This is a genomic window from Pseudomonas sp. BF-RE-21 (assembly GCF_019947305.1).
Lineage (GTDB): Bacteria > Pseudomonadota > Gammaproteobacteria > Pseudomonadales > Pseudomonadaceae > Aquipseudomonas > Aquipseudomonas migulae.
The window spans coordinates 1-57,671 of the sequence record NZ_JAGYGF010000005.1 but is presented as its reverse complement, the minus strand read 5'-3'; the positions used below and the strand labels follow the sequence as shown (position 1 = coordinate 57,671).

General features: G+C 60.6%; 38 protein-coding genes (1 of these 38 running past the window's edge). 17 read left to right on the top strand and 21 right to left on the bottom strand.

Annotated elements, in window-relative coordinates; translation table 11 throughout:
• The 9 genes from KGB25_RS05710 to KGB25_RS05670 all read left to right on the top strand — a co-directional run.
• Positions 1–162 carry the final stretch of an MdtA/MuxA family multidrug efflux RND transporter periplasmic adaptor subunit gene (locus tag KGB25_RS05710; RefSeq protein WP_223434559.1) on the top strand. It extends 1,155 nt beyond the left edge of the window, so 162 of the gene's 1,317 nt are visible here — the last part of the coding sequence; its start codon lies beyond the left edge, outside the window; the stop codon is at positions 160–162.
• Complete coding sequence (locus KGB25_RS05705; RefSeq protein ID WP_008030209.1) at positions 159–3,263, top strand: MdtB/MuxB family multidrug efflux RND transporter permease subunit; 3,105 nt, start codon at positions 159–161, stop codon at positions 3,261–3,263. The genes KGB25_RS05710 and KGB25_RS05705 overlap by 4 nt, the downstream gene beginning before the upstream one ends.
• Positions 3,260–6,367, top strand: coding sequence for an efflux RND transporter permease subunit (locus tag KGB25_RS05700; protein ID WP_223434558.1), 3,108 nt, complete (start codon positions 3,260–3,262; stop codon positions 6,365–6,367). The genes KGB25_RS05705 and KGB25_RS05700 overlap by 4 nt, the downstream gene beginning before the upstream one ends.
• On the top strand, positions 6,364–7,839 hold the full coding sequence (locus tag KGB25_RS05695) for an efflux transporter outer membrane subunit (protein WP_008030212.1): 1,476 nt from the start codon (positions 6,364–6,366) through the stop codon (positions 7,837–7,839). The genes KGB25_RS05700 and KGB25_RS05695 overlap by 4 nt, the downstream gene beginning before the upstream one ends.
• Positions 7,840–8,158: 319 nt before the next feature.
• Positions 8,159–10,267, top strand: coding sequence for a putative bifunctional diguanylate cyclase/phosphodiesterase (locus KGB25_RS05690; protein WP_223434557.1), 2,109 nt, complete (start codon positions 8,159–8,161; stop codon positions 10,265–10,267).
• 241 nt (positions 10,268–10,508) lie between these two features.
• Positions 10,509–11,255: an SDR family oxidoreductase gene (locus KGB25_RS05685; protein WP_008035597.1), complete on the top strand. Its 747-nt coding sequence runs from the start codon at positions 10,509–10,511 to the stop codon at positions 11,253–11,255.
• Between the two features lie 89 nt (positions 11,256–11,344).
• The gene (locus KGB25_RS05680; protein ID WP_223434556.1) at positions 11,345–14,131 is read left to right on the top strand and encodes an RHS repeat-associated core domain-containing protein; all 2,787 of its coding nucleotides are present in this window, start codon (positions 11,345–11,347) and stop codon (positions 14,129–14,131) included.
• A gap of 155 nt (positions 14,132–14,286) precedes the next feature.
• Positions 14,287–16,299: an RHS repeat domain-containing protein gene (locus KGB25_RS05675; protein ID WP_223434555.1), complete on the top strand. Its 2,013-nt coding sequence runs from the start codon at positions 14,287–14,289 to the stop codon at positions 16,297–16,299.
• 36 nt (positions 16,300–16,335) lie between these two features.
• A complete protein-coding gene (locus tag KGB25_RS05670) occupies positions 16,336–16,566 on the top strand; it encodes a hypothetical protein (RefSeq protein ID WP_223434554.1) in 231 nt (76 codons plus the stop codon).
• A 542-nt stretch (positions 16,567–17,108) separates the two neighbouring features.
• On the opposite strand, the gene mapR is transcribed toward KGB25_RS05670, so the two are convergent.
• The 3 genes from mapR to KGB25_RS05655 form a co-directional block, all read right to left on the bottom strand.
• Entirely contained in the window at positions 17,109–18,524 is a 1,416-nt protein-coding gene (gene mapR / locus KGB25_RS05665) for a GntR family transcriptional regulator MpaR (RefSeq protein ID WP_223434553.1), read from the bottom strand.
• A gap of 119 nt (positions 18,525–18,643) precedes the next feature.
• The gene (gene ccoG, locus KGB25_RS05660) at positions 18,644–20,071 is read right to left on the bottom strand and encodes a cytochrome c oxidase accessory protein CcoG (RefSeq protein ID WP_223434552.1); all 1,428 of its coding nucleotides are present in this window, start codon (positions 20,069–20,071) and stop codon (positions 18,644–18,646) included.
• Positions 20,072–20,266: 195 nt separating this feature from the next.
• Positions 20,267–20,500, bottom strand: coding sequence for a DUF3203 family protein (locus tag KGB25_RS05655; RefSeq protein ID WP_008035603.1), 234 nt, complete (start codon positions 20,498–20,500; stop codon positions 20,267–20,269).
• 121 nt (positions 20,501–20,621) lie between these two features.
• Here KGB25_RS05655 and KGB25_RS05650 point away from each other — a divergent pair, with 121 nt between their 5' ends.
• Positions 20,622–21,116, top strand: coding sequence for an MgtC/SapB family protein (locus KGB25_RS05650; protein WP_207284273.1), 495 nt, complete (start codon positions 20,622–20,624; stop codon positions 21,114–21,116).
• 128 nt (positions 21,117–21,244) lie between these two features.
• Here the strand turns inward: KGB25_RS05650 and KGB25_RS05645 are convergent, their stop codons facing one another.
• Positions 21,245–21,412: a hypothetical protein gene (locus KGB25_RS05645; protein ID WP_192227263.1), complete on the bottom strand. Its 168-nt coding sequence runs from the start codon at positions 21,410–21,412 to the stop codon at positions 21,245–21,247.
• 216 nt (positions 21,413–21,628) lie between these two features.
• Between KGB25_RS05645 and KGB25_RS05640 the strand changes: the two genes are divergently transcribed.
• From KGB25_RS05640 to glgB, 3 genes are all read left to right on the top strand, one after another.
• Positions 21,629–23,623: an alpha-1,4-glucan--maltose-1-phosphate maltosyltransferase gene (locus tag KGB25_RS05640; protein ID WP_008041051.1), complete on the top strand. Its 1,995-nt coding sequence runs from the start codon at positions 21,629–21,631 to the stop codon at positions 23,621–23,623.
• Positions 23,624–23,791: 168 nt separating this feature from the next.
• A complete protein-coding gene (gene treS, locus KGB25_RS05635; protein WP_223434551.1) occupies positions 23,792–27,133 on the top strand; it encodes a maltose alpha-D-glucosyltransferase in 3,342 nt (1,113 codons plus the stop codon).
• A 2-nt stretch (positions 27,134–27,135) separates the two neighbouring features.
• Positions 27,136–29,367 carry a 1,4-alpha-glucan branching protein GlgB gene (glgB, locus tag KGB25_RS05630; protein WP_223434549.1) on the top strand — a complete coding sequence of 744 codons (2,232 nt, stop codon included), beginning with the start codon at positions 27,136–27,138 and terminating at the stop codon, positions 29,365–29,367.
• A gap of 144 nt (positions 29,368–29,511) precedes the next feature.
• On the opposite strand, the gene KGB25_RS05625 is transcribed toward glgB, so the two are convergent.
• The 9 genes from KGB25_RS05625 to glgA form a co-directional block, all read right to left on the bottom strand.
• Positions 29,512–30,579, bottom strand: a complete 1,068-nt coding sequence (locus KGB25_RS05625; RefSeq protein ID WP_008041049.1) for an autotransporter outer membrane beta-barrel domain-containing protein — start codon at positions 30,577–30,579, stop codon at positions 29,512–29,514.
• A gap of 417 nt (positions 30,580–30,996) precedes the next feature.
• On the bottom strand, positions 30,997–31,797 hold the full coding sequence (locus KGB25_RS05620; RefSeq protein ID WP_008041048.1) for an endonuclease/exonuclease/phosphatase family protein: 801 nt from the start codon (positions 31,795–31,797) through the stop codon (positions 30,997–30,999).
• A 660-nt stretch (positions 31,798–32,457) separates the two neighbouring features.
• Positions 32,458–33,216: a PIG-L deacetylase family protein gene (locus KGB25_RS05615; RefSeq protein WP_192227257.1), complete on the bottom strand. Its 759-nt coding sequence runs from the start codon at positions 33,214–33,216 to the stop codon at positions 32,458–32,460.
• Positions 33,217–33,431: 215 nt separating this feature from the next.
• Complete coding sequence (glgX, locus tag KGB25_RS05610) at positions 33,432–35,591, bottom strand: glycogen debranching protein GlgX (RefSeq protein ID WP_223434547.1); 2,160 nt, start codon at positions 35,589–35,591, stop codon at positions 33,432–33,434.
• Between the two features lie 197 nt (positions 35,592–35,788).
• The gene (locus KGB25_RS05605) at positions 35,789–36,115 is read right to left on the bottom strand and encodes a DUF2934 domain-containing protein (RefSeq protein WP_223434546.1); all 327 of its coding nucleotides are present in this window, start codon (positions 36,113–36,115) and stop codon (positions 35,789–35,791) included.
• Between the two features lie 2 nt (positions 36,116–36,117).
• Positions 36,118–38,889: a malto-oligosyltrehalose synthase gene (locus tag KGB25_RS05600; RefSeq protein ID WP_223434545.1), complete on the bottom strand. Its 2,772-nt coding sequence runs from the start codon at positions 38,887–38,889 to the stop codon at positions 36,118–36,120.
• Positions 38,886–40,964, bottom strand: coding sequence for a 4-alpha-glucanotransferase (malQ, locus tag KGB25_RS05595; protein WP_223434544.1), 2,079 nt, complete (start codon positions 40,962–40,964; stop codon positions 38,886–38,888). Before malQ ends, KGB25_RS05600 begins: the two co-directional genes overlap by 4 nt.
• The gene (gene treZ, locus KGB25_RS05590; RefSeq protein WP_223434543.1) at positions 40,961–42,757 is read right to left on the bottom strand and encodes a malto-oligosyltrehalose trehalohydrolase; all 1,797 of its coding nucleotides are present in this window, start codon (positions 42,755–42,757) and stop codon (positions 40,961–40,963) included. Before treZ ends, malQ begins: the two co-directional genes overlap by 4 nt.
• A gap of 13 nt (positions 42,758–42,770) precedes the next feature.
• A complete protein-coding gene (gene glgA / locus KGB25_RS05585; protein ID WP_207284283.1) occupies positions 42,771–44,357 on the bottom strand; it encodes a glycogen synthase GlgA in 1,587 nt (528 codons plus the stop codon).
• Positions 44,358–44,912: 555 nt separating this feature from the next.
• On the opposite strand from glgA, the gene KGB25_RS05580 reads away from it, so the two are divergent.
• Together KGB25_RS05580 and nudC are read left to right on the top strand one after the other, a co-directional pair.
• Positions 44,913–45,725: a crotonase/enoyl-CoA hydratase family protein gene (locus tag KGB25_RS05580; RefSeq protein WP_223434542.1), complete on the top strand. Its 813-nt coding sequence runs from the start codon at positions 44,913–44,915 to the stop codon at positions 45,723–45,725.
• 7 nt (positions 45,726–45,732) lie between these two features.
• On the top strand, positions 45,733–46,563 hold the full coding sequence (nudC, locus tag KGB25_RS05575) for an NAD(+) diphosphatase (protein ID WP_008026265.1): 831 nt from the start codon (positions 45,733–45,735) through the stop codon (positions 46,561–46,563).
• Here nudC and KGB25_RS05570 read toward each other — a convergent pair.
• Together KGB25_RS05570 and KGB25_RS05565 are read right to left on the bottom strand one after the other, a co-directional pair.
• Positions 46,531–47,310 (bottom strand): TSUP family transporter, encoded by a 780-nt coding sequence (locus KGB25_RS05570; RefSeq protein WP_223434540.1) that lies wholly within the window; start codon positions 47,308–47,310, stop codon positions 46,531–46,533. The two genes, nudC and KGB25_RS05570, sit on opposite strands and share 33 nt — an antisense overlap.
• Positions 47,311–47,509: 199 nt before the next feature.
• Positions 47,510–48,748: an acyl-CoA dehydrogenase family protein gene (locus tag KGB25_RS05565; RefSeq protein ID WP_223434537.1), complete on the bottom strand. Its 1,239-nt coding sequence runs from the start codon at positions 48,746–48,748 to the stop codon at positions 47,510–47,512.
• A 333-nt stretch (positions 48,749–49,081) separates the two neighbouring features.
• On the opposite strand from KGB25_RS05565, the gene sfnG reads away from it, so the two are divergent.
• The gene (gene sfnG, locus KGB25_RS05560; RefSeq protein ID WP_223414370.1) at positions 49,082–50,173 is read left to right on the top strand and encodes a dimethylsulfone monooxygenase SfnG; all 1,092 of its coding nucleotides are present in this window, start codon (positions 49,082–49,084) and stop codon (positions 50,171–50,173) included.
• Positions 50,174–50,293: 120 nt separating this feature from the next.
• Here sfnG and KGB25_RS05555 read toward each other — a convergent pair whose 3' ends face one another.
• Together KGB25_RS05555 and KGB25_RS05550 are read right to left on the bottom strand one after the other, a co-directional pair.
• Positions 50,294–50,770, bottom strand: coding sequence for a DUF1348 family protein (locus KGB25_RS05555; protein ID WP_192227247.1), 477 nt, complete (start codon positions 50,768–50,770; stop codon positions 50,294–50,296).
• A gap of 56 nt (positions 50,771–50,826) precedes the next feature.
• Entirely contained in the window at positions 50,827–51,390 is a 564-nt protein-coding gene (locus tag KGB25_RS05550; RefSeq protein ID WP_192227246.1) for a TetR/AcrR family transcriptional regulator, read from the bottom strand.
• A 232-nt stretch (positions 51,391–51,622) separates the two neighbouring features.
• On the opposite strand from KGB25_RS05550, the gene pssA reads away from it, so the two are divergent.
• Positions 51,623–52,966, top strand: coding sequence for a CDP-diacylglycerol--serine O-phosphatidyltransferase (pssA, locus tag KGB25_RS05545; RefSeq protein WP_008038356.1), 1,344 nt, complete (start codon positions 51,623–51,625; stop codon positions 52,964–52,966).
• Here pssA and KGB25_RS05540 read toward each other — a convergent pair.
• The 4 genes from KGB25_RS05540 to efeO (KGB25_RS05525) all read right to left on the bottom strand — a co-directional run.
• The gene (locus KGB25_RS05540) at positions 52,961–54,139 is read right to left on the bottom strand and encodes an MFS transporter (protein ID WP_008026279.1); all 1,179 of its coding nucleotides are present in this window, start codon (positions 54,137–54,139) and stop codon (positions 52,961–52,963) included. The two genes, pssA and KGB25_RS05540, sit on opposite strands and share 6 nt — an antisense overlap.
• A gap of 184 nt (positions 54,140–54,323) precedes the next feature.
• Positions 54,324–55,148, bottom strand: a complete 825-nt coding sequence (gene efeO / locus KGB25_RS05535; protein WP_223434535.1) for an iron uptake system protein EfeO — start codon at positions 55,146–55,148, stop codon at positions 54,324–54,326.
• 25 nt (positions 55,149–55,173) lie between these two features.
• A complete protein-coding gene (gene efeB / locus KGB25_RS05530) occupies positions 55,174–56,472 on the bottom strand; it encodes an iron uptake transporter deferrochelatase/peroxidase subunit (RefSeq protein ID WP_223434533.1) in 1,299 nt (432 codons plus the stop codon).
• Between the two features lie 17 nt (positions 56,473–56,489).
• Positions 56,490–57,671 (bottom strand): iron uptake system protein EfeO (gene efeO, locus KGB25_RS05525; RefSeq protein ID WP_223434532.1); only part of this gene is annotated, 1,182 nt, incomplete at its 5' end.

Sequence of the window (57,671 nt, the reverse complement as noted above, 5' to 3'; positions counted from 1 at the left end):
GTCCTGGAAGGCACCGACCGCCTGAAGGAAGGCAGCGAAGTGGAAGTGGTCAACGACACCAAGGATGTGCCGACCACCCCGACCGGGCACCTGCAAGGTAAATCGGCGGCCGATGCGACTGAGCCGGCGACCACCGACAAGGCGAAAAAGGGCGGCGCATGAACATCTCGCGGCTGTTCATCCTTCGCCCGGTCGCCACGACCCTGAGCATGCTGGCCATTATTCTGGCCGGTGTGATCGCCTATCGGCTGTTGCCGGTATCGGCCTTGCCTCAGGTCGATTACCCGACCATTCGCGTGATGACCCTCTATCCCGGCGCCAGCCCGGACGTCATGACCAGCGCCGTCACCGCGCCGCTCGAACGTCAGTTCGGGCAGATGCCGGGGCTCACCCAAATGGCTTCGACCAGCTCCGGCGGCGCTTCGGTATTGACCCTGCGGTTCAGCCTCGACATCAACATGGACGTCGCCGAGCAGCAGGTGCAAGCCGCGATCAACGCCGCGACCAATCTGCTGCCCAAGGACCTGCCGGCACCACCGGTGTACAACAAGGTCAACCCGGCGGACACCCCGGTGCTGACCCTGGCGATCACCTCCAAAACCATGCTGTTGCCCAAGCTCAATGACCTGGTCGATACGCGCATGGCACAGAAAATCGCGCAGATCAGTGGCGTCGGCATGGTCAGCATTGCCGGCGGTCAGCGTCAGGCGGTACGGATCAAGGTCAACCCTGAAGCCCTGGCGGCCAACGGCCTGAACCTGTCGGACGTGCGCACCCTGATCGGTGCCTCCAACGTCAACCAGCCCAAGGGCAATTTCGACGGCCCGACCCGGGTCTCGATGCTCGATGCAAACGATCAACTGACCTCGCCCAAGGATTACGCCAACCTGATCCTGGCCTACACCAACGGCGCGCCGTTGCGGCTCAAGGACGTGGCGGAAATCGTCGATGGCGCAGAGAACGAGCGCCTGGCGGCCTGGGCCAATGAGAATCAGGCGGTGTTGCTGAATATTCAGCGTCAGCCGGGGGCCAACGTCATCGAGGTGGTCGACCGGATCAAGGCCTTGCTGCCGAGCATCACCGACAACCTGCCGGCCGGTCTCGAGGTCACCGTACTGACCGACCGCACCCAGACCATCCGCGCATCGGTCACCGACGTGCAACACGAGCTGCTGATCGCCATCGCGCTGGTGGTGATGGTGACGTTCCTGTTCCTGCGCCGGGCCAGCGCCACGATCATTCCATCGGTGGCTGTGCCGCTGTCGCTGATCGGCACCTTCGGCGTGATGTACCTCGCCGGTTTCTCGGTGAACAACCTGACCTTGATGGCGCTGACCATCGCCACCGGTTTTGTGGTGGACGATGCGATCGTCATGCTGGAGAACATTTCCCGGTTCATCGAAGAGGGCGACAGCCCGTTGAACGCGGCGCTCAAGGGTGCCAAGCAGATTGGCTTTACCCTGATTTCCCTGACGCTGTCGCTGATCGCGGTACTGATTCCGCTGCTGTTCATGGCCGACGTGGTAGGGCGCCTGTTCCGCGAATTTGCCATCACCCTGGCGGTGGCGATCCTGATTTCCCTGGTCGTGTCGTTGACCCTGACACCGATGATGTGCGCGCGGCTGCTCAAGCGTGAACCCAAGGAAGAAGAGCAGGGCCGTTTCTACCGGGCCAGCGGCGAAGCAATTGATTGGATGATCGCGGCTTACGGGCGTAAGTTAAAGTGGGTTCTCAAGCATCAACCGCTGACGTTGCTGGTGGCCATCGGCACTTTGGCGCTGACCGTGTTCCTTTACATGGTGGTGCCGAAGGGCTTCTTCCCGGTGCAGGACACCGGGGTGATTCAGGGGATTTCCGAGGCGCCGCAGTCGATTTCCTTTGCGGCGATGAGCGAGCGGCAGCAGGAACTGGCGAAAGTGATCCTCGCGGATCCTGCCGTCGAAAGCCTGTCGTCCTACATCGGTGTCGATGGCGATAACTCGACGTTGAACAGCGGTCGCCTGCTGATCAACCTCAAATCACACAGCAATCGCGACTTGAGCGCCACCGAGGTGATTGCCCGCCTGCAACCGGAACTCGACAAACTGGTCGGTATCCGTCTGTTCATGCAGCCGGTACAAGACCTGACCATCGAGGACCGGGTCAGCCGTACGCAGTACCAGTTCAGCATGTCGTCGCCGGATTCCGAGCTGCTCAGCCTGTGGAGCAGTCGATTGGTCGAGGCTTTGGCCCAACGGCCGGAACTGACCGACGTCGCCAGTGACCTTCAGGACAAAGGCTTGCAGGTTTACCTGGTGATCGACCGCGATGCCGCGTCGCGGGTCGGCGTATCGGTGTCGAACATCACCGACGCGCTGTACGACGCCTTCGGCCAACGGCAAATTTCGACCATTTACACCCAGGCCAGCCAGTATCGCGTGGTCCTGCAGTCGCAGTCCGGCGAGAAAATCGGCCCGGACGCGCTGAACCAGATTCACGTCAAGACCACCGATGGCGGGCAAGTGCGCCTCTCCAGCCTGGCGCACATCGAAGAGCGTCAGGCGCAACTGGCGATCACCCACATCGGCCAGTTCCCGGCGGTGATGATGTCGTTCAACCTCGCACCCGGCGTGGCGCTGGGGCATGCGGTGCAAATCATCGAGCAAGTGCAAAAGGACATCGGCATGCCGATTGGCGTGCAGACCCAGTTCCAGGGCGCGGCCGAGGCGTTCCAGGCTTCGCTGTCGAGCACCTTGCTGCTGATTCTGGCGGCGGTGGTGACCATGTACATCGTGCTCGGCGTGCTCTACGAGAGCTACATCCACCCGATCACCATCCTCTCGACCTTGCCCTCGGCGGCGGTCGGCGCCTTGCTGGCGTTGCTGTTAAGTGGCAATGACCTGGGGATGATCGCGATCATCGGCATCATCCTGCTGATCGGTATCGTGAAGAAGAACGCGATCATGATGATCGACTTCGCCCTCGACGCCGAGCGCAATCAGGGCATGGACCCGGAAACGGCGATCTATCAAGCCGCGCTGCTGCGGTTCCGGCCGATTCTGATGACCACGCTCGCGGCGTTGTTCGGCGCGGTGCCGTTGATGCTCGCCACCGGTTCTGGCGCTGAGTTGCGTCAGCCGTTGGGTCTGGTGATGGTCGGTGGCTTGTTGGTGAGTCAGGTACTGACGCTGTTCACCACGCCTGTTATCTACCTGTACTTCGACCGCCTCGGTCGTCGTTGGGGCCGCAAGTCCGAGTCCGTGGAAGTGGTCGAGCAGCCATGAACCTCTCCGGACCTTTCATCAAGCGCCCGGTCGCCACCATGTTGCTGAGCCTGGCGATCATGCTGCTGGGCGGGGTGAGCTTCGGCCTGCTGCCGGTGTCGCCGTTGCCGCAAATGGACTTCCCGGTGATCGTGGTTCAGGCCAGTCTGCCCGGCGCGAGCCCGGAGGTAATGGCCTCGACCGTGGCCACGCCGCTCGAACGCTCCTTCGGCGCCATTGCCGGGGTCAACACCATGAGCAGCCGATCCAGCCAGGGCTCGACCCGGGTCATTCTGCAATTCGACCTCGACCGCGACATCAACGGCGCAGCGCGGGAAGTGCAAGCGGCGATCAACGCCTCGCGCAACCTGCTGCCGAGCGGGATGCGCAGCATGCCGACCTACAAGAAGGTCAACCCGTCCCAGGCGCCGATCATGGTGCTGTCGCTGACCTCGGACGTTTTGGAAAAGGGTCAGCTTTACGATTTGGCCTCGACGATCCTGTCCCAGAGCCTGTCCCAGGTGCAAGGCGTGGGCGAAGTACAAATCGGCGGCAGCTCTTTACCGGCGGTGCGTATTGAACTCGAACCGCAGGCGCTCAACCAGTACGGCGTGGCGCTGGACGATGTGCGTAACACCATCGCCAACGCCAACGTGCGCCGGCCCAAGGGCTCGGTCGAAGACGGTCAGCGTTTGTGGCAGGTTCAGGCCAATGATCAACTGGAAAAGGCCAAGGACTACGAGTCGCTGATCATCCACTACAACGGCGGTGCAGCATTGCGCCTGAAGGATGTGGCGAAGGTCAGCGACGGCGTCGAAGACCGCTACAACAGCGGTTTCTTCAACGACGACGCGGCAGTGCTGCTGGTGATCAACCGCCAGGCCGGCGCCAACATCATCGAGACCGTCAACGAGATCAAGGCCCAGCTCCCGGCACTGCAAGCCGTGCTGCCAGCCAGCGTCAAACTGAACCTGGCCATGGACCGCTCGCCGGTAATCAAGGCGACCCTGCACGAAGCGGAAATGACCCTGCTGATTGCCGTGGCGCTGGTGATTCTGGTGGTGTTCCTGTTCCTCGGTAACTTCCGAGCCTCGCTGATTCCGACCCTCGCGGTGCCGGTGTCGCTGGTCGGCACTTTCGCGGTGATGTACCTCTACGGGTTCTCGCTGAACAACCTGTCGTTGATGGCATTGATTTTAGCCACCGGGCTGGTGGTGGACGACGCCATCGTGGTGCTGGAGAACATTTCCCGGCACATCGACGAAGGCGTGCCGCCGATGAAGGCCGCTTACCTCGGGGCACAGGAAGTCGGCTTTACGCTGCTGTCGATGAACGTGTCGCTGGTGGCGGTGTTCCTCTCGATCCTGTTTATGGGCGGCATCATCCAAAGCCTGTTCCGTGAGTTTTCCATCACGCTGGCGGCGTCCATCGTGGTGTCGCTGGTGGTCTCGCTGACGCTGACACCGATGCTGTGCGCCCGTTGGCTCAAGCCACATACGCCGGGTCAGGAAAACCGTTTGCAGCGCTGGAGCCAGCGCGCCAATGAGTGGATGGTCGGCAAATACGCCACCAGCCTTGACTGGGTGCTGCGTCACCGTCGTCTGACGTTGCTCAGTTTGATCGTGACAGTTGGCGTTAATATTACGCTGTATGTGGTTGTTCCTAAAACATTTTTGCCTCAGCAAGACACCGGCCAACTGATCGGTTTCGTGCGCGGCGACGATGGTCTGTCGTTCAGCGTTATGCAGCCCAAAATGGAAATCTTCCGCCGTGCCGTGTTGAAAGATGAGGCAGTGGAAAGCGTTGCCGGCTTCATTGGTGGCACTAACGGCACCAACAACGCCTTCATGCTGGTGCGTCTGAAGCCGATCAAGGAACGGGCTTTGTCCGCGCAAAAAGTCATCGAACGCCTGCGCAAGGAAATGCCCAAGGTTCCCGGCGCACAGTTGATGCTGATGGCGGATCAGGACCTGCAGTTTGGCGGTGGTCGTGAACAGACCAGTTCGCAGTATTCCTACATCCTGCAAAGCGCCGACCTTGGTGAATTGCGCCAGTGGTACCCGAAAGTCGTCACCGCGCTCAAGGCGTTGCCGGAGCTGACCGCGATTGATGCCCGTGAAGGGCGCGGCGCGCAGCAAGTGACCTTGATCGTCGACCGCGATCAGGCCAAACGCCTGGGCGTCGATATGGACATGGTCACCGCCGTGTTGAACAACGCCTACAGCCAGCGGCAGATTTCGACGATCTACGACAGCCTTAACCAGTATCAGGTGGTGATGGAGGTCAATCCGAAGTACGCCCAGGACCCGATCACCCTCAAGCAGGTCCAGGTGATCACCGCCGACGGCGCGCGGATTCCGCTATCGACCATCGCCCATTACGAAAACAGCCTGGAAGATGACCGCGTCAGCCACGAAGGCCAGTTCGCCTCCGAAAGCATTTCCTTCGACATGGCCGAAGGCGTGACCGTGGAGCAGGGCAGTGCGGCCATCGAACGGGCGATTGCCAAGCTCGGCATGCCGGAAGACGTCATCGTGAAAATGGCCGGTACAGCCGATGCCTTTGCCGCCACGCAAAAGAGCCAGCCGTGGATGATTCTTGGCGCGCTGGTGGCGGTGTATCTGGTGCTGGGCGTGTTGTATGAAAGCTACATTCATCCGCTGACCATTCTCTCGACCTTGCCGTCGGCCGGGGTCGGTGCGTTGTTGTCGATCTATGCATTGGGCGGCGAGTTCAGCCTGATCTCGTTGCTCGGGCTGTTTTTGCTGATCGGGGTGGTGAAGAAGAACGCCATTCTGATGATCGACCTCGCGCTGCAACTGGAGCGGCAAAAGGGCCTGGAACCCCTGGAATCAATTCGCAGCGCGTGCCTGCAACGTCTGCGTCCGATTCTGATGACCACGCTGGCCGCGATCCTCGGGGCGTTGCCGCTGCTGCTGAGCCGTGCCGAAGGTGCGGAAATGCGCCAGCCGCTGGGCCTGACCATCATTGGCGGGCTGATCTTCAGTCAGGTGCTGACCCTTTACACCACCCCGGTGGTTTACCTCTATCTCGACAAACTGCGCCATCGTTTCAATAAATGGCGTGGGGTGCGTACTGATGCTGCTCTGGAAACTCCGCTATGACTGACCGTTCGCTTATCAACCTGTCTGCACCGCTGATTACGGCCAGAGGCTCGCGTTTGTTGAGCCTGTCGCTGTGCGTGGCGCTGCTCAGTGCCTGCGCCATCGGCCCGGATTACCAGCGCCCGACGGCCGCCGCGCCGGTGCAGTACAAGGAAGCGGCCGGTTGGCGTCAGGCCAACCCGAGCGATTCCCTGGCCCGGGGTGCCTGGTGGGAGCTGTATGGCGATCAACAGCTCAACGGCCTGATCGATAAACTCAACAGCGCCAACCAGACCGTCGCTCAGTCCGAAGCCCAGTACCGTCAGGCCCAGGCGCTGGTGCGCAGTGCCCGCGGCGCTTTCTTCCCGACGGTGGACCTGACCGTCGGGAAAAACCGTTCCAGCCAGGGCACCGGCAGCAGCAGTTCGAGCCTGAGCAGTTCCTCCAGCGGTATTCGCAACACCTACACGGCCCAGGCCGGGGTCAGTTGGGAGGCCGATGTCTGGGGTAAATTGCGCCGAGGCCTTGAGGCCGACACCGCCAACGCCGAGGCAAGTTTTGCCGATCTGGCAGCGATGCGTTTGAGCCAGCAGTCGGAGCTGGTGCAGAACTACCTGCAATTGCGCGTGATCGATGAGCAAAGGCGCCTGCTGCAAGCGACGGTCGAGGCCTATCAGCGCTCGCTGAAAATGACCGAAAACCAGTACCGCGCCGGTGTTTCCGGCAAGGACGCGGTGGCACAGGCCACCACTCAGCTCAAGAGCACCGAGGCCGAGTTGGTCGATCTGATCTGGCAGCGCGCCCAGTTCGAGAACGCTATCGCCGTACTGATCGGGCTGCCGCCCGCTGAGTTCAGCCTCGCAGAAACCACGGACATCCCGTTGCTGCCCGACGTGCCGCTGAACCTGCCTTCGCAATTGCTCGAACGTCGCCCGGACATCGCCTCCGCCGAGCGCTCGGTGATGGCGGCCAACGCCAACATCGGCGTGGCCAAGGCCGCTTATTACCCGGACCTGACGTTGAGTTTGAACGGTGGTTACAGCAGCAGCACCTCTTCGAACTGGATCAGTGTGCCGAACCGCTTCTGGTCGGTCGGCCCGCAACTGGCGATGACCTTGTTCGACGGCGGCCAGCGTTCGGCGGAAGTCGACCGCAGCGAAGCGGCCTATGACGAAACCGTGGCCAAGTACCGTCAGACAGTGCTCGACGGTTTCCGCGAGGTGGAAAACTACCTGGTGCAGCTCAAGGTCCTGGAAGACGAGTCCGCCGTGCGTCAACAGGCACTGGACGCGGCGCGTGAATCCCTGCGCCTGACCCAGAACCAGTACAAGGCCGGCTTGATTGCTTACCTGGATGTGGTCGTGGTGCAGGCCACGGCGCTGAACAATGAACGCAATATGCTGGACTTGTTGCAGAGCCGGCTGATCGCCAGCGTGCAATTGATTGCGGCGCTGGGCGGCGGATGGGACGGCCAGCTCGAACTCAACAACTGACCCCCGTATTCCCGCTTTCCCCCGTATCCCTGTAGGAGCTGTCGAGTGAAACGAGGCGGCGATTTTTGATCTTGCTCCAGATCTTCATTGCCTGAAAGAATCGCCGCCTCGTTTCACTCGACAGCTCCTACAGGAGAGCGGGGGAGTTGGGGCTCGGGAGTAACGTTTCAGAGGTATTGCGGGTGATCAAACAAGCGTTTCATCGGCTTGATGGCCCTTTGCTAATTTTCTCAGTGCGTTCTTTTGTGCAATCAGTACAATCGCCCGATTTGCCCCCCGAGAACGGAAGCAGTACGGCGGGGTAGTCGCGAGAAATCCAATGCTCATCGGTAGCTATTCACCCACGCTGGTTATCATTTCGCTCTTCGTAGCGATTCTCGCCTCCTATACCGCACTCGACATGACGGGGCGCATTGCCACTGCCAAAGGTCGGGCCGTGCATTTGTGGACGGCGGGCGGGGCTTTTGCGATGGGCATTGGTGTGTGGTCGATGCATTTCATCGGCATGCTCGCGTTCAAATTGCCGATCGACCTTGGCTACGATGTCACGCTGACATCGCTGTCGCTGCTGACCGCGTTCCTGTCCAGCGGCTTCGCCCTGTGGCTGGTCAGCCAGCCACAATTACCGGCTTGGCAACTGGCGTTCGGCGCACTGGTGATGGGTGCCGGCATCAGCGCCATGCATTACACCGGCATGGCCGCCATGAGCATGCAGCCGGGCATTGATTACGACCCGACGCTGTTCAGCTTATCGTTGCTGATAGCCGTTGGCGCCTCGGGCGCGGCGTTATGGATCGCCTTCCGCCTGCGCAAGCACACGCCTTACGTCCGGCTGATTCGCGGCGGCGCGGCGGTGATCATGGGCATCGCCATCGTCGGCATGCATTACACAGCCATGGCCGCAGCGCAGTTTCCGGACGGCAGTTTTTGTGGCGCGGCCGTCAACGGTTTAAGCGGCAAGGGCTTGGACAGCCTGGTCTTGATCACCACGCTGGCGGTGTTGAGCATCGCCTTGCTCACCTCGATTCTCGATGCGCGTCTGGAGGCGCGCACCGCCGACCTGGCCCGCTCGCTCACCGAAGCCAATCGTGAACTCACCCAACTGGCGCTGCACGACACCCTGACCGGTTTGCCGAATCGGATATTGCTGGCCGACCGCATCGGCCAGGCCATGTCGAAGGTGCAGGAGCAGGGCGGTTGTTTTGCATTGATGTTCATCGATCTGGACGGTTTCAAACCAGTCAATGATGCCTTCGGCCATCACATGGGCGACCTGCTGCTGCGGGAAGTCGGCTTGCGCCTGCGCGAGGATCTGCGCAGCCAGGACACCCTGGCGCGGATCGGCGGTGACGAATTTGTCTTGCTGGTGCAACTGCGCGACGAGCATGACGCCCTGAACCTGGCGGCCCGTCAGGTCGGAATGATCGCGCGCTCGTTCCGCGTCGCCGAACATGATTTGCAGATTTCAGCCAGTGTCGGCATCGCCCTCTACCCGGGCAACGGCCAGACGGCCGAAGAGCTGCTGATGAATGCCGATGCGGCGATGTATCACGCCAAGGGCGCGGGCAAAAACGGCTACAGCTTCTTCGACGCCTCGATGAACAGCAACGCGCGCAAACAACTGCAATTGCTGCAAGACCTGCGTAATGCCGTGGACCAGCAACAATTCAGCCTCTATTACCAGCCCAAGTTCGACGCCAGCAATGGCCGGCCGGTCGGCGCCGAAGCGCTGTTGCGTTGGGTGCACCCGACTCAGGGCATGCTGCTGCCGGACAAATTCATCGAGCTGGCGGAGAAGACCGGGCTGATCATCCCGATTGGCGACTGGGTGCTCAACGAAGCCTGCCGCCAGATGCGCGAGTGGTACGTGCTCGGCTACACCGACTGGCGCATCGCCGTGAACCTCTCGGCCCTGCAGTTCTGCCATGCAGGCCTGGTTCAAAGTGTCGCCAAAGCCCTGGCCACGCACCATTTGCCCGCCAACAGCCTGACTCTGGAAATCACCGAAACCACCGCCATGAGCGACGCTGATGCGAGCATGACGGTGCTTAACGAGCTCTCGGAGATGGGCGTCGACTTGTCCATCGATGACTTCGGCACCGGCTATTCGAGTTTGATGTACCTCAAGCGTTTGCCGGCCAACGAATTGAAGATCGACCGCGGTTTTGTCCGCGACCTGGAACGCGACAGCGACGACGCCGCGATCGTTTCCGCCATCGTCGCACTGGGCCAGGCACTGGGTTTGCGGATTGTCGCCGAAGGGGTGGAAACCGACGTGCAGCAGGACTTCCTCACCCAACTAGGCTGCGACTCGTTGCAAGGCTACCTGCTTGGGCATCCGCTGCCGGCGGAGCGCTTCATGGTCGACATCCTTCGAGCGGAGCGTGCGACCGCGTTACCGCTTACCGCCGAGTCACTCCCCCTGTAGGAGCCGGCTTGCCGGCGATGGGGGTCGTGAGATTTACGTCGATTTTGAGGGCGCTATCGCCGGCAAGCCGGCTCCTACAGAGGACCGTGTTGTTCAGATCGTTCAGGCCCGCCACAAAACCTTGTAGGAGCCGGCTTGCCGGCGATGGCGTCCGCCCGGACACCACAACACCCCATGCAAAAAACGCCGATGACGGTTATTCTTGCCCCCGACTGCTTACGCTTGAACGGGGAAAGCTCGCATGGACAAAGTCATCGTCATCACCGGCGGCAGCCGCGGCATCGGCGCCGCCACAGCCTTGTTGGCCGCCGAACAGGGCTATCGGATCTGCATCAACTATCAATCCGACGAAGAAGCTGCGCACCGTGTGCTCGAGCAAGTCCGCGCCCTCGGTGCCCAAGCCATCGCGGTCCGTGCCGATGTCAGCATCGAAGACGAAGTGATCGCCTTGTTTCACCGGGTCGACACCGAGCTGGGCCGGGTCACCGCACTGGTCAACAACGCCGGCACCGTGGGGCACAAATCCCGGGTCGACGAAATGTCCGAATTCCGCATCCTCAAAATTCTCAAAACCAACGTCCTGGCGCCGATCCTCTGCGCCAAACACGCGATCCTGCGCATGTCGCCCAAACATGGCGGCCAGGGTGGCAGCATCGTCAACGTTTCCTCGGTGGCCGCACGCTTGGGCGCCCCCAACGAATACGTCGACTACGCGTCCTCCAAAGGCGCACTCGACACCTTCACCGTCGGCCTGTCCAAGGAAGTGGCCGGCGAAGGCATCCGCGTCAACGCCGTGCGACCTGGCTATATCTACACCGATTTTCACGCGCTGAGCGGCGATCCGGACCGGGTCAGCAAACTGGAATCGGCAATACCGATGGCACGCGGTGGCCGGCCGGATGAAGTGGCGGAAGCGATTGTGTGGTTGTTGTCGGATAAGGCGTCGTATGCGACGGGGACGTTTGTTGATCTTGGTGGCGGGCGCTGAATGGCTGTCTACTGTCATTGTTGACAGTAGACGTCGATAACCGACGCGCCTAGATTGCGAGTGGCCTCTTACCCGATGAGCGCCACGATTTGCATAGCCATACACCGTCAATCAGCGTCATTGAACCCCGTGGGTTAGCCGTTCGTGCGCTGGCGTATTATCGGCGTGCTGTCGGCGAGCCGGTGGAGACGCGGGTCACGCATCAGCTTTATGACGCTGTGGGTCGGCTCACCGAACAGCGTGATCCCCGGTTGTTTGCCTTGGCGCAGTCCGGCGCTGCGGTGCCACCCAATCTACTCACCCTCCCAAGCTTGTCAGGCCAGGTGCTTTGCAGTGACAGCGTTGATGCGGGTTGGCAACTGAGCTTGCCCGGTGCGGCCGGGCAGTCGCTTGAAGCGTGGGATCAGCGGGGTTGGCACCGTCGCACCGAGCATGACTTGTTGTTGCGGCCGCTGGCGGTGTTCGAGCATTACGCTGACGAAGCCGAGCGCTGTGCCGAGCGGATCAGCTGGGGCCGCGTTTCGCCCGACGACGCGTTGCACAATCGCTGCGGCCAGTCGGTACGACACGATGATCCGGCGGGCAGTCGGTTGCTACCCGAATATGGGCTGACGGGCACGGTTCTGACCGAGGTTCGACATTTCCTCGCTCAGCTGGATTCGCCCGACTGGCCCGTCACCGAGGCGGAACGCAACCAACTGCTGGAGCCGGGTGACGGTTTGCAGTCAGCCTGGCGTTTTGCGGCAACCGGCGAGGCGTTGAGCCAGACCGATGCCAAGGGGCATGTCCGCCACTTTGCGCATGATCGGGCCGGGCAACTGCGCGAAGTCAGTCTGCAACAGGCCGGACACAGCGCTGCGGAACCGCTGGTCCACGCCCTCGAGTACAACGCCTTCGGCCAGGTGCAACAGGAGTTGGCCGGCAACGGTATGCGCACCTTTTCCACTTACGACCCGGCCGATGGCCGTCTGCTGTCGCTGGCCAATCAGGACCCGCACGGCGTGTTTTTGCAGCACCTGAGCTACCGCTATGACCCGGTGGGCAACATCACCGAGATCACCGACGCCGCCTTACCGATCCAGTATTTCGCCAACCAACGCATCGAACCGGTTCGACGGTTCACCTACGACACGCAGTACCAGTTGATCAAAGCCACCGGCTGGGAAACCGCCAAACCTTCATTCGGCCCGGCATTGCCCGAGTGGCAAGCCTTTGGCCCACCCGACGCCAGCCGCTGGCGCAACTACAGCGAAACCTATCACTACGATGCCGCCGGCAATTTGCTGGAACGCCTTCACCTTGGCGCCGAAAACGACACCCTGACCATGCAGGTGGCAGCGCACAGCAATCGCAGCATCAAAGAACGCCCCGGCGCGGATCTGGAGGCGCTGTTCGATGCGCGTGGCAACCTGCTGGAGTTGCAACCCGGTCAGGCGATGCAGTGGAACGGCCGAAATGAACTGGCCCAAGTCACCCAGGTGGTGCGGCTCGCTGCCGCCGATGACCGGGAGCGCTTTGTCTACGATGCCGAAGGCACACGCCTGCGCAAATGGCGCAGTGCGGCGGCGAAATCCGTCAGCCATACCTCCGAAGTGCGCTACCTGCCGGGCCTCGAACTGCACAGCCACAGCGCGTCGGGCGAGCAGTTGCAGGTCATCAGTGTTCAGGCCGGGCGCTGTTCGGTGCGGCTGCTGCATTGGGACAGCACGCCGCCCGGTGGCGTGGCCAATGATCAGCTGCGTTATTGCTTCGACGATCACCTGGGGTCGAGTGCGATTGAAGTGGATGCGCAGGCGAAACCGATCAGCCAGGAAGTGTATTACCCGTTTGGCGGCACGGCGTGGCTGGCGGGGCGGCATGAGGTGGAGACCAGTTACAAGACCATTCGCTATTCAGGGAAGGAGCGAGATGCCACGGGGCTTTATTACTACGGCGCGCGGTATTACGCGCCGTGGTTGCAGCACTGGTTGAATCCGGATCCGGCGGGGGCTGTGGATGGGGTGAATTTTTATCGGTTCGTTAGAAATAGTCCGATTAACTATATGGATGAGCGGGGGAATAAACCTGTAGTGGTCAGCGCCGAGGAACTTGAACTTGAGAAAAGGAGTGAGAGTACGAGAAGAATTGTATACCGAGGGAAAAGTGCGTTTGAAGAGGACTTGCCTGCCGAGGCTAGGGCTTTTGAAGTTGCATTAGACCTCGCAATAAGGGATTTTGGTCGTACTGTAGCCGCACTGAACTACGGTACTTACAATAAAGGATTGGTTGAGGCGTACTTTGGTTCGGCTACAGAAGATACGATCGATGCATTGAGAATGAGTTATCAACGATTGTTGGAGGCTGCTCTAAAGTTTAAATCCGAGCCTGAAAGGTTGGTGGTTTTTATTCCTATAGCCGAGTCTGCCCCCACGGCAAGCGTTTATCTCAATGATCCGAAGAAAAAAATATACATGAACCAAAATATAGCGCATGAGAATTCTTCTTATTTTAGTTATGTGCTTATGCATGAGTTAAGTCATCTTTTTTCAGGTCGGGGGGGTGTTTCGGATAAGTGGTATATGGGCAGTTTGGTTTTCGACCAGTTTCGAACGGTAAGAGTGGGAGTTAGGTCAGCGCAATTGATGGCTGGGCGCATTAATAAAAGCGATGTTTTTCCCGCGCTTCAGAGAAATTTTATACAAGAGACGGGGGCTTGGGGGATGTGGGATGGCGTATATAGGTTCAATTACTCTCAAGCCCTTAGAACGAGGCTTGCACTCTCAAATCCCGATAGTATCGCGTGTTTTGCTGCCGCAACAGGTGAACGAGTAGAGAAAAAAATTTCTCAGCCCAGCCGAAGCTCCCAACGAGAAACGCTTAGTGCAAGCGGCTCTTAATGCCAACAATTTCATCTGTAATGGCGTCAATGAATCGATCTGTGCAGTCCAAAGAGCCATCTGCTTCTGGCTGTCTACTGTCATTGTTGACAGTAGACGCCGATAACCGACGCGCCTAGATTGCGAGTGGCCTCTCAACTATTGAGCGCCACGATTTGCATAGCCATACGCCGTCCATCAGCGTCATTGAACCCCGCGGTTTAGCCGTTCGTACGGTGGCTTATTATCGGCGCGCTGTCGGTGTGCCGGTCGAGACGCGGGTCACGCATCAGCTTTATGACGCTGTGGGTCGGCTCTTCGAACAGCGCGATCCTCGGTTGTTTGTCTTGGCGTCGTCCGGCGCTGTGGTGCCGCCTAATCTACTCACCCTCCCAAGCTTGTCAGGCCAGGCGCTTTGCAGTGACAGCGTCGATGCGGGTTGGCAACTGAGCTTGCCCGGTGCGGCCGGGCACCCACTTGAGTTGTGGGATCAGCGAGGCTGGCATCGCCGCACCGAGCATGATTCGTTGTTGCGACCGCTGGCGATATTCGAGCACGGCATCGACGAAGCCGAGCGCTGTGCCGAGCGGATCAGCTGGGGCCGTGTTTCTTCCGACGATGCGCGGCACAATCGTTGCGGCCATCCGGTACGACACGATGATCCGGCGGGCTGTCGGTTGCTTCCCGAATATGGGCTGACGGGCGCGGTGCTGACCGAGGTTCGGCACTTTCTGGAAAATCTTGATTCCCCCGACTGGCCCGTCGACGAGGCAGAACGCAACCAACTGCTGGAACTGGGTGACGGTTCGCAGTCTGCCTGGCGGTTTGCGGCAACTGGCGACGCGTTGAGCCAGACCGATGCCAAGGGGCATGTCCGCCACTTTGCGCAGGATCGGGCCGGTCAACTGCGCGAAGTTCGCCTGCAACAGGCCGGACACACCGTCGCCGAAACGCTGGTCAACGCCATCGAGTACAACGCCTCCGGCCAGGTACAACACGAGTTGGCCGGCAACGGCATGCGTACCTTTTCCACTTACGACCTGGCTAATGGCCGGCTGCTGTCGCTGGCCAATCAGGATCCGCACGGCGTGTTTTTGCAGCACCTGAGCTACCGCTATGACCCGTCAGGCAACATCACCGAAATCGCCGATGCCGCCTTACCGATCCAGTATTTCGCCAACCAACGCATCGAACCGGTTCGACGGTTCACCTACGACACGCAGTACCAGTTGATCAAAGCCACCGGCTGGGAAACCGCCAAACCCTCATTCGGCCCGGCATTGCCCGAGTGGCAAGCCTTCGGCCCTCCCGACGCCAGCCGCTGGCGCAACTACAGCGAAACCTATCACTACGATGCCGCCGGCAACTTGCTGGAACGCCTTCACCTTGGCGCCGAAAACGACACCCTGACCATGCAGGTGGCGGCGTACAGCAATCGCAGTATCAAGGATCGTCCAGGTGCGGATCTGGAAGCGCTGTTCGATGCGTGCGGCAATCTGCTGGAGTTGCAACCTGGTCAAGCGATGCAGTGGAACGGCCGCAATGAACTGGCCCAGGTCACCCAAGTGGCACGGCTCGCTGCAGCCGATGATCGGGAACGCTACGTCTACGATGCCGAAGGCACGCGTCTGCGCAAATGGCGCAGCGCGGCGGCGAAATCCGTCAGCCATACCTCAGAAGTGCGCTACCTGCCGGGACTCGAGCTGCACAGCCACACCGCGTCGGGCGAACAGTTGCAGGTCATCAGTGTTCAGGCCGGGCGCTGTTCAGTGCGGCTGCTGCATTGGGACAGCCCACCGCCCGCTGGCGTGGCCAACGATCAGCTGCGTTACTGCTTCGACGATCACCTGGGGTCGAGTGCGATTGAAGTGGATGCGCAGGCGAAACCGATCAGTCAGGAAGTGTATTACCCGTTTGGCGGTACAGCGTGGCTGGCGGGGCGGCATGAGGTGGAGACCAGTTACAAGACTGTGCGGTATTCAGGGAAGGAGCGAGATGCCACGGGGGTTTATTACTACGGTGCGCGGTATTACGCGCCATGGTTGCTGCACTGGTTGAATCCAGATCCGGCAGGGGCTGTGGATGGGTTGAATGTTTATCGGTTTGTCAGAAATAACTCAGTTAATTTAAGGGATCAAGATGGACTTGCACCAACTCCCCCGAGCGCTAAACGCATTGAACTAGAATAAAGCGTCGGGTTTTATCCGGCACAGGTGTGGCGAGGAATGGCAAATATAGAGAAGCACTCACCTGAGTTGGCAAGTGCCTTAAAAAAAGGCTTCTCAAGTGCGAAATCTCAGCTCGCTGATGCCATTGCCTTGTTGGATGTTGAGATGCTTCGTGATGAGGATAAAAAGCATGTTGAATCTTTTTTTGGAGAGGTCACCGCTTACGACTATCAATCTATGGTTGAAGCATATAAGGCGGCATATTTGTATATTGATAATCATCTATGATGACACTCAGCGAGTAATCGCGTTTATCGATCCGACTTCACATCGGAGCGCATTTGTAATAGGCCGAGATCACAAAATATATTTCAACTCGTCATATGTTGAGGGTGCGCCGAATTGGGAAGTTGCTTTTGTTGTTTTGCATGAATTGACCCATATGGATGAAATGTTGGGTGCCTTGGATAGTTGGTGCTTTATTCGCTCTTATAGCAAAGGTATGTTGCCAGACAGCAGGAGGGGCTCCATAGATTCCGTTGAAATTGAGAAAGGGGAGAGAAGCTCGCGAGAGTTGCTGTCGTCTACGGATCTGATGTCACAGGAAAATATCCGGTTGGGCGAAAGGATGGAGCCTGCATATGTAGGGTTTTTCAATATAGACTCTCCCACACGAAAAAACTTGTCATTTAGAAATGCCGATACGCATGCTTTGTTTGTTCAAGCTCTAAGTCTGTCAGCTCCACGACGCCTTGCTCCTGCGAAGTAATAATTTATGTAGATTTGTCATTTTACTCATCAAGTCGGTGACTGCTTTACACTTCCAGTGCTTACATTGAAAACGACCGCACAATCCGCCCCAACGTCTCCATCGCCTTCTCCGAAGCCTCATCCCAAGGGCTGCCATAATTCAGCCGAATACAATTCCTGAACCGCTGCGCCGGTGAAAATATCGGCCCCGGCGCAATGCTGATCCCTTGCGCCAATGCCATCTGAAACAACTTCAACGAATCCATCTGCGGCGGCAATTCCAGCCACAAAAAATACCCGCCAGCCGGTTGGCTGACGCGAGTCTGCGCCGGGAAATAGCGCGCAATCGCCGCCAGCATCGCACTTTGCTGCTCTTCCAGCGCATAACGCAGTTTGCGCAGATGCCGGTCATAGCCGCCATGTTGCAGATAATCGGCAATGGCCGCCTGCGCCGGCATCGATGCGCACAGCGAGGTCATCAACTTCAACCGCTCAATCTTCTGCGCATAGCGCCCGGCAGCTACCCAGCCAATGCGATAACCAGGGGCTAGGCTCTTGGCGAACGAGCCGCAGTGCATTACCAACCCTTCGGTATCGAACGCTTTCGCCGGTTTTGGCGCCTGCTGCCCGTAATAGAGTTCTGCGTAAACGTCATCTTCGATCAGCGGCACCTGGTGGCTGCGCAACAGCTCCACCAGTTCCTGTTTCTTGGCCTCGGGCATGGTGGCGCCCATGGGGTTCTGGAAACTGGTCATGCACCAGCAGGCCTTGATCGGGTGGCGTTCCAGGGTTTGCGCGAGCACGCCGAGGTCGATGCCGTCGCGTGGGTGCACGGGGATTTCCACGGCTTTGAGTTTCAGCCGTTCGAGGATTTGCAGGCAGGCGTAGAACGCAGGGGCTTCGATGGCCACCAGGTCGCCGGGTTCGGTGACGGCTTGCAGGCACAGGTTCAACGCTTCGAGGGCGCCGTTGGTGATCAGCAGTTCTTCCATGGGCAGCATCAGGCCGCCGACCATATAGCGCAGGGCGATTTGTCGGCGCAGTTGCGGGTTGCCTGGCGACATGTCAGTGACGACCATGCGCGGGTCCATGTCCCGGGCGGCGCTGGCCAGGGAGCGGGACAGGCGTTGCAGGGGAAACAGGGTCGGGCTGGGGAACGCCGAGCCGAAGGGCACGGTGTTGGGGTCTTTGATCGAGTCGAGGACCGAGAACACCAGTTCGCTGACGTCGACTTCGGTGGACTCGTTGACCTGGCTGCTGATCACCGGCTCTGAAAACGGGCTCGGCGCATGGGTGTTGACGAAGTAGCCGGAACGCGGGCGGGCGCGGATCAGGCCGCGGCGCTCCAACAGGTAATAGGCCTGGAACACCGTGGACGGGCTGACGCCGTAGGTCTGGCTGGCGTAACGCACCGAGGGCACGCGCTGGCCGGGGCCGAGGACGCCGGAGCGGATCAGTTCAGCGATGTCGTCGGCGAATTTTTCGTAGCGTTTCATCGAGTGCCCGGTTCATTGTGGTTCAGTGAAATCGAGGTGACTTCTTCGCCGGCAAGCCGGCTCCTACAGGTCTGCGCGATTCTGTAGGAGCCGGCTTGCCGGCGATGCAGTCTAAGGGATCAACGGTTCATCGGCGCAACAAACCGGCTTTTGGCCACGCTATAAATCTCAGGTTCATCGCTGTCGATGATCTTGAAACTGATGCTCTGCGAGCTGCTGCTCGGCCGTTCGGTGGTCATCGCCACGGACACCGGCACGTCGACAATTTCGCCCGGCGCCAGGCTCAGTTCGGTCTTGCCTTGCAACTGGAAGCCGTCACCATCGACCAGGGTCAAGCGGTAGTCCTGACGTTGCTGGGTCTTGTTGATGACCTTAAGGCTGTAGATGTTTTCGATCTGCCCCTGGCTGTTCTCGCGGAACAGACCACGGTCCTTGCTGACGTCCAGCGACACCATCGGCCGTTCCACCAGCGCGAGGGCGAGGGCGCCGATCATCACCAGCAACACCGCGGTGTAGCCGATCAGCCGTGGCCGCAGCAGATGCGTCTTGCCACCTTGCAACTCGTGCTCCGAGGTGTAGCTGATCAGGCCACGGGCATAGCCCATTTTGTCCATGATCGAATCGCAGGCGTCGATACACGCGGCGCATCCGATGCACTCCATCTGCAAGCCATCGCGGATGTCGATGCCGGTCGGGCAGACCTGCACGCACAGTTGGCAATCGATGCAATCACCGAGGCCGACCTCGGCAGGTTTCACCTCACGTTTGCGCGGGCCACGGTTTTCACCACGGGCGACATCGTAGGAAATGGTCAGCGTGTCTTTGTCGAACATCACGCTCTGGAACCGTGCATACGGACACATGTGCATGCACACCGCTTCGCGCAGCCAACCGGCGTTGATGTAGGTCGCGCCGGTGAAAAACAACACCCAGAACAGGCTGACACCGCCCATCTGCAAGGTCAGCAGTTCTTCGGCCAGCGGCCGGATCGGCGTGAAGTAACCGACAAACGTCAGGCCCGTCATCAAACTGATCGCCAGCCACAGCGTGTGCTTGGCCGAGCGACGCATCAGTTTATTCACGCCCCAGGGCGCGGCTTGCAGCTTGATTCGTTGGTTACGCTCGCCTTCGGTGATCTTCTCGCACCACATGAAGATCCAGGTCCAGGAACTCTGCGGGCAGGTGTAGCCGCACCAGACCCGGCCGGCAAATACGGTGATCGCAAACAGACCGAACGCGGCAATGATCAGCAGCGCCGACAACAGGATGAAATCCTGCGGCCAGAAGGTCGCACCGAAGATGTGGAATTTGCTTTCGGAAAGGTCCCAGAGCACAGCCTGACGGCCACCCCAGTTCAACCACACGGTGCCGAAAAACAGCAGAAACAGAAACCCCGCACCGCTCAAGCGCAGGGTTCGGAACAGGCCGGTGAAGCTGCGGGTGTGGATCAGGTTGTCGCTGGACTTGGCCTTCATCTTTGGACGCGAAGGCTCATTTTTAACAAATGAGGCGGGTTCTACGGTTCGGACGGGGATTCTTTCGCTCATGGTCTTTCGCTCATCAGCCTCCATCAGGCATGAGCACTATGAGCGGCGATCTGTTTGCATAACAGACTCAGGTATCGCAATAAAAAGCGGATCAGATGAGCGCTGAGCCTCGCCCTGCGACAAGTTGATGCACCCGTCAAAACGGGGCGCGGGCGCCTATATCAGGCGCCCGCGCGTGATGTTGATCCGGGTCAGTCAAATCACCGAATCACTGTTGGTTGCCTTCAGATGCCGGCGGCCGTCCACTGCGCCTGCTACGGTCAATGCATCGGCTTCTGCTTCGGTGATGTAAATGCGCTGGCCGTCGATGTCTACCGCCGACATGGCCTTGGCGCCGTCGGTGATGATGGTGACGTCGGGGCACAGACGGATTTCTTCGCCGTTCTGCGTGATGAAGAAGCAGGTCTGGTTTTCGATGCGCACAGTCATGGAGAGGTCCTTTTTCTGCGGGTTCATGACTGTTAGGGCACCCGCGGTCGCCATCGTTCTGTGCAACCGATTAATGGTCGGCGCGGTCCATCCTCTATCGAGCATCTACAAGGATTGCACCATGAACGCCTGGTGGCATGAGGTTTGGGTGACGCTGCAAGCGGAGTTCGCCGACATCGGCGACGCCTCACAACTGACACGAATTACCGTCAGATTGCTGATAGCGGCGATTTTGGGCGGGATTCTGGGGTTCGAGCGTGAACACAAGGGCAAGGCGGCCGGAGTGCGAACGCACATGTTGGTCGCGCTTGGCGCGGCATTGTTTGTGCTGGTGCCGCAAATGTCCGGTTCTCAGGCGGATGCCATGAGCCGCGTGGTGCAGGGCGTGATCGCCGGGATCGGCTTTCTCGGTGCCGGGACCATCCTGAAAAACCAGGACGGTGATGAAGGCCACGTGAAAGGCCTGACCACCGCCGCCGGGTTGTGGATGACCGCGGCGATTGGTGTTTCCGCCGGATTGGGGCGCGAGGCGACGGCGGTGTTCAGTACGTTGCTGGCGTTGGGGATTTTCAGTGTGATGCCGAGGATCGTGAAGCTACTCGAAAACAAAGACTGACACGGACCTGTAGGAGCCGGCTTGCTGGCGATGGCGTCCGTACATTAAACATTGCGTTATCTGGACGACCGCTATCGCCAGCAAGCCGGCTCCTACAGGGGTTGCGGCATCATTCAGGTTGGCGGGCATCATTCGGGACTGACGATCACCGGCGGGATGGTTTCTGGCGGATCTTCACGCGGTGGCGGGGTAGTGCCCGGCGGGTCCTGCTCGGGTACAGGTTGCGGCTCAGTCGGCGGAATGGTCGGTTGGTCGATGTTCGGATCTGGCGTTTCTGCCGGGATTGGAATACTCATCGTTGAAGCCTCCAGTGGCACATGGCGCAAGTCGTGCTTAAGTGTGTTGACCACTTCGTGCAGGAATTGATTCCACCGGATACCCAGGCAAATCCCCGTGAACTTTACCGGCGCCCGTCGCTCGGAACTTAAGTGAGTTCATTCCGGGGCCGCTGGCCTTGCGCGAATGACGACCAGGTACAAGAGCGTCCATGGGGCGTGAAGGAGAGATGCTCGATGACTGCTGAAAAACCCACAGAGCTCAACTACAACCCTCATATGCCGCTGTCGCAGGCATTACTGCTACCGCGCATCGCCATCGAAAACACCATGCCGACCCTCGATGGCGGGCAATTCGCCGTTAAAGCGGTGGTGGGGCAAGACGTGGTCGTTACCAGCAAAGTCTTCGCCGACGGTCATGACAAACTGGCCGTCCGGGTCCGCTGGCGCGCCGCCGACGATGAAGTCTGGCAGAGCGAAGTCATGGGCGAGTTGGGCAACAACGGTTATCAAGGCCAGTTCCGCGTCGACCGCCAGGGCCGTTATGTGTTCTGCATCGAAGCCTGGGTCGATCAGTTCGCCAGCTTCTGTTATGAGCTGGAAAAAAAGTACACGGCCCGGGTGCCGGTCAGTCTTGAGTTGCAGGAGGGGCGCAATCAGGTCCAGCAGGCGGCCGAACGCACTGAAGGACCACTCAGCGAAGCGCTGGCCGCGCTGCACCATGAATTGTCCGGGTTGCTCGAAACCGAGCAGGTCGCACTGTTTTTGCACCAGCGTAGCGCTGACCTGATGGCCGAGGCCGATCACCACGCTTATTTGAGCCTGAGCGCCGAGTTTCCGCTGGATGTCGAACGCGAGCTCGCGCAGTTTGCCAGTTGGTATGAGTTGTTCCCGCGTTCGATCACCGATGACCCGGCCCGTCACGGCACCTTCAACGACGTGCATTCGCGGCTGCCGATGATCCACGACATGGGGTTCGACGTGCTGTATTTTCCACCGATCCACCCGATCGGGCGCAGCTACCGCAAAGGCCCGAACAACTCGCTCACCGCTGGCCCCGACGATCCGGGCAGCCCCTATGCCATTGGCAGTGAAGAGGGCGGGCATGAGGCGATTCATAAGGAGCTGGGCACCCGCGAAGACTTCCGTCGGCTGGTGGCTGCAGCGGCTGACCATGGCCTGGAAATCGCGCTCGACTTTGCCATCCAGTGTTCCCAGGACCATCCGTGGCTCAAACAGCACCCCGGCTGGTTCAACTGGCGCCCGGACGGCACGATCAAATACGCCGAGAACCCGCCGAAGAAATATCAGGACATCGTCAACGTCGACTTCTATGCCGTCGAAGCGATCCCCAGCCTGTGGGTCGAATTGCGCGACATCGTGGTCGGCTGGGTCGAGGAGGGCGTGAAGCTCTTTCGCGTCGACAACCCGCACACCAAACCGTTGCCGTTCTGGCAGTGGCTGATCGCCGATGTGCGGGCGCTGTACCCGGAGGTGATTTTTCTCGCCGAAGCCTTCACCACGCCGGCGATGATGGCGCGCCTGGGTAAGGTCGGTTATTCGCAGAGCTACACCTACTTCACCTGGCGCAACACCAAGCACGAACTGTCGACGTACTTCACCGAGCTCAACGAATCGCCGTGGCGCGAATGCTACCGGCCGAATTTCTTCGTCAATACGCCAGACATCAACCCGGCGTTTCTGCATGAGTCGGGGCGCGCCGGTTTTCTCATCCGTGCGGCGCTGGCGACTATGGGCTCCGGGTTGTGGGGCATGTATTCAGGGTTCGAACTCTGTGAAGCCGCGCCTGTGCCGGGGAAGGAGGAATACCTCGATTCCGAGAAGTACGAGATCCGCCCAAGGGACTTCAATGCGCCCGGCAACATCATCGCCGAGATCGCGCAGCTCAATCGCATTCGTCGGCAAAACCCGGCGCTGCACACGCATCTGGGGCTAAGGGTCTACAACGCCTGGAATGACAACATTCTGTATTTCGGCAAGCGCAGCGCCGATGGCAGCAATTTCATTCTGGTGGCCGTCAGCCTCGATCCGCACAACGTTCAGGAAGCGAATTTCGAATTGCCGCTGTGGGAAATGGGTTTGTCCGACGACGCCAGCACCCAGGGTGAGGATTTGATGAACGGGCACCGCTGGACCTGGCACGGCAAGTACCAGTTCATGCGGATCGACCCGGCGCATCAGCCGTTCGGGATCTGGCGCATCACCGTCTAAACGCAGGACCTGTAGGAGCCGGCTTGCTGGCGATAGCGCAATAGCATTCAACAGTTTCGTTGACTGGCCCGCCGCCATCGCCAGCAAGCCGGCTCCTACAAGGGAAATCATCGCGTCGGAGGACTGTGTACGGCCCAGCGACCTTCTCGAACTCAACAGGAGTTTCAAATGGCGAAGAAACCCAAGGCAGCCACGTTTATCAAGGACCCGCTCTGGTACAAGGATGCGGTGATCTACCAGGTTCACGTAAAGTCTTTTTTCGACTCCAACAACGACGGGATCGGCGACTTTCCCGGCCTTATCGCCAAACTCGATTACATTGCCGACCTCGGCGTCAACACCATCTGGCTTCTGCCGTTTTACCCGTCGCCACGACGCGATGACGGTTACGACATTGCCGAATACCGCGGCGTGCACGCCGATTACGGCACCATGGCCGACGCCAAACGCTTTATCTCTGAAGCGCACAAACGTGGCTTGCGGGTGATTACCGAACTGGTCATCAACCACACCTCGGACCAGCACGCGTGGTTCCAGCGTGCGCGCAAAGCCAAGCCCGGCTCGGCCGCGCGGGACTTTTACGTCTGGTCCGATGACGATCAAAAATACGACGGCACCCGCATCATTTTTCTCGACACCGAGAAATCCAACTGGACCTGGGACCCGGTCGCCGGTCAGTATTTCTGGCACCGCTTCTATTCCCACCAGCCGGACCTGAACTTCGATAACCCGCAGGTCATGAAAGCCGTGCTCTCGGTGATGCGCTATTGGCTGGACATGGGCATCGACGGTTTGCGTCTGGATGCGATTCCGTACCTCATCGAGCGCGACGGCACCAATAACGAAAACCTGCCCGAGACCCACGATGTCCTCAAGCAGATCCGCGCCGAAATCGACGCCAATTATCCCGACCGCATGCTGCTGGCCGAGGCCAACCAATGGCCGGAAGACACCCAGTTGTACTTCGGTGAAACCGATAAAAAAGGCCTGAACGGTGACGAATGCCACATGGCGTTCCACTTCCCGCTGATGCCGCGGATGTACATGGCGCTGGCCCAGGAAGACCGTTTCCCGATCACCGACATTCTGCGTCAAACCCCGGAAATCCCCGCCAACTGTCAGTGGGCGATTTTCCTGCGTAACCACGATGAGCTGACCCTGGAAATGGTCACCGACAAGGAGCGCGATTACCTGTGGAATTACTACGCCGCCGACCGTCGCGCGCGGATCAACCTGGGGATTCGCCGTCGCCTCGCGCCGCTGATGGAGCGTGATCGTCGTCGCGTGGAATTGCTCAATAGCCTGTTGCTGTCGATGCCCGGCACGCCGACGCTGTATTACGGCGATGAAATCGGCATGGGCGACAACATCTACCTCGGCGACCGCGATGGCGTGCGCACGCCGATGCAATGGTCGATCGACCGTAACGGCGGGTTTTCCCGCGCCGACCCGGCGAGCCTGGTGCTGCCGCCGATCATGGACCCGCAATACGGCTACCTGTCGGTCAACGTCGAAACCCAGGCCGGCGACCCGCATTCGCTGCTGAACTGGACCCGCCGCATGCTCGCGGTGCGCAAGCAGTCCAAGGCCTTCGGCCGTGGCACCCTGAAAATGCTGTCGCCAAGCAACCGCCGGATTCTGGCCTACACCCGTGAATTCACCGGCGCCGACGGCAAGCACGAAATCATCCTGTGCGTGGCCAACGTGTCCCGTAGCGCGCAAGCGGCAGAGCTCGACCTGTCGGCCTACGTCGGCATGGTGCCGGTGGAGATGCTCGGCGGGAATGCGTTCCCGCCGATTGGGCAATTGAATTTCCTCCTGACCCTGGCACCGTACGGTTTCTATTGGTTTGTGCTGGCGGCAGAAAACCAAATGCCGAGCTGGCACGTCGAGCCGGCGCAAAGCCTGCCGGATTTCACCACGCTGGTGCTGAAAAAACGCATGGAGGAACTGCTCGAAGCGCCGTCCCGTGGCACGTTGGAGCAGAGCATCTTGCCAAGCTGGTTGCAGAACCGGCGTTGGTTCGCCGGCAAGGACGCTGCCATCGACAAGGTCAATCTGGCCTACGGCGTGCGTTTCGGTGATGCGCAGCATCCGGTGCTGTTGAGTGAAATCGAAGTCACCAGCGGCGGCCAGACCAGTCGTTACCAGTTGCCGTTCGGCTTCATTGCGGACGATCAGGTCGGGCCGGCATTGCCGCAGCAACTGGCGTTGTCGCGGGTGCGACGCGGACCGCAGGTGGGTTTGATCACCGATGCCTTCAGCCTCGAACACTTCATCCGCGCCGTGCTGTCAGCCATGCAGGACAACACGGTGTTGCCTTCCGATGGCGGCGAAATCCGTTTCGAGCCGACTGCCGCACTGGCCGGCCTGGGGCTGACGGCGGAATCGGAAGTGCGTTACCTGTCCGCCGAACAGTCCAACAGTTCGGTGGTGGTGGGCAAAACCATGGTGCTGAAGCTGATCCGCAAGATCGCCTCGGGCGTGCACCCGGAACTGGAAATGAGCGCGTACCTGACCAACGCAGGCTTTGCCAATATCTCGCCGCTGCTGGGTTCGGTGGTTCGCCGCGACGCCAAGGGCGAAGACAATCTGCTGATGATCGCCCAAGGCTATTTGAGCAATCAGGGCGATGCGTGGGAATGGACGCAGAACAACCTCGAACGGGCGCTGCGCGATGAACTGGCCGACGCGATGTCCGAGCAGGAGCAGCATTACAACGCCCTCGGCGAGTTGAAAGACTTCGCCGCAATGCTCGGTCAGCGCCTGGGTGAAATGCACCTGGTGCTGGCGGCGTCTACCGACGACCCGGACTTCGCCCCGCACGTCACCACGCAAAAAGACGCCCTGGCCTCGGCCAAGGATGTCGCGGCGCAACTGGAGCACGCGCTGAAGTTGCTCAAGCAGCATCAAAGCGAACTGAACCCGGCGGACAAAACCCTGGTCAGCCGTTTACTGGACAACAAAAAAGCCATCCTCGCCCACGTCCAGGAACTGGGTAAAAAAGCAGTCGGTGGTCTGCGGATTCGCGTCCACGGCGACTTGCACCTCGGGCAGGTGCTGGTGATCAAGGGTGATGCGTACCTGATCGACTTCGAAGGCGAACCGGCACGGCCACTGGCCGAACGTCGCGGCAAACACAGCCCCTACAAAGATGTCAGCGGCGTGTTGCGTTCCTTCGACTACGCTGCGGCGATGACGATCAACGTGCACAACGCCGATCACACCACCGATGTGCAGGCGGCCCGTCAGCGTGTCGCCGATCGCTATTTAAGTGAAGCGCGACAGGCATTTGTCGACGCTTATCGGCTGGCGGCAGCTAGTCTTGCTCATGCGTGGCAAGATCCGGAAGGCGAGGACGCCGCGCTGGCGTTGTTCGGTCTGGAGAAAGCGGCGTATGAGGTGGCCTATGAGGCAGAGAATCGGCCCACCTGGTTGCCCGTGCCGTTGCACGGTTTATATGGATTATTGAGTGGGCTTAAACCCTTTTCCGATCTTGGTGGAGAGTAGTCATGAGTTTCTCGAACAAGGAACAGGGTCACGCTAGAGAGGCGTTACTGCCCAGATCCCGGGACATCGATGCGCTGGTACGCGCTGAACATCACGACCCCTTTGCAATCCTCGGCCCCCATGGCGATGGTGCTGGCGGGCAATTCATACGGGCTTATCTGCCTGACGCGCTGAGCGTGCAGGTGCTGACCAAGGACTCCGGCGAAGAACTCGGCAGCCTGGAGGCCACCCAGACGCCGGGGTTGTTTGTCGGGCATTTCGAGCACGCGCAGCCGTATGTGCTGCGCACCCGTTGGGCCGGTGGCGAACAGGTGTCCGAGGACCCTTACAGCTTCGGCCCGTTGCTCGGTGAAATGGACTTGTATCTGTTCGCCGAGGGCAATCACCGCGACTTGAGCAGTTGTCTCGGTGCGCAGCTGAAAAACGTCGACGGCGTCGACGGCGTGCGTTTTGCCGTGTGGGCACCCAACGCCAGACGGGTGTCGGTGGTCGGCGATTTCAATAACTGGGATGGCCGTCGGCACCCGATGCGCTCGCGTCACCCGACCGGCGTCTGGGAAGTGTTCATCCCGCGCATGCAGGCAGGCGAGGCTTACAAATACGAGATCCTCGGTGCCCACGGCATTCTGCCGCTCAAGGCCGATCCGATGGCCCTGGCCACCGCGCTGCCGCCGGACACCGCGTCGAAAGTCGCCTCACCACTGAGCATCGAATGGCAGGATCACGCGTGGATGCAGGCACGCGTCGAGCGTTCACAACCGAGCGCGCCGCTGTCGATCTACGAATTGCACGCCGGCTCCTGGCAGTGTGAGCTGGACGATCTGGGCGAAGTCGCGCGTCAGTACACCTGGCACGAACTGGGTGAACGGTTGATCCCGTACGTCAAGGATCTGGGCTTCACCCACATTGAGCTGATGCCGATCATGGAGCACCCGTTCGGCGGTTCGTGGGGCTATCAACTGCTCTCGCAATTTGCCCCGAGCGCACGCTACGGTTCACCGGATGACTTCGCCGCGTTCGTCAACGCCTGTCACCTGGCCGACATCGGCGTCATCCTCGATTGGGTGCCGGCGCATTTCCCGACCGATGTCCACGGCCTGGCGCAATTCGACGGCACCGCGCTGTACGAATACGGCAACCCGCTGGAAGGTTTCCACCAGGATTGGGACACGCTGATCTACAACCTCGGTCGCACCGAAGTGCACGGCTACATGCTGGCGTCGGGGTTGCACTGGCTCAAGCATTTCCATGTCGATGGCCTGCGCGTCGATGCGGTGGCGTCGATGCTGTATCGCGATTACTCGCGCAAGGCCGGCGAATGGGTGCCGAACCGGCACGGCGGGCGGGAGAACCTTGAAGCGATCGACTTCCTGCGCCACCTCAACGACGTGGTCAACCTCGAAGCCCCTGGCGCACTGGTGATCGCCGAAGAATCCACCGCGTGGCCAGGCGTGAGCCAGAGCACGCAGCAGGGCGGCCTGGGTTTCGATTACAAATGGAACATGGGCTGGATGCACGATTCGCTGCATTACATCCAGCAGGATCCGGTGTACCGCGCGCATCATCACAACGAACTGAGTTTCGGCCTGGTATACGCCTGGTCCGAGCGCTTCATCCTGCCGATCTCCCACGACGAAGTGGTCCACGGCAAACACTCGCTGATCGACAAAATGCCCGGCGACCGCTGGCAGAAATTCGCCAACCTGCGTGCGTACCTGAGCTTCATGTGGGCGCATCCGGGCAAGAAGCTGTTGTTCATGGGCTGCGAGTTTGGCCAGTGGCGCGAGTGGGATCATGATCAGCAGCTGGATTGGTACTTGCTGCAGTACCCGGAACACCAAGGTGTGAAGACTTTGGTCGGTGACCTGAATCGGCTGTACCGCGAAGAACCGGCGCTGCATGAGCAGGACGACGTGCCGCAAGGGTTCCAGTGGCTGATTGGCGATGACGCGATCAACAGCGTTTACGCGTTCCTGCGCTGGAGCAAGGATGGTCGGCCGGTGCTGGTGGTGGCCAACTTTACGCCGGTGCCGCGCCAGGCTTATCGCATTGGCGTGCCGTTTGCGGGGCGCTGGACTGAGGTGATCAACAGCGACGCGGCGACGTATGCCGGGTCGAATTACGGGAACAGCGGCGGGGCGTCTACCGAGGAAGAGGCGAGCCATGGGCAGGCGCTTTCGCTGGTGCTGAATTTGCCGCCGTTGGCGGTGTTGATGTTGAGGCCGGAGGGGTGATCTGAAACCGCGTCGCTGCCATTCGCCGGCAAGCCGGTCTCGCTCCCACAGGGGTCACGCTGTACCTGTGGGAGCAGCGGTGCGACGACCCGACTTGCCCGCGATGGTGTCAGCCGGGACAACGCATTTCTTGAAAACCGACGCTCACCAACGCATCCGCACACCCAAACTGCCAATCAGCCCATTCAAATCATTTTCATCCACACTGCTGCTGTAATCCGCGCTGACATACAGGCTCACGGCGGGAGTCACTCTGGCCACCAGGCCCAAACCCACTTCGACTGTCGATGAATAGCGGCTGGTGCTGATCTTGTCGACCTGATCCAGGGTCACGGTATTGCCGGTGTACACCGTGTGCCACAAGTTGGTCCGCACATACGGTTCGACCCCGAGGCCGTTGATGTCGTAGCTACCTTTCAACCGTGCACCGACCCGACCGCTCCAGGATGTCAGGTCGCTGGAGGAAGCATTGCCGGAACCGGCGTACGGGGTGTCCAGGGTGATGCGCTGATTGATCAACTGAGCCTGGGGTTCGACCACCCAGTTGTCGCCCAGACCAATCGGAAAGCCGCCTTCCACCGAGAAGGTGACTGCGCTGCCTTCGGTGGCTTGTCGGGCTCCCTGTTCATTACGACTGAAGCCGTTGACCCGACCGCCACTGGCCGTCAAGTCGACGTGCCAGCCCTGTGGGCCGGTCAGGCTCCAGTAGGCGCCGAGGCTCTGGCCTTGCAGGTTGAGGGTGTCGGTGTTGGGGTCGGCAAGGGCGCGACTGGTCAGCAGGCCGTTGCTGTTGCCTTGAAACTGGCTCATCCCGCCGATCAGCCCGACCTGCTGGGTATGGCCGCTACCGCTTTGCAGGGTGAGGATCGCCGGGCCTTTGAATTCGTTGGCGCCAGGAATGCTGAATCCCTGGGACAGATAATCGGTTTGTGCCTGACGCGATACCTGTCCATAGAGCTGATCCCAGGCCGAGGGCGCAGCGTCTTCGATGGTCAGGTGTGAACTTCGCAGATCAGGGTTGGCACTGAAGCGGCCGGGGTAGTTGGTAGCGAGCGAGGGCAAGGTGAGCACCGGGACCTCCTGGTCATACCAGGGGGTTGTTTCTTCCTCGGCAGGCGAGGCCTGCACTTCCATGGATGAACACAGCAAGAGTGAACTCGACACTGTGCAAAAAGTAACTTTGATCTCTTGTGGGGTGAATGAAGTTTTCATGGAGGTCTACCTTGCAGTCGCATGTGGTATCTCGCTCTGGCGTCTCTCCTACCCCTGATTGAGGGGCGACCGAATGGACTGGGGCAAGCCGCTGGCGGCCCGTTTTGACGGGTGTCTGGGGGTTGCTCCGGGTGGTACTTCCGGGGGTAGTAACGTCAAGTCAAGAAGACCGATGGCGTCGCGTCAAGAAAATGAACGATAAGCGGTATGTCTAATTTAGCCGTTGCAACTGATTGTTTTTTGGCGCTTATCTAAGTTCTTGTTTGTACGAAAAATCATCGTGAAAGTATTGTTCCAGAGGCGTTTGAGCAGCCGACGGTCGGTAAGAAAGTCGATGTGAACGGCGAGATTCACGGGCGCATCCCTTAGAACATTACTGTCAATATCAATGATGCCTGACGGATCATGCCTGAAACACTAAAGACGCACTTCCACCGCCAACGGCAAATGATCCGACAGATGCGTCCACGGCTTGCTGCCCAATATCCGCGGCTCATGGCTGCTGGCATTGCGCAGATAGATCCGGTCCAGGCGCAGTAACGGAAACCGTGCCGGATAGGTTTTTGCCGGGCGACCATGGTGGCGTTCGAAGGCTTCGTGCAGGTAGTCGTGGCGGGCGAGGGCGGCGTTGCCTTGTAGCTGCCAGTCGTTGAAGTCGCCGGCGATTATCACCGGTGCATCGTCGGGTAAAGACTCAAGCAGTTGGCAGAGTAACTGGAGCTGCAATTGACGATGACTTTCCAGCAGGCTCAGGTGTACGCAAATCGCGTGGACTTCGGCGTGGCCCGGTACGTCGAGCAGGCAATGCAACAGACCGCGGCGCTCGGGGCCGGTGATCGAGACGTCGAGGTTGCGGTATTCGCGGATCGGGTATTTTGACAGCAGCGCGTTACCGTGGTGACCGTTGGGGTAGACCGCATTGCGGCCGTAGGCGAAGTCGCTCCACATGCTGTCGGCGAGGAACTCGTATTGCGAGGTCTGCGGCCAGTTGTTGAGGCGGGAAGAATGGCGTTCGTGTTCACCGACGACTTCCTGCAGGAACACCAGGTCGGCGGACGTACTGCGTACCGCTTCACGCAGTTCCGGGAGGATGAAGCGTCGGTTTAGCGCGGTGAAGCCCTTGTGGGTGTTGACCGTCAGTACTCTGAGTCGATTAATCGCCGGCGGCGTGTTCAATGGCGTCGATTCGACGGTCTGGCGCTTGGAATCACTGGTCACTTTGACTCCTCTGAATCATGCTGGCTTATGTATGCGACTGATGCGGGGGCGGGCAGTTCAGTTTGAGCATGCGCTGCGGTCCGACTTGCCGGCGATGGCGTCTTCAAGATTAGCGCAAGGTTCAAGGGCCTCATCGCCAGTAAGCCGGCTCCTACAGGGGCGGGGGCAAATTCAAACCTGTGATCGACACAACCTTGTAGGAGCTGGCTTGCCAGCGATGGCGCCCGCAAGATCAGTGCAAGGTTCAAGGGCCTCATCGCCAGCAAGCTGGCTCCTACGGGGGCGGGGGTAAATTCAAACCTGTGATCGACACAACCTTGTAGGAGCTGGCTTGCCGGCGATGGCGTCTTCAAGATTAGTGCAAGGTTCAAGGGCCTCATCGCCAGCAAGCTGGCTCCTACAGGGGCGGGGGCAATTTCGAGCGGGTGATCGACACAACCTTGTAGGAGCTGGCTTGCCGGCGATGGCGTTCGCAAGAATAGTGCAAGGCTCAAGGGCCTCATCGCCAGCAAGCTGGCTCCTACAGAGGCGGGGGCAATTTCGAGCGGGTGATCGACACAAACCTGTAGGAGCTGGCTTGCCGGCGATGGCGTCCGCAAGAATAGTGCAAGGTTCAAGGGCCTCATCGCCGGCAAGCTGGCTCCTGCAGGGGGTGTTGGTTTAGACGAAGACGATTTCATAGGGCAACCGCATGCGCTCCAGCAGCACCCGGGGCAGCAGCGGGGCGATGCCGATGGCGGGTTCGCCGTCGAGCTGGCTGGCGTAGGCGTGGGTGGCGTGGCTTTTGCGCGCAACGGTCCAGGTGTCGAGGCGAACCTTGCGGGCGCGGTGCCAGGGGATCAGCCCTCGATCACGCGAGGGCCAATGCCACGCCCAGACGGGCACTTCGTTGAACGCTGCACCGACCGAGGCGGCGGCTTTGGCACTGGCGCGGCCGACGACGTCGTGGTCGACATTGCCGTCCTCGCTCCAGGTGCTGAACACCACATCACCAGGCCGCAAGTACCGCGCGATGAATTGAGTCAACTGAAGTTCACGCTCGGCCAGGGCGTTGTCGGTGAACCCACCGCGAATCCACTTCAGGCTGTGCATCGGCAAACCGAGGCGGCGCAAGGCTTCGACGCTTTCCTGGGGACGAAACACGCTGAGGCGTTTCTCCGACCATTGCTGTGACCCCGGATGGCTGGCGCTGCCGTCGGTGATCGAGATCAATTGCAGGGGATGGCCCAGAGCGCTGAGTAATTGCAGCAGTCCGCCGCAGGTCACGACTTCATCGCCGGGATGCGGCGCGATCACCACGGCGCGGGCGCCGGGCGGGACCAGGGTCTGGGTGTTGATGACGGGAATGTTGTCGAGCTGAGGCGCGTTGTTCCAGATCTGTGCAGTAAGGCTGCTGTCGCTGATGGAAACGGATTTCATCGGGCTACGTCCTTGTTCTAATTGATAGCAATGTGCCGCTCTCCGAACCCTGGATTGCTGCGAGCAGAGTATTGCTCAAGTCACGCTATTCGTCGCGTCGATGTTCCCACCGGTGCATATTTTTCTCCGGGCTGTGCCAGGTCGCGCAATTATCGCTGGAGTCGCTCCAGTGTCCGTCCGCTGCCTGGCCATGTAGAAACGCCCGTAGTTTCATTTCACTCTTCTTCCTCACGCTGCAATTCGAACAGCAGCAGCGAACGGCCGGTGACCGAATATTCGTGGCCGAACTCGAAGCGCTCCTGACCGCGGATCGATGGCTGATTGGTGTCGACCATGCAGGTCCAGAACCTGCCATCCGGCACTTGCGGCAAGGTGAAGTTGACGATGTCGTGGTGCGCGTTGACCACCAGTAGCAAGGTGGCATCACCGCCCTTGCGGCGAATCCCGGTTTCCTGGGCTCGGCCATCGAGCAACATGCCGAGGCATTTGCCGTGGGATTCCTCCCATTGTTCGGTGCTCATCTCGCTGCCATCCGGCGCCAGCCAGGTGACGTCCTTGACGCCGATGTCTTCGTTGTAATTGCCCACCAGGAAGCGCCCGCGTCGCAGGATCGGGTAGGCCAGGCGCAGCTTGATCAGGCGTTTGACGAACTTCAGCAACGCCTTGCCATCTTCGCTCAGGTCCCAATTGACCCAGCCGATTTCACTGTCCTGACAATAGGCATTGTTGTTGCCGTCCTGGGTGCGGGCGAACTCGTCACCGGCCACCAGCATCGGCGTGCCCTGGGACAGCAGCAGGGTGGCGAAGAAGTTGCGCATCTGCCGCTGGCGGAGCGCGTTGATCTCCGGATCGTCAGTCGGGCCTTCGACGCCGTGGTTCCAGGACAGGTTGTTGTTGCTGCCGTCCTGGTTGTTCTCGTCGTTGGCTTCGTTGTGTTTTTCGTTGTACGACACCAGGTCGTTGAGGGTGAAGCCGTCGTGAGCGGTGACGAAGTTCACTGACGCGTAGGGCCGCCGACCACGCTGATTGAACATTTCACCGGAGGCAGTCATCCGGCTGGCGAAGTCAGCGAGTTGGCCGTCGTCGCCTTTCCAGAACGCGCGCACGGTATCGCGGAATTTGTCGTTCCATTCGACCCAGCCCGGTGGAAAGCGACCGACCTGATAGCCACCGGGGCCAATGTCCCACGGCTCGGCAATCATTTTCACCTGGCGCAGTACAGGGTCCTGGCGGCAGGCAACGAGGAAGCTGTGACGTTCATCGAAACCGTCGTGGTAGCGCCCGAGAATGGTCGCCAGGTCGAAGCGGAACCCGTCCACGTGCATTTCCGACGCCCAGTAACGCAGGGAGTCGGTGACCATCTGCAATACGCACGGGTGACTCAGGTCCAGGGTGTTGCCGGTGCCGGAATCGTTGATGTAGAAGCGCTTGTCGTCGGGCATCAAGCGGTAATACGAGGCGTTGTCGATGCCCCGCATCGACAGGGTCGGGCCCTGTTCGTTGCCCTCGGCGGTGTGGTTGTACACCACGTCGAGAATCACCTCCAGATTGGCTTCGTGCAGGTGCGCGACCATTTCCTTGAACTCGGCGATCTTGCCGCTGGCCAGGTAGCGCGGGTCCGGGGCGAAAAACGCGATGCTGTTGTAGCCCCAGTAATTGGTCATGCCTTTGTGCAACAAGTGCTGGTCATTCACGAACGCGTGAATCGGCAGCAATTCCACGGTCGATACGCCGAGCTTGCGGATGTGTTCCAGCATGTCATCGACCATCAACCCGGCGAAGGTGCCACGCACGTTCTCGGGGACAGACGGGTGACGCATGCTGAAGCCGCGCACGTGAGTTTCGTAAATGATCGTTTTGTCCCACGGCACGCTGACGCGGTGGTCGTGGCCCCAGGTGTGCGCCGGGTCGATCACCTTGCATTTCGGTACGAACGGCGCGCTGTCGCGTTCGTCAAAACTGAGGTCGGCGTCGGGGTGGCCGATGGTGTAGCCGAACAGCGCTTCGGACCATTTCAACTGGCCGACCAGTTGTTTGGCGTAGGGGTCGATCAACAGTTTGTTGTGATTGAAGCGATGCCCGTTGGCCGGGGCATACGGGCCATAAACACGGTAGCCATAGATCAGCCCCGGATGAGCATCGGGCAGGTAGCCGTGGTAGATCTCGTCGGTGTATTCCGGCAGTTCGATGCGCTCCAGTTCAACTTCGCCGGCGTCATCGAAGATGCACAGTTCGACCCTGGTCGCGTTGGCGGAGAACAAGGCGAAGTTGACCCCCAGACCATCCCAGGTGGCGCCCAGCGGGAAGGGCAGGCCTTCCCGGATTCGCGAAGCCTCGGCCTGAGGTTCTGGCGCGGCTTTTTTTGGACTGGTCATAGATGCTCCTGCAATTGGGGAATCCCCTGTAGGAGCGAGGCTTGCCCGCGAAGACGGCGTGTCAGTCGATTCGAATGTTGAATGACACACCGCCTTCGCGGGCAAGCCTCGCTCCTACAGGTTTATCGGGGGCGAACGTGCCCACGGTGGCGAGAGGTCGCTCGCCACAAGGTCAGTCAGGACAATGCCGGGAAGCGTCAGACCGCAGGCGGTTTACGCACTGCGCGAGGTTTCTTCTCGGTGGACTTTTCCCCGGGCGGGATCACCTTTGCCGCAGCAGCGGGTTTGGCCTTGGCTTTGGTTTTTGGTTCGCCAGCCTTGCCGTTGGCGGTTTTGCTGACGGCAGGCTTGGTGCCTGCCGCTTTGCTGCTGGCCGCCTTGGGCGATTTGCTGGGGGCCAGGGCTTCGGCTTCTGCTAGTTTTCGAGCCATCTCCCAGTGCCGGGCTTCATGGCCCTCGGGTTTTCCTTCCGATTCCCAGATCTGATAGGCAAATTCGCGGATGCGTTTATCGTCGGTACTCATCGCTATGCTCCTGAACTGAACTCAAAGTTTTGGATAAAGAGATTGACCGGGAAATCCCCCAGCGCGGCGCCAATCATCAGCTCCTTGTGTTCTGTGACTGCGACGCTGGAAAAAAGTCCCTTCAGATTTTCGGCAGGGGTGGTAAACGGTAATTTGACTCGCGTATCGCCCCACAGCGGCGCGCCGACATGGGGTATGGCACTGTTTTTCAGCAGGCCCGCACAGCGTATCGGGACGATCACGATGGCCTGCTTCTGGTTGTACGAGCGCGCAAATGCCAACACTCGGTGTGCCTCGCCGCCGACCACTTCCAGCGCTTGATACGTCCCGCGTTGAAACAGCTCGGCCTGTTGGGCGCGCAGGCCTAATGTGCGCGCGATCAGGGTTTGTTTGATGCGTCCGTCACGCCAGTTGGCCAGCAGTTCCGGCAGTTCCGGCGGACGTTGCAGGGTGTGTTGGCGACTTGCGTAATCCACCGGGCGACGGTTGTCCGGATCGACCAGCGAGAAGTCCCAGTACTCGTTGCCTTGGTAAAGGTCCGCAATGCCCGGCACGGTCATGCGCAGCAAGGTTTGCGCCAATCCGTTAAGTGCGCCGGATGCAGCGATGGACGTCACGGCTTTGCTCAGGGCTGCGCGCAGCAGCTCGGCTTCGGGGCTTAGCAGAAGTCGTTCGATGAATGCCTGGGTCGCACGTTCATACGCATCGTTCGGCGCGCTCCAGCTGCTTTGCAGCTTGGCTTCACGCAAGGCTTTCTGCTGCCACTGCCAGAGACGTTTGAGGTAGTCCTCAAGCGCGGGCCGATCGTCGACGCGCAGTTCCAGCGGCCAACTGCCGAGAATCGTCTGATACAGAATCAATTCATCCCCCGCCGACGGCATCGCATCGTCGTCGCGAACTGGCCGAGCCAGCGTCTGCCAGAGCGGCACCTGCTCGGCGAACCACGCGCTGCGCTCGCTCAACACCGCCAGCCTGGCACGGGTGTCTTCGCCGCGTTTGTGGTCGTGGGTCGCGGTGGTCAGCAGGTTGTCGGGGAATTCTTCGAGACGATTGAGGCACGCGGCATGGAAGTCAGCCACCGGTGCACTGAATTGTTCCGTGTTGAACCCCACGTCATTGCGCGACAGCAAAACCGCCGAGCGATAAAACGCGGTGTCCTCGACAGCCTTTGCCGCTGCCGGTGACGTCAACTGCTGAAAACGCACGCAGGCATGCTTGAGCATCTTGCGCGGGCGGCCCACCGGGCGTTTTCGCCAGGGTTCGCCGCCCAGCCATCGGGCCAGACAATCGAGTACCGGCCAATCGGCTTCGCTGAGGTTTTGCCGCGCGCCGTCCATGGCTTGCTGAAAAAACCCATCGTCCTCAACGGTGCGCCCACAAGGGCTGATGTAGGTGCGATACACCGGGAAGTGCACGATCAGTTCCTGCAACGCCCGACGAATCGCGCCGAGGGTCAGGTCGCGGGTCATCACATCATCCCGGGCCACTTGCAGCAGCGCCTGGGCGACGCTTTCGAAGTCGCCGGCAAGCGAGCCGTTGAGAATTTGCTGACGGGCCAGGTGTGCTTCCTGACGGAAGTCGGCGGGCCGTTCGCTGAAGCGGTTCCACAATTCGCCGAGAGTTTGCGCACCAGCGGGATCATGTTGCAGCAACGACACCTGGTTCATGAATTCATAACCGGTGGTGCCATTCACCGACCAGTCACGGTGCAGGGTTTCACCTTCACCGAGAATCTTCTCGACGTAGATCGGCAAGTGTCGGCCCAGCGTCAGGCTGTCGACCCGGCGCCGCAGTTTGCGGCAATAAGCGCGCGGGTCGGCGAGGCCATCGATGTGGTCGATGCGCAGGCCGTCGATCAGGCCCTCGGCGACCAGTTCGAAGATTTTTGCGTGAGTGGCTTCGAACACTGCCGGGCGCTCCACACGCAGGCCGCCCAGTTCATTGACATCGAAAAAGCGCCGCCAGTTGATGTCATCCGCCGCCGTGCGCCAACTGGCGAGGCGATAGCTTTGGCGCTCCAGCAACTGGTGCAGGCGCTGGAAACCGTCCGGCGTGAGCGAGTCGTAGGCTTGCAGGTTCTGCTCGATGACTTGAAGCAGGGCCGGGTCGCTGGCCAGTTCGCGCAGCTCGTCTTTCAACGGTTTGGCCAGGCGGTGGGCGTCGGTCTGGTAACTCAAGGTGCTGAAACGGTCGGCCAGTGACTTGAATCGCTCGGTATCGTCCTTGAGCAATTCGCCGTAGTCCATCGGGCAAATCGGGAAGTGATGATCGTAGTGTTCGACGTAAAAAGCACCGTGCTGCGCATCGAAGCACAAGGGCAGGGTGCCGTCCTGCAACGCCACGCCATAGTCGCTGCCGAGGAATGGCAGCAAGAGCTGACCCTCCATCAACGGATCGGGCGAATGCCATTGGATGTCGAAAAATTCGCCGTACGGGCTCAACCGGCCCCATTCCAGCAAGTCCAGCCACCAGGGATTATCGCCGCCACCGACGGCCATGTGGTTGGAGACAATGTCGAGGATCAGCCCCATGTTCTGCTCACGCAACGCGCTGACCAAACGGCGCAACGCCGCTTCGCCGCCCAGTTCCGGGTTGACCGTGGTGGGGTCCACCACGTCATAGCCGTGCATGGAACCTGCGCGTGCGCTCAGTAGCGGCGAGGCGTAGACATGGCTGATACCAAGGCGCGAGAAATAGGGCACCAGCGGCACCGCATCGTCCAGCGTGAAGCCCTTATGAAACTGCAAACGCAGGGTCGCGCGTGGTTGATTCATCGGTCACGCTCGGCCGCCTGAAGCCGCGCGCAGGCAAGCAATTCCAGACGTCGGGCCGCGTCCAGGTCATCGAGCAGGGCTTCGCTGGCGCCGGGCAAGCGGCGCGACCAATTCGGATGGGTGTCGATGGTGCCGGGCAGGTTGGCCTGCTGTTCGATACCCAGGGCATCCTCCAGCGGCAGCAACACCAGCGGCGCGCGGGTATGGCCGAGGAAGCGAATGGCTGCGTCGAGTATCTGATCGGTCTCATGGGACTCTTCGCGGAAGTTCTGCGGGTCCTGGCTCAACGCCCGGCGCAGGCCTTCACGCTCGCGTTCGCGGTGACGGCGCCACTCGATTTCACCCGTGGCGTCGACCAGGCCCAATCGGGCATTCCAGTCGATATCGTGGCCATGCCACCAGCCGTTGAGCGTCGGTAAATCGTGGGTGCTGGTGGTGGCCAGTGCGTTGTCCGGCCAGTCGAGGATCGGCTTGAAGTGTGTGTTGTCCTGCTCGAACAGCAACACGCGCATGCCGAGTATTGAACGGGCGATGAGTTTTTCCCGCAGGCCGTCTTCCACCGTCCCGAGATCTTCGCCGAGAACGATGGCTTGATGCCGATGGGATTCCAGGGTCAGCAGGCGCAGCAGATCGTCCACCGGGTAATAAAGATAAGCGCCATCGGCGGGTGATGCGCCGTTGGGGATCACCCACAGCCGTTGCAGGCCCATGACGTGATCGATGCGCAGGCCACCGGCATGGGCGAAGTTGGCCCGGAGCATTTCGATGAACGCACGAAATCCGTGACGCACCAGGCCTTCGGGCGAGAACGCGGAAATCCCCCAGCCCTGCCCGGTGCGATTAAGAATGTCCGGCGGTGCACCCACCGTCAGCGAGGCGAGCAATTCGTCCTGGCGACTCCAGGCCTGGCTGCCGCCGCCGTCGGCACCGACCGCGAGGTCAGCGATCAGGCCAATGCTCATGCCGCTACTGCGCGCAGCGGTTTGTGCGCGCTCCAGGCAACGGGTAATCAACCACTGGCAGAAGGCGAAGAAGCCGATGCGCCCGGCGTTCTCTTCGGCAAATTCAGCCAGCGCAGCACTGCGCGGGTCGCGCCATTGCTCGGGCCACTCGCGCCAGTCGAGGTTTTCACCTTTGGCGGCACGGGCCTCCTGAATGGCTTCGAAACGGCAGTGGTTCTCCAGCGCTTCGCCAGCCGCGTGGCGGAAGCTGCTGAAGTCGGCGTGCAACGGGTGTTCGCCCTGGACAAAGCCTTCGTACAACGCCTGCAACAAACGGTGCTTGGCGTCGGCCGCCACAGGCCAGTCAACCAGCGGCTGTTGTTCCAGATGCTTGAGCTCGGCGGCGAGCCCGGTGGCGTCAATCGCCGTGCGCATCGCTCGTTCGCCAAGTATCGCGCCGGGTGCTGCGTACAGGCTGTTGAGGAACAGGCGGCTGGACGGCGAATAAGGGCTATAGCGCTGGGTGTCGCTGCTGAACATCGCGTGCAGCGGACTGATCGCCAGCGCTTCGGCGCCACGCTCACCGGCAACGCGGGCGAGGTCTTCCAGCGCCTGGGTGTCGCCAAAACCGCCATCGCCGGGACGGCGCAGCGAGTACAGCTGCACGCTCAGCCCCCAGGCGCGAGGGATCGGGCTGTCGACCGCATCGCTGACGCTGTAGCAGCGTGCCGGCGCCACGGCCAGCGTAAAGGATTGGCCTTCGATACTGACGTGCTGATAACCGACAGGAATCAGGCCGGGCAACATCGCCTGGGCATCGAGTTTCAGGTTGAGCCGCGATCCGTCCTCAAGGTGGATCTCGCAGGGGGTCTGCGGCTCGAAATAATGCGCGAGGCTGAGGCCCACGCCAACGTCCGCGGTCAGCAGCGGCGGCAGATGCCGGGTTTGTTGCACTTGCTGCAATTCTTGCAGGCTGGCATCGATCTCCTGGGCGCTGCCGGCCGGATGGCCGAGCCCGGTCAGGACATTGCGTAACACCGACGGCGCGACTTTTTGTGGGCGGCCGTTGGCATCGATCCAGTCGACGGCCAGGCCAGCTCGGCTAGCCAGTATTTCCAATTGCGCATCGCTCATGGGCGCTCTCCATCCGGGGGTAGCAAAGGGGCTGCGGTCGTGAGGCTGACTAGCGCGCAATACGGGGCAAGGGTGCCCTGATTCAGCAGGTCGGCGGACTTCGGCGGGTGTTCGAACAACAACGAAGTGCCGGCCTGTGGGGAGTGGACCACCGGCTTGTCGCTGAGGTTCAGGTCAATGCGCAGCAGGCTGCCATCGCCCAGTTGCCAGCGTGCGCTCACCGCGCCTGGCGCCAGTACCTCGGCACCCAACGGGTGTGCACCGGGCAGGCGCGCGATGATCTGCTCGTGGCGGATTTTCAGCAGTTGGCGATACAGCGTGTAAATGGCCGATTGCCCGCTCGCCGTCAGATTCGGCCGTGAGTCTTCGAAGGTCTGCTGCGCGTTCGGGTCGGGAATCTGTTCACGCCTGGCCGGGTCCGAAAATGCATCGAACGCGCAAAATTCGTTACGCCGACCTTCGCGAACGAGTTCCGCCAGTTCGCCGTGATGGCTGGTGAAAAACAGGAACGGTTGCTCGACGGCAAACTCGTCGCCCATGAACATCAGCGGGATCATCGGCGATAACAGCAACAACGCCGTCGCGGCTTTCAAGGCGTCAGGGTGGGCGAGTTGGTGCAGCCGTTCGCCGAATGCGCGATTGCCGATCTGGTCATGGTTCTGCAAGAACAGCACGAACGCCGTGGGCGGCAAATGACCGCTGGGTTCGCCGCGGGCATCGCCGTGGCGGTTGGTGTGGCCCTGGAACACAAAGCCCTGGCTCAGGCAGCGTGCCAACTGTTCGGTAGGGTTGTCGGCATAGTCGGCGTAATAGGCCTCGGTTTCACCGGTCAGCAGCACGTGCAAGGCATTGTGGCCATCGTCGTTCCACTGCGCGTCGTAACCTTCCTGCAGCAGGCTGGCCTGGTTGTGTTCGTTTTCGACTGTCAGCCACACGTGGCGCGCCGGGTCGATTTGCTGCCGGATGCGTTGCGCCAGTTCCTGTAGAAAGTCCGGGCTTTTGATCGCGTGCACCGCGTCGAAGCGCAAACCGTCAAAACGGTATTCCAGCAACCACATCAATGCATTGTCGATAAAGAAGTCGCGCACCTCGCGTCGCCGGAAGTCGATGGCCGCGCCCCAAGGCGTGTGCTTGTCTTCATTGAAGAACGCCTTGGCGTAGCGATGCAGGTAATTGCCGTCCGGGCCGAAGTGGTTGTAGACCACGTCGAGCATCACCGCCAGACCATGGCCGTGGGCGCTGTCGATCAGGTGCTTGAGTTGCTCGGGCGTGCCGTAGGACGCCTGGGGCGCGTAGGGCAGAACCCCGTCGTAGCCCCAATTGCGATCACCGGGGAACTGCGCCAGCGGCATCAGTTCGATGGCGGTAACGCCCAGTCCGGCAAGCCGCGCCAGGTGCTGCTCGACCTCGACAAAACCGCCAAGCGCACCGACGTGCAACTCGTAGATCACCGCCTCGTTCCAGGGCCGTCCCAGCCAGTCGCGGTGTCGCCAGGTGTAGGCGAGGGGATCGACCACCACGCTGTGCCGGTGAATGTCACCGGCCTGAGCGCGGGAGGCCGGGTCGGGCACCTCGAGTTCGCCATCAATGTTGTAGCGGTAACGCGTGCCCGCAGGACAGCGCGTCTTGATCACGAACCAGCCATCGGCCTGAGGCAGCAACGGCAAGGACTGTCCATCTTCCAGTTCGACACTGACAAAAAAAGCATCCGGCGCCCACAAGGCAAAACGCGTGTGCTCTGCGTCCAGCATGATTGCGCCGTGGGGCCAGGTCTCAAGGGTCCGTAACGGCATCGTTGAAAACCTCTTACTGTTTGTTCGATTTCCCCAGCGCTTTAGCCACCAGCTGTTCGTAGAGTTCGGCGTAGGGTTCGACGGCTTTGCACCAGTTGAACGGTGCGGCCATGGCCCGGCAACGCATGGCATTGAGCAAGCCAGGAAAGGCGAACACCTTGAAGGCACGGCTCAGGGCTTCCTGATAGCTCTCGACCGTGGATTCGTCGAACAGGAAGCCGGTCACGCCATTTTCGATGGTGTCGGCCAGGCCACCGGTGTTGCGTGCCACCGGCAACGAACCAAAACGCTGGGCGTACATCTGGCTCAAGCCGCACGGCTCATAACGCGAGGGCATCAGCAGGAAATCGCTGCCGGCGAACATGCGGCGGGCATCGGTTTCGTTGAAGCCGATGCGCACGCCGATCTGCCCTGGAAAGCGCAGGGCCAGTTCACGCATGGCCTGTTCTTCTTCCGGCTCGCCGCGCCCGATGATCGCGATCTGGCCACCGGATTTGACGATGTACTCGGACACGGCTTCCGTCAGGTCCAGGCCTTTCTGATAGACCAGGCGCGAGACCACGGCGAACAGCGGACCTTCGGAGTCGTCCAGCCCGAACAGTTCGCGTACGTGCGCCGCGTTGACCGCTTTGCCTTCCCAGTCACCGATGCTGAACGGACGGAACAGGTGGCTGTCAGTGGCGGCGTCCCAGCTCTCATCGATGCCATTGGGAATCCCGCTGAGCAGGCCTTGCTGGGTCTTGGCGGCGAGAAAACCGTCGAGGCCGCAGCCGAAGGCCGGCGTGGTGATTTCCTGGGCGTAGGTGGCGCTGACGGTGGTGATGTGGCTCGAATAAGCCATGCCGGCCTTGAGGAACGACATCTTGCCGTAAAACTCCATGCCTTCCTGTTGCAGGGCATGCGCGGGAATGCCCAGCTCGGGGCACGACCCCAGGCTGGTCACGCCTTGATAAGCGAGGTTGTGAATGGTGAACAGCGTCGGCGTGCGTTGACCGCGCCAGTGCATATAGGCGGGGGCCAGGCCGGCGGGCCAGTCATGGGCGTGCACCAGGTCCGGGCACCAGTGGATTTGCGCGAGGTTGGCGGCGATGTCGGCAGCCGCCAGGCCCAGGCGGGCGAAACGAATATGGTTGTCCGGCCAGTCGCGACCGTTATTGGCGCCGTAAGGTGAACCTTCGCGCTCGTAGAGTTCAGGGCAGATCAACACGTAAATGACCAGTCCGTCAGGCATATCCATGCGCCCGATCTTGCAGGCAGGCAGCGCGGCATGACCACCGAGCTCACCAATAATGTGGATCGGGTTTTCGCTGTGCAGCACTTGCGGGTAACCGGGGATCAGCACACGCACATCGTGCAATTTCGCCATGGCCCGGGGCAGCGCCGCGGAAACGTCACCCAGACCGCCGGTCTTCACCAGGTCGGCGATTTCCGAGGTCACAAACAACACTTTCTTTCTGTTGGGATTCTGACTGACCACCGGCGTCAACGTCTTGGTACCCGTGACGTTGATCGATTGGGCACTTGGGGCGCTCACGGCGCTTGTTTCGCCGACCTGCTGATGAGCACGTTCTCCCTGGATATCTAATGCCGTACTGATCATATGAATCTCCCGTGTTGTTGATCTAGTTCTAGGTCTGGCAAACGGTATTTCGTGGCCAAATCCTGTGGCCGGGCGCAAACGCGCTACGCATCGGTGAGCAAACGCTGCCCATGCGTTAAAGCAGAATGGCTGGAGTGGCCGTTGCAAGGATTGCACCAGTCGCAACGCACCTACCTTTCAGAGGACCGGCCACAAATGGCAAAAGTTTCGATTTTTTTGACACTTTGTGACCGACCGGTTTTGCCCCGCGAAAAGGAGTCTAGGCCAGAACTTAGAGCGGTGAAGGCCAGTTGGCAAAATTGTTCGACAATCGGTTCAAAGCGGTACGGACGTACCGGATAGGCAGCCAAACGCCCCGACGAAGGGCATGTTTTTTCGCGATTCGGCCCCAAAAAGTAACCTGGCAGTCACACGAATGTGCGAGGGCGATTACGGCTGCGCACTGTTGTGGTGCGCTCGCAGGTCCCGCTTTTGGCCGAACCGCTGCCTTACTGCGGCGCGGGTTGCCTTGTTATAGTTCGGGCCTCATTTTTTGCCCGGTAAAGGATCACTGCCATGTCTCAGTACACTGCGTTCACCGTCGAACTGGCCGATAAAATTGCCCATGTGCAGATCAATCGTCCGGAAAAGATCAACTCGATGAACGCCGCGTTCTGGAACGAGATCATCGAGATCTTCCAGTGGATCGATGACACCGACGAAGTCCGGGTGGTGGTGCTCAGCGGCGCCGGCAAACATTTTTCCTCCGGTATCGACCTGATGATGCTGGCCGGCGTGGCCAATGAGCTGGGCAAGGACGTCGGCCGCAATGCGCGCCTGCTGCGCCGCAAGATCCTCGCGCTGCAAGCGTCCTTCAATGCCGTCGACAACTGCCGCAAGCCGGTGCTGGCAGCGATTCAGGGTTATTGCCTGGGTGGTGCGATTGACCTGATTGCCGCCTGCGACATGCGTTATGCCGCCGAAGACGCGCAATTCTCGATCAAGGAAATCGACATCGGCATGGCCGCCGACGTTGGCACCTTGCAACGCTTGCCGCGGATCATCGGTGACGGCATGCTGCGTGAACTGGCTTACACTGGTCGCTCGTTTGGCGCCGAGGAAGCGCGCAGTATCGGCCTGGTCAATCGCGTCTACAGCGACGCCGCCAGCCTGCTCGACGGTGTCATGGGCATTGCCCGGGACATCGCCGGCAAGTCGCCGATTGCGATCACCGGCACCAAAGAGATGATCAGCTACATGCGCGACCATCGCATTGACGACGGCCTTGAATACGTCGCTACCTGGAACGCCGCCATGCTGCAATCCACTGACTTGCGCGTGGCCATGGCCGCCCATATGAGCAAACAGAAACCCGAATTTCTGGATTGATTGAAAAATGACTTCACGCTGGACCACTGCAGTACTGGACACCGATCAACCGGGCGGCTGGGCCGTTGCGCGCAGCCCCGAAGGCTTCCTGTTCGACGACAATGGCGCGCTGTTCCCGCGTGAATGGCTCAAGCGTCAGGACCTGCCGGTTCTGGCCGAACACGGCATCGGTCATCTGGATGGCGAACCGGTCTACCTGCTGGAGCTGCGCAGTCACAGCGAAGTACCGGGCTGCAACTGGAAAGGCTTGCGGGCGTTCATGCTCGATGGCGATCACGCGGTTTACAAAGTGCTGGGTTATGCCGCGCAGATCGGCACCTGGGCCCGCGAACACCGTTTTTGCGGCAACTGCGGGCAGGCGACCTTGCAGGTGCCGCGTGAGCGGGCGATGTACTGCGAGCCGTGTAATCTGCGCTATTACCCGCGGATTTCGCCGAGCATGATCGTGCTGATCACCCGTGGCGATGAAGTCCTGCTGGCGCGCTCGCCACGGTTTGTCACCGGGGTCTACAGCACGCTGGCGGGATTTGCCGAACCGGGCGAATCGGCTGAAGACTGCCTGATTCGCGAGGTGCGTGAAGAGGTGCAGATCGAGGTCAAGAACATCCAGTACATGGGCAGCCAGTGCTGGCCGTTCCCGCATTCGATGATGCTTGGCTTTCACGCCGAGTACGCCGGCGGCGAGATTGTCTGTCAGGAGGACGAGATAGAGGACGCCCAGTGGTTCAACGTGCACGAGCTGCCGCCGTTGCCGGCGTCACGCTCGATTGCCCGTTACCTGATCGACGTCTATGTGGCGCGGCGCTTAGGCCACGCTGAACCAGTGCTGCCAGGCTAGGCGCACAGTCAGGCCCAGCACCACGGTGATGAACACCGGGCGAATGAACTTGGCTCCGCCGCTGATGGCGGAGCGCGCACCGAAGAACGCACCGACCATCACCGACAGGCCCATGCTCAGGCCGATGATCCAGTCCACTTGCCCGGAAAAGATGAACACCGACAGCGCCGCAATGTTGCTGACGAAGTTCATGCTGCGCGCCACGCCGCTGGCCTTCACCAGATCGATGGGGTACATCAGCAGGCTGCTCACGGTCCAGAACGCGCCAGTGCCGGGGCCGGCCACGCCGTCGTAGAAGCCGAGGCTGAAGCCTTGGGTCGATTGCCACTTTTTCTTGATCGGGGCGTTGCTGTCCAGCGGCGCTTTCGGCGTGCCACCGAACAACAGGTAGAGGCCGCAGGCGAACACGATCACCGGCAGCATTTTGTTCAGCCATTCGGCAGGCAGGTAATGCGCGACCACGGCACCGGTCAGCGCGCCGACCAAGGTGCCGACGATGGCGTGCACCCACTGCCGGGGATGGAACAGTTTGCGTCGATAGAAGGTGAAACTGGCGGTGGCCGAGCCGAAGGTCGAACTGAGTTTGTTGGTGCCCAGCACCAGGTGCGGCGGCAGGCCAGCGGTCAACAGCGCCGGCGTGGTCAACAGACCACCGCCGCCGGCAATGGCGTCGATGAAACCGGCAATGAAGGCGACGACGGCCAGGATGGCGAGGGTGGTGAGGTCAACGCTGAGTTCGAAAGGCATGGAAATGGGCTTATTCGGCGGGGTGCAGCAAAGGGCTGCGGGGAAGGGCCGATATCTTACCTATATCCAACTTCTGCGGCGACTGGTGTGGCCTCTTCGCGGGCAAGCCTCGCTCCTACAGGTTATCGGTGTTGGCATGATCGCCTCACAACCTGTAGGAGCGAGGCTTGCCCGCGAAGACTGACTTGCAGGCGCTACATCACTTGGCGACCGGCCCATTCCCGATCTGCCACACAAACGGCGGTTCAGTCCCGTTAATCTCCCAATCCCCGACAATCCGCGCCTTGTAGATCACCGGATTATGCGAAGACACGGTCCGCGCATTACGCCAATGCCGGTCCAGCGACTTGCCCTGACGCACATCCGAAGCCCCCAGCGCATTGAACAGCTCGGTGGTCGCCCGCTGAATCAGCTCCGACACCACCACCTGCGCTTTCGCCGATTCGAGCTCCGCTGCAACATTCGCCGCCCGCTCCAGCGAGTCATCCCCCGAAAACCGCGCGAAATACGCCCGCTGCGCCGGTTGTGCGGCCTTCAACGCGCTCGCTTCGGCGGCGTACACCAGCGCCGCCACTTCACCGACGACTTGTTGAACTTGTGAATCCTCGCTGACGCGCTGGGCATTGCCATGGCTGTAAATACGTTTTCGCTCACGTACCTGATGCGCCACGTCGCGCAAAGCGGCGCGACCGATTCCGGCCAGCGTGGCCAATAACACGAGCTGATAGAACGCCGTCTGGTATTTGAAACGGGTGGCGAAGTCGATAACGTTTTCGGCGTCCACCTCGGCGTCGATAAACCGCGACGTGCCGCTGCCCGTGGTGCGCTGACCGAAACCGTCCCAGTCATCGCTTTGCACGATCCCCGGTTGCCGGGTGCGCACCGCTGCGATGACATCGCCGCCGGTATCACTGCGCTGTGCGTAGACGTCGATCCAGTCGGAAAACAGGCTGCCGGTGCTGTAGAACTTTTCACCGTTGAGTCGCCAGCCGTCGCCGTTGGGCGAGACTTTGGTGATCACGTCGCCAATCGCCACATTGCCGATTTCAGTCCAGGCGCAGCCGACAATGTCGCCGTCGACAAAGCGTTTGAACCACAGGTCCCGTGCCGGCCCTGGCGTGGCGTTCAAGCGGTCCTCGGCAAACGCGAAATGCCCCCGCAGTGCCTGGGGCACGTTGGAATCGGCTTCGGCCAATTCGATCAGCAACTCAAACAGCTGCGGCAGGGAGGCGCCGCCACCCCCATATTCCACCGGCACGCGCACCGCGCCGAAACCGGCATCCTTCAGCCACTGAATGGGCTCGTAAGGCAGGCTGCGCGACTGTTCACGCTCAACGGCACCGGCGGCGATGCGCTGGAAAACAGGACGGAATCTTGCGGCCAGCGCTTCATAGTCAGTGCCAATGGACAGCGGATTGATTACCTGGTGTTCGGTCATGGGACAGCTCCTTGGATCGGCAGTGGATGCCAAGGGGGATTGCATGGTCCATGCCGGAGAGGGGCGGCCAGGATTTACTGAAGCGTAGGGATTCAGATTCGGCTTGAACTGTTGCTGGGCCAACAGCGCCGCAGCAAATTGCCCTGACACACCCAGACCCATGTGGGAGCGAGCCTGCTCGCGATGGCGGTTGCACATACAACACTTTTGTTGGCTGACATGCTGCCATCGCGAGCAGGCTCGCTCCCACAGGGTTCTGCGGTTGGCTCGGGAAAGTACTGGCACGGTTGCTGCTCTCACCCCAGGACTTCCTAACGTCCCGAGGACACGTCAATGAGTCAGCAAGCCGTCAAATTTGCCTACTGGGTGCCGAACGTCAGCGGCGGGCTGGTGGTCAGCAAGATCGAACAACGCACCCACTGGGGCATCGACTACAACCGCAAACTGGCGCAACTGGCCGAAGCGGCGGGGTTCGAATATGCCCTGACGCAGATTCGCTTCACCGCCGGTTACGGCGCCGAGTACCAGCATGAATCGGTCGCCTTCAGCCACGCGCTGCTCGCCGCCACCACCACATTGAAAGTCATCGCGGCGATCCTGCCCGGCCCCTGGCAACCCGCGCTGGCGGCCAAGCAACTGGCGACCATCGATCAACTGACCAACGGCCGCATCGCGGTGAACATCGTCAGCGGTTGGTTCAAGGGTGAATTCCAGGCCATCGGCGAGCATTGGCTGGAGCATGACGAGCGCTATCGCCGCTCCGAAGAATTCATTCGCTCGCTCAAAGGCATCTGGAGCCAGGACAACTTCACCTTTCGCGGTGACTTCTACCGCTTCGACAATTACAGCCTCAAACCGAAACCACTGGGCCAGCCGGAAATCTTTCAGGGCGGCAGCTCCCGTGCAGCACGGGACATGGCGGCGCGAGTTTCGGACTGGTACTTCACCAACGGCAACACGCCGGAAGGCATCAAGGCGCAAGTCGACGATATCCGCAGTAAGGCCGCCGCGAACAATCACTCGGTGAAGGTCGGGGTCAACGCGTTCGTCATCGCCCGCGACACCGAAGAAGAGGCTCGCGCAGTGCTGGCGCAGATCATCGATCAGGCTGATCCGGAAGCGGTGAATGCCTTTGGCGATGCGGCGAAACAGGCGGGCAGGGCATCACCGGAAGGCGAGGGCAATTGGGCCAAATCGACGTTCGAGGATCTGGTGCAGTACAACGACGGCTTCAAGACCAACCTGATCGGCACGCCGCGGCAAATTGCCGAGCGGATTGTGGCGTTGAAAGCGGTGGGCGTAGATTTGGTGCTGGCGGGGTTTCTGCACTTTCAGGAAGAGGTGGAGTATTTCGGCAAGCGGGTGCTGCCGTTGGTGCGGGAGCTGGAGGCTGAGGCCAGCGTGAAACAAGCCGAAGTCGCCTGACCACCACAAAAACTTGTAGGAGCCGGCTTGCTGGCGATGGCGGTATCACAGACAACATCTTCGTTGAATGTGAGGACGCTATCGCCGGCAAGCCGGCTCCTACAGGGGGGCGATGTGTGTTTACAGACCTAGGTCGGACAGACCCGGATGATCATCCGGGCGACGCCCCAGCGGCCAGTGGAACTTGCGGTCGCTTTCCTTGATCGGCATGTCGTTGATGCAGGCGAACCGGTTGGCCATCAGGCCGTTCTCGTCGAACTCCCAGTTTTCGTTGCCGTAGGAACGGAACCAGTTGCCCGAGTCGTCGTGCCATTCATAGGCGTAGCGCACGGCGATGCGGTTGCCAGTGAACGCCCAGAGTTCCTTGATCAGTCGATAGTCCAGTTCCTTGGCCCATTTGCGTGTCAGGAAACCTTTGGCTTCTTCACGGTTGTAGGCGAATTCGGCGCGGTTCCGCCATTTGGTGTCCAGTGTGTAGGCCAGAGACACACGCTCTGCATCACGGGAGTTCCAGCCATCTTCGGCCAGGCGAACTTTTTCGATGGCCGATTCACGGGTAAACGGCGGCAATGGCGGACGAACTTCGGCGTTAGACATTTAAAGTCTCCCAATAAGATTAAAGTTCAAGCAAGTTGTCGGGCTTGTTTAAAGTGTTACAGGTCCAATAACTTTCGCGCCATGCATTGCGCATTATCGGCGGCACTGTGATCACCCATGACAAGCGCCACGGTAATGGCGCCATCGATCAGGATCAGCAGCTGTTTGGCCAGCGTCTCCGGGTCGGTTGCGCCATGTTCGGTGCAGAGCTCGCGCACGTAGTCGAGCAGCTTCTGTTTGTGTTCTTTGGCAACCAGCCGGACCGGGTCTTGCGGGTCGCCGGTTTCACCGCTGGTGTTGATGAAAGCGCAGCCACGGAAGCCTTCGGAGGCAAACCAGGCCTTGAGCACGGTAAACAGGTTGAGCAGCCGGTCGGCCGGGGTTTCGGCCTGGTCGACGGCACTTCTGTACCAGAGCATCCAGCGCACGTCGCGGCGTTGCAGGGCGGCGACGGTCAACTCCTCCTTGTTGGCGAAGTAGCGGTAGATGCTTTTTCTGGAGACGCCGGCGGTTTTCACCAGAAGATCCATGCCCGTGGCAGCGATGCCACTTTTGTAGATCAACTTTTCGGTGACATCCAGAATGATGTCGCGTGTGTCGTTGCTAGTGATTTCGTTCATGGGGCATACAGTAGAACGATCGTTCTCCTTGGTCAAATATTATTTTGTACCGACCATGAAATCGCCTTCGCGGGCAAGCCTCGCTCCTACTGGGGATCGCATACCTCTGTAGGAGCGAGCGGTGCGACGATTCGACTTGCCCGCGAAGGGGTCATTACAGACCGTAACAAGACCCAAACCCCTCCATGGTGTAAGCTCTCAACCTCTCCGGATTCGACCCATTGCGAGCCCTATGCCGTCGCTTTTCAAACGCTCTCTGCTGCCCAAACTGCGCAGTTTTCCGCTGACCGCCGATGCCGTCACCATCCTTTCTGGCGCTGCCGAATTCCGTCGTTGCCTGTTGGAAAAAATTGCCCAGGCGACCCGGCGCATCTATATCGTCGCGCTGTACCTGCAACAGGATGAAGCCGGCCAGGAAATTCTCGATGCCTTGCATGCTGCCAAACTGGCGCGTCCGGAACTGGACGTGGTGGTCGTCGTCGACTGGCTGCGCGCCCAGCGTGGCTTGATCGGTGCCGGCAAACAGCCGGGCAATTCGGCGTGGTATCAGGAAACCACCCGAACCCACGCCAGCGTGGTCCCGGTGTACGGTGTGCCAGTGCAGACCCGCGAGCTGTTCGGCGTGCTGCATTTGAAAGGCTTCGTGATCGATGACTGCGTGATCTACAGCGGTGCGAGCCTGAACAACGTTTATCTGCACAAATTCGACAAATACCGCTACGACCGTTATCACCTGCTGCACAACGGTGCCCTGGCCGATTCGATGCAGCACCTGGTTCAGCACGGCCTGGTCGCCTCGAAAGCGGTGCATCGCCTCGATTTGCCGAACCTGCCGACCACCCGCAGCCTGCGCCACGACATCGGCGACCTGCGCAGCCGCCTGAAACATGCGGCGTACGACACCACGACGGGCACCACGGTTAAAGACGGTTTGTCGGTCAGCCCATTGCTTGGGGTCGGCAAGAACAACCCGTTGAGCCGGGTAATCTGCGAGTTGATCGCCAGTGCCCAGCATCAACTGACGATCTGCACGCCGTACTTCAACCTGCCGTTGGCGGTGACCCGGGAGATCAACCGGGCATTGGCCCGGGGTGTGAAGATCGACATCGTGGTCGGCGACAAAACCGCCAACGACTTCTACATCCCGCCGAGCGAGCCGTTCAAGGTGATCTCGGCGTTGCCGTACCTCTACGAGATCAGCTTGCGGCGTTTCGCCAAGCGTCATCATCGCAGCGTCGACAGCGGCCAGTTGAACCTGCACCTGTGGAAGGACGGCGATAACACCTATCACCTTAAAGGCATGTGGGTCGATCAGCGTTACACCTTGCTGACCGGCAACAACCTCAATCCGCGCGCATTCCGTCTCGACCTGGAAAACGCGCTGCTGATTGATGACCCCAAAGGTGAATTGCTGGAGCCGCGTCGCAGTGAGCTGGCGGAGATTTTCCAGCACACCACGCGCATCGAGCGTTATCAGGACCTGCAAACCCTGCCGGATTACCCGGCGGGCGTGGCCAAGTTCCTCAAGCGTGTCAGTCGCGTGCGCATTGAACGCTTGCTCTATCGCATCCTATAAAGCCTGACGCTGCCGGGGCCCTGGCCACAGGGCCACCAGCAGCAACAACGCAGCCGCTACCAGATACGGCAAACGCGGTTCGATGCCGTAGATCAGCGTGGCGGTCAACGGCCCGATCACCACGCCGAACCCCTGGGCGGCGCCGATGGAACCTGCGGTCGCGCCTTGCTCCGAGGCCTCGACCGCATTGGCGGCAAGCGCGGCGAAGGACGGGAAAATCAGGCCCATGCCGCTCGCCGAGACAAAGAACCCCAGCCACAACCCCCACGCCGAATCGACCATGATGCTGCCGGAAAACCCCAGCGCAGCGACCATTGCGCCGACCCGGATCAGCCGTAGCGGCGGCCATTCCAGTCGACGCACAACCAACTGCGAACAGATCAACGCGAAGCCGACCATGGTCAGGGCGATACCGGCCGTTTGCGCGGCGTCGGCCGGGCTCATGCCCAGTCGATCGATGGCGAAGAAGCCGACGGTGATCTGCGCGACAGAAACGCACAGCATCGCCACGAACGCGACCGCCATGGGCCGGCGCAACCGTGGATCGTTGAGGTGCACCTTGCGCGGTGCCTGGCGCAAATGCAGTTCCTGGGCCTTGAGCTTGTAACGCAGCACGAGGAACGCCATCAGCGGTAGAAACGCCATGGCGTAGAAGGGCAGGCTCAGGCTGTATCGGGACAGCAACGCCGCTATCGCCGGGCCGACCACCAGCCCGCAGGCGTTGGCAGCGCCCAATGCGGCCATGGCTTTGGCGCGGTGTTGCGGCTCGACGTTGTCGGCAATCAGTGCATTACAGCCGACCGGAATCGCCGCATAGAACACCCCGATCAGCCCGCGTCCGAGCATCAGCCCGATAAACGCCAGCGCCGCTGAAGGCAGGAATCGCAAAGACGTGTCGATGAACAGGCACAAGGCCCAATAGGCGAGGGTGAATCCCGCAGTGCCGAGCAACAGAATGCGTCGTCGTCCGAAGCGGTCGCTGGCCTGACCCCATGGACGCGCCAGCACCATCCAGATCACCCCGGACACCGTCACCGCCGCCCCGGCCTGCCAGGTGGCCAGGCCCAACACCCGGGCGATGGGCCCGATCAAAGAAACGAACGCCATCATTGCCATGGTGCAGGCCATGTTGGCGACCATGAGCGGGCGCAGGTCGAAGGTTGAAGCGGACATGGGTGAGTCTTCCGTGAGCTTTTATTATTGGCGGGGGATGGTAGCAGGAGGGGGATGTGTCGGGGCTGAAAATGCCTTCGCGGGCAAGTCGAATCGTCGCACCGCTCGCTCCTACAGGGGATCGAATACCTCTGTAGGAGCGAGGCTTGCCCGCGAAGGGGCCCGCCCAGACGCTACAAAAAAATCAGTTCAAACCCAGTTTCCCACGCAACGTCGACAAATCCTCAGCCAACGTATTCACCGGCCCAACCAGCGCCTTACGGTCGCTGTCCTTCACCTTGTCATAGGTCTCAAAACCGCCATCCCTGGTTTTGTACTTCGCCAGCGTCTTGTTCACCGTGGCAAAGTTTTTGTCGACCTTGGCAATGAACGCCGCGTCCTGCTTCTCGATCTGTGGACGGAACAGGTCGACGATTTTCTTCGCGCCGTCGATGTTGCCCTGGAAGTCATACAGGTCGGTGTGGCTGTAACGATCCTCTTCGCCGGAGATCTTGGTGGCGGCGACTTCTTCCAGCAGTGCCGCCGCGCCGCCCACCACTTTTTCAGGCGGGAAGGTCAGGCCGGCCACGCGGGTTTGCAGGTCCTTAACGTCTTTGTTCAAGCCATCCGCCAGTTCGCCCAGGTCCTTGGTGCTCTTCTCGGAGAACAGCGAGTATTCGATGCGGTGGAAACCGGTGAAGTCTTCGGCTTTCACGCCTTTTTCGTGGTCGTCGACACGGGAGTCGATGGAGGCGTCGAGGTCACTGAACAGCTCGGCAATCGGCTCGATCGATTCGTAGTAAACCCGGGTCGGCGCGTAGAGTTTTTGCGCGGTGGCGAGGTCACCTTTCTTCACCGCATCGGTGAATTTCTGAGTGTGGCTGGCCAGTTCGTCCAGTTGCTCGGTGACGTAGATCTTGTAATCCGAAATCGGCCCCACCAGTTCCAGCGGCGCCGTCGCCGCGAAAGCCGAAAACGGGGTGTTGAGCAAACCAAGGGTCAGCAATAACGCGAGTGGCGACTTTTTCATGGGACGGTTCCGTGTTGGGGGTTGGTTAGGCGGTGGCTTTTGTTTGTGTGGCGTTGAGCAGCGAGCGACCGATGAAATCCTGGTCGCCCGTCACACCCGGCAGGGTGAAGAAGTACCCGCCGCCGACCGGCTTGAGGTACTCCTCGAGTGGCTCGCCATTGAGTCGGGTTTGCACGGTGATGAAGCCTTTTTCCAGGTCGGCCTGGTAGCAGATGAACAGCAAGCCCATGTCCAGCTGACCGTTCTTGTTCACGCCGTTGGAGTAGTTGAACGGCCGGCGCAGGATCAGGTTGGCCTGACTCGCGGCGGTGCGCGGGTTGGCCAGGCGGATGTGCGCGTCGAGCTTGGTCAGCTTGCCTTCCGGGTCCTTGGCGTAGTCCGGCACCTCGGTTTCGTGCGCACCGCCCATGGGCGCGCCGGTGCTTTTGACCCGGCCGAGAATGCTTTCCTGTTCCTGCAACGGCGTGCGGTCCCAGCGCTCGACGAAGTTGCGGATGATCCGCACCGCTTGATAGCTGCCATTGACGGCCCACGCCGGTTCGTCGCTGCCGGGCTGGACCCAGACGATGCGGTCCATGGCTTTGGCGTCGTTGGAATCGGGGTTGGCCGAGCCGTCGCGAAAGCCCAGAAAGTTACGCGCACTCTGCGCCGGCACACCGGGTTTCGCCGGTGCCTGGGGCGGCACGCTGCCTTCCTGTTTCCAGCGCACCAGCAGCAAGTCCGGCAGGTTTTTCACGATGTCGCGCAGGGCGTGGATGTTTGTGTCGGTGGTGTTGGAGCAGAACTGCAAACTCAGGTCGCCGTGGCAGCAATCGGCTTCCAGCGCATCGTTGGGGAAACCGACCATGCGGCTCAGCCGTTTCGGTTTGGCGTGGGCCAGGCCGAAGCGTTCGTCGAACAACGATTCACCCACCGAGACGGTGATAGTCAGGTTGTCCGGCGTGACCACCGGGCCAAGAATCCCTGAATCCACTGGCGGCAGTTTCGGATCGACCTGCGCCACCGGGCCGCCCTTCATCAGGAACGCGATGCGCTCATTGAGCGTGCGGAACAGCCGTTCGAGGTCTTCACGGTCACTGGCCAACACATCAAACGACACCAACATGCCCGACGCCGGGCGCGGGGTGACGATGCCGCTTTGGTGCTGGCCGTGGAAGTCGTGGTGGTCTTCGGTCCGGTCGCTGCTCGGTGCTTCGGTGACTTGCGCGGGGCTGGCGGCCATGGCCGGGCAGCTCAATGCAGAACCGGCCAACGCCACACCGGCGGCCCCCATGCCCATCAATACCCGGCGACGCTGGAGGTTGAATTGCTCTGAATCGTTCATCTGAATGTCGTCTTCTGCTACAGGCCGGAAAGGCCAAGGGCGGGATCGATTCCATCGAGTGCATCGGCCAGTGCCTTGGCCTTGTCGGCGATCTGTTTGCGTTGCGCGGCGCCGACCGTGTCATAGCTCGCATAGCCGTCCTGGACCTTGAAACCGTTGAGTTCGGCATCAAGGCTGACGATTGCGCTGTCGATGGTTGGCAGCAGTTCGGCGGCGGAGTTGGTCAGCAGCGGGCGCAACAGGTCGACGACTTTGCGGGCAGCTTCGAGGTTGCCGGCGAAACCGTTCAAGTCGGTGTGGCTGTAGCGTTCTTCTTCACCGCTGCTGGCGCGCACATCGCCGAGGTTATTGAGGTTGCGCACCACGATGCTGACCAGTTGTTCCGGGGGCAGCGATTGCGCGAGCAGTTGTTGCTTGAGCGTGGTGACGTCGGTCAGCAGCTGTTGGGCTACCGGTGTCAGGCCGTCGAGGTTGCGTTGCTGGAACAGCGCATATTCCAGGCGATGGAAACCCACGAAGCCGGGGTCCTGCTCGCGCTTTTCAAAGTAATCGGCACGGGCGTTGATGGTGTTGTCCAGTTCCGCCAGGCGTTGCGTGGCCGGGGCAATGCGTTGGTAGGCACTGCGCGCCGGGACGTACAACGCTTGCGCCTGGCTCAGGTCACCGGCTTCGATGGCTTGTTCGAGCGCGGTGACGGCTTTGATCAGCGCGGTACTTTGGCTGCTCAGGTAAACGCGGAACTCCGACAACGGCCCGACGAAAGCCACCATCGACGGCTTGGCTTTGGCCGCGGCATCGGACGCCGCGGTCGGTGTCACGTGCAACGTGCCACGCGGGTTGCTCAGCAGGCCGCAGGTGATCGCGTAATCGCCGGGCAACAGGTTGGCGTTGATTACCTGACTCAGGCCGGGCGCGATGTTTTCCCGTTCTTCGACCACCAGCACGCCGTCAAGGATCTCCCATTCAACGGCACGATCCGAGCGGTTGACGATGCGGAAACTGGCTCGACCGGCCGGCACTGTCAACGCATTCGGCTCGCAGCTGTGGGGGTGAATGGTCACCAGCACTTCGTCATGGTTGGCCTGGCGTTTGGCCGCGGCCATTTTCGAGGCGTAGTAGAACAGGCCGCCGGCGGCGATCATCACGATCACCGAACCGGCCACCGCCCAGCGCAAGGCGCGGGGAGGGGAGGCCTGGGG

Bases quoted from the DNA above. Each gene is read 5' to 3' on its own strand.
- KGB25_RS05705 (WP_008030209.1), top strand. From the start codon at position 159: ATGAACATCTCGCGGCTGTTCATCCTTCGCCCGGTCGCCACGACCCTG.
- KGB25_RS05700 (WP_223434558.1), top strand. From the start codon at position 3,260: ATGAACCTCTCCGGACCTTTCATCAAGCGCCCGGTCGCCACCATGTTG.
- KGB25_RS05695 (WP_008030212.1), top strand. From the start codon at position 6,364: ATGACTGACCGTTCGCTTATCAACCTGTCTGCACCGCTGATTACGGCC.
- KGB25_RS05690 (WP_223434557.1), top strand. From the start codon at position 8,159: ATGCTCATCGGTAGCTATTCACCCACGCTGGTTATCATTTCGCTCTTC.
- KGB25_RS05685 (WP_008035597.1), top strand. From the start codon at position 10,509: ATGGACAAAGTCATCGTCATCACCGGCGGCAGCCGCGGCATCGGCGCC.
- KGB25_RS05670 (WP_223434554.1), top strand. From the start codon at position 16,336: ATGGCAAATATAGAGAAGCACTCACCTGAGTTGGCAAGTGCCTTAAAA.
- mapR (WP_223434553.1), bottom strand. From the start codon at position 18,524: ATGAAACGCTACGAAAAATTCGCCGACGACATCGCTGAACTGATCCGC.
- ccoG (WP_223434552.1), bottom strand. From the start codon at position 20,071: ATGAGCGAAAGAATCCCCGTCCGAACCGTAGAACCCGCCTCATTTGTT.
- KGB25_RS05655 (WP_008035603.1), bottom strand. From the start codon at position 20,500: ATGACTGTGCGCATCGAAAACCAGACCTGCTTCTTCATCACGCAGAAC.
- KGB25_RS05650 (WP_207284273.1), top strand. From the start codon at position 20,622: ATGAACGCCTGGTGGCATGAGGTTTGGGTGACGCTGCAAGCGGAGTTC.
- KGB25_RS05645 (WP_192227263.1), bottom strand. From the start codon at position 21,412: ATGAGTATTCCAATCCCGGCAGAAACGCCAGATCCGAACATCGACCAA.
- KGB25_RS05640 (WP_008041051.1), top strand. From the start codon at position 21,629: ATGACTGCTGAAAAACCCACAGAGCTCAACTACAACCCTCATATGCCG.
- treS (WP_223434551.1), top strand. From the start codon at position 23,792: ATGGCGAAGAAACCCAAGGCAGCCACGTTTATCAAGGACCCGCTCTGG.
- glgB (WP_223434549.1), top strand. From the start codon at position 27,136: ATGAGTTTCTCGAACAAGGAACAGGGTCACGCTAGAGAGGCGTTACTG.
- KGB25_RS05625 (WP_008041049.1), bottom strand. From the start codon at position 30,579: ATGAAAACTTCATTCACCCCACAAGAGATCAAAGTTACTTTTTGCACA.
- KGB25_RS05615 (WP_192227257.1), bottom strand. From the start codon at position 33,216: ATGAAATCCGTTTCCATCAGCGACAGCAGCCTTACTGCACAGATCTGG.
- glgX (WP_223434547.1), bottom strand. From the start codon at position 35,591: ATGACCAGTCCAAAAAAAGCCGCGCCAGAACCTCAGGCCGAGGCTTCG.
- KGB25_RS05605 (WP_223434546.1), bottom strand. From the start codon at position 36,115: ATGAGTACCGACGATAAACGCATCCGCGAATTTGCCTATCAGATCTGG.
- KGB25_RS05600 (WP_223434545.1), bottom strand. From the start codon at position 38,889: ATGAATCAACCACGCGCGACCCTGCGTTTGCAGTTTCATAAGGGCTTC.
- malQ (WP_223434544.1), bottom strand. From the start codon at position 40,964: ATGAGCGATGCGCAATTGGAAATACTGGCTAGCCGAGCTGGCCTGGCC.
- treZ (WP_223434543.1), bottom strand. From the start codon at position 42,757: ATGCCGTTACGGACCCTTGAGACCTGGCCCCACGGCGCAATCATGCTG.
- glgA (WP_207284283.1), bottom strand. From the start codon at position 44,357: ATGATCAGTACGGCATTAGATATCCAGGGAGAACGTGCTCATCAGCAG.
- KGB25_RS05580 (WP_223434542.1), top strand. From the start codon at position 44,913: ATGTCTCAGTACACTGCGTTCACCGTCGAACTGGCCGATAAAATTGCC.
- nudC (WP_008026265.1), top strand. From the start codon at position 45,733: ATGACTTCACGCTGGACCACTGCAGTACTGGACACCGATCAACCGGGC.
- KGB25_RS05570 (WP_223434540.1), bottom strand. From the start codon at position 47,310: ATGCCTTTCGAACTCAGCGTTGACCTCACCACCCTCGCCATCCTGGCC.
- KGB25_RS05565 (WP_223434537.1), bottom strand. From the start codon at position 48,748: ATGACCGAACACCAGGTAATCAATCCGCTGTCCATTGGCACTGACTAT.
- sfnG (WP_223414370.1), top strand. From the start codon at position 49,082: ATGAGTCAGCAAGCCGTCAAATTTGCCTACTGGGTGCCGAACGTCAGC.
- KGB25_RS05555 (WP_192227247.1), bottom strand. From the start codon at position 50,770: ATGTCTAACGCCGAAGTTCGTCCGCCATTGCCGCCGTTTACCCGTGAA.
- KGB25_RS05550 (WP_192227246.1), bottom strand. From the start codon at position 51,390: ATGAACGAAATCACTAGCAACGACACACGCGACATCATTCTGGATGTC.
- pssA (WP_008038356.1), top strand. From the start codon at position 51,623: ATGCCGTCGCTTTTCAAACGCTCTCTGCTGCCCAAACTGCGCAGTTTT.
- KGB25_RS05540 (WP_008026279.1), bottom strand. From the start codon at position 54,139: ATGTCCGCTTCAACCTTCGACCTGCGCCCGCTCATGGTCGCCAACATG.
- efeO (WP_223434535.1), bottom strand. From the start codon at position 55,148: ATGAAAAAGTCGCCACTCGCGTTATTGCTGACCCTTGGTTTGCTCAAC.
- efeB (WP_223434533.1), bottom strand. From the start codon at position 56,472: ATGAACGATTCAGAGCAATTCAACCTCCAGCGTCGCCGGGTATTGATG.